General features: G+C 64.1%; 54 protein-coding genes and 1 tRNA gene (1 of these 55 only partly in view). 19 read left to right on the forward strand and 36 right to left on the reverse strand.

Annotation, left to right across the window (positions count from 1 at the left end):
* Positions 1-955: ATP-binding protein (locus BG22_RS06580; RefSeq protein ID WP_140494269.1), on the forward strand; the 955-nt coding region annotated here is incomplete at its 5' end.
* A gap of 79 nt (positions 956-1,034) precedes the next feature.
* Here BG22_RS06580 and BG22_RS06585 read toward each other — a convergent pair.
* A complete protein-coding gene (locus BG22_RS06585; protein ID WP_140494271.1) occupies positions 1,035-1,487 on the reverse strand; it encodes a VOC family protein in 453 nt (150 codons plus the stop codon).
* A gap of 148 nt (positions 1,488-1,635) precedes the next feature.
* Here BG22_RS06585 and BG22_RS06590 point away from each other — a divergent pair, with 148 nt between their 5' ends.
* Positions 1,636-2,271 (forward strand): GNAT family N-acetyltransferase, encoded by a 636-nt coding sequence (locus BG22_RS06590; protein ID WP_140494273.1) that lies wholly within the window; start codon positions 1,636-1,638, stop codon positions 2,269-2,271.
* A 155-nt stretch (positions 2,272-2,426) separates the two neighbouring features.
* A complete protein-coding gene (locus BG22_RS06595; protein WP_223847870.1) occupies positions 2,427-2,678 on the forward strand; it encodes a helix-turn-helix domain-containing protein in 252 nt (83 codons plus the stop codon).
* Between the two features lie 115 nt (positions 2,679-2,793).
* Here BG22_RS06595 and BG22_RS06600 read toward each other — a convergent pair whose 3' ends face one another.
* Positions 2,794-3,639, reverse strand: a complete 846-nt coding sequence (locus BG22_RS06600; protein WP_258186248.1) for an SOS response-associated peptidase — start codon at positions 3,637-3,639, stop codon at positions 2,794-2,796.
* A gap of 139 nt (positions 3,640-3,778) precedes the next feature.
* Positions 3,779-4,078 (reverse strand): DUF2316 family protein, encoded by a 300-nt coding sequence (locus BG22_RS06605; protein WP_094668442.1) that lies wholly within the window; start codon positions 4,076-4,078, stop codon positions 3,779-3,781.
* Positions 4,079-4,355: 277 nt separating this feature from the next.
* Between BG22_RS06605 and BG22_RS06610 the strand changes: the two genes are divergently transcribed.
* Complete coding sequence (locus tag BG22_RS06610; protein ID WP_140494277.1) at positions 4,356-5,315, forward strand: aldo/keto reductase; 960 nt, start codon at positions 4,356-4,358, stop codon at positions 5,313-5,315.
* 32 nt (positions 5,316-5,347) lie between these two features.
* Here BG22_RS06610 and BG22_RS06615 read toward each other — a convergent pair whose 3' ends face one another.
* The gene (locus tag BG22_RS06615) at positions 5,348-5,872 is read right to left on the reverse strand and encodes a hypothetical protein (RefSeq protein ID WP_140494279.1); all 525 of its coding nucleotides are present in this window, start codon (positions 5,870-5,872) and stop codon (positions 5,348-5,350) included.
* A 186-nt stretch (positions 5,873-6,058) separates the two neighbouring features.
* Here BG22_RS06615 and BG22_RS06620 point away from each other — a divergent pair, with 186 nt between their 5' ends.
* A complete protein-coding gene (locus BG22_RS06620) occupies positions 6,059-6,424 on the forward strand; it encodes a YccF domain-containing protein (protein WP_140494281.1) in 366 nt (121 codons plus the stop codon).
* 295 nt (positions 6,425-6,719) lie between these two features.
* Here the strand turns inward: BG22_RS06620 and BG22_RS06625 are convergent, their stop codons facing one another.
* From BG22_RS06625 to BG22_RS06640, 3 genes are all read right to left on the reverse strand, one after another.
* Positions 6,720-7,484 carry a TetR/AcrR family transcriptional regulator gene (locus BG22_RS06625; protein WP_140494283.1) on the reverse strand — a complete coding sequence of 255 codons (765 nt, stop codon included), beginning with the start codon at positions 7,482-7,484 and terminating at the stop codon, positions 6,720-6,722.
* A complete protein-coding gene (locus BG22_RS11185; RefSeq protein ID WP_258186249.1) occupies positions 7,484-8,581 on the reverse strand; it encodes a hypothetical protein in 1,098 nt (365 codons plus the stop codon). Before BG22_RS11185 ends, BG22_RS06625 begins: the two co-directional genes overlap by 1 nt.
* 132 nt (positions 8,582-8,713) lie before the next feature.
* Positions 8,714-9,574, reverse strand: coding sequence for a DUF1287 domain-containing protein (locus BG22_RS06640; protein ID WP_258186250.1), 861 nt, complete (start codon positions 9,572-9,574; stop codon positions 8,714-8,716).
* Between the two features lie 400 nt (positions 9,575-9,974).
* On the opposite strand from BG22_RS06640, the gene BG22_RS06645 reads away from it, so the two are divergent.
* Positions 9,975-11,399, forward strand: coding sequence for an amino acid permease (locus BG22_RS06645; protein ID WP_140494287.1), 1,425 nt, complete (start codon positions 9,975-9,977; stop codon positions 11,397-11,399).
* A gap of 300 nt (positions 11,400-11,699) precedes the next feature.
* Here the strand turns inward: BG22_RS06645 and BG22_RS06650 are convergent, their stop codons facing one another.
* On the reverse strand, positions 11,700-12,503 hold the full coding sequence (locus BG22_RS06650; protein WP_181163424.1) for a nucleotidyl transferase AbiEii/AbiGii toxin family protein: 804 nt from the start codon (positions 12,501-12,503) through the stop codon (positions 11,700-11,702).
* A gap of 32 nt (positions 12,504-12,535) precedes the next feature.
* The gene (locus tag BG22_RS06655) at positions 12,536-13,138 is read right to left on the reverse strand and encodes a type IV toxin-antitoxin system AbiEi family antitoxin domain-containing protein (RefSeq protein ID WP_140494291.1); all 603 of its coding nucleotides are present in this window, start codon (positions 13,136-13,138) and stop codon (positions 12,536-12,538) included.
* Between the two features lie 112 nt (positions 13,139-13,250).
* Here BG22_RS06655 and BG22_RS06660 point away from each other — a divergent pair, with 112 nt between their 5' ends.
* Positions 13,251-13,556 (forward strand): hypothetical protein, encoded by a 306-nt coding sequence (locus BG22_RS06660; RefSeq protein ID WP_140494293.1) that lies wholly within the window; start codon positions 13,251-13,253, stop codon positions 13,554-13,556.
* Positions 13,557-14,114: 558 nt separating this feature from the next.
* Here the strand turns inward: BG22_RS06660 and BG22_RS06665 are convergent.
* From BG22_RS06665 to hisF, 3 genes are all read right to left on the reverse strand, one after another.
* Positions 14,115-15,671, reverse strand: a complete 1,557-nt coding sequence (locus BG22_RS06665) for an anthranilate synthase component I (RefSeq protein ID WP_140494295.1) — start codon at positions 15,669-15,671, stop codon at positions 14,115-14,117.
* 131 nt (positions 15,672-15,802) lie between these two features.
* Complete coding sequence (hisI, locus tag BG22_RS06670; protein ID WP_140494297.1) at positions 15,803-16,198, reverse strand: phosphoribosyl-AMP cyclohydrolase; 396 nt, start codon at positions 16,196-16,198, stop codon at positions 15,803-15,805.
* A 58-nt stretch (positions 16,199-16,256) separates the two neighbouring features.
* Complete coding sequence (gene hisF / locus BG22_RS06675) at positions 16,257-17,027, reverse strand: imidazole glycerol phosphate synthase subunit HisF (RefSeq protein WP_140494299.1); 771 nt, start codon at positions 17,025-17,027, stop codon at positions 16,257-16,259.
* 436 nt (positions 17,028-17,463) lie between these two features.
* Between hisF and BG22_RS06680 the strand changes: the two genes are divergently transcribed.
* Positions 17,464-18,012, forward strand: a complete 549-nt coding sequence (locus BG22_RS06680; RefSeq protein WP_140494301.1) for a type 1 glutamine amidotransferase domain-containing protein — start codon at positions 17,464-17,466, stop codon at positions 18,010-18,012.
* 390 nt (positions 18,013-18,402) lie between these two features.
* Here the strand turns inward: BG22_RS06680 and rlmN are convergent, their stop codons facing one another.
* The 9 genes from rlmN to BG22_RS06725 all read right to left on the reverse strand — a co-directional run bounded on the left by rlmN (position 18,403) and on the right by BG22_RS06725 (position 28,240).
* Entirely contained in the window at positions 18,403-19,572 is a 1,170-nt protein-coding gene (gene rlmN, locus BG22_RS06685; protein WP_140494303.1) for a 23S rRNA (adenine(2503)-C(2))-methyltransferase RlmN, read from the reverse strand.
* Positions 19,573-19,730: 158 nt separating this feature from the next.
* Positions 19,731-20,717 carry a phosphatidate cytidylyltransferase gene (locus BG22_RS06690; RefSeq protein ID WP_140494305.1) on the reverse strand — a complete coding sequence of 329 codons (987 nt, stop codon included), beginning with the start codon at positions 20,715-20,717 and terminating at the stop codon, positions 19,731-19,733.
* A gap of 34 nt (positions 20,718-20,751) precedes the next feature.
* Entirely contained in the window at positions 20,752-21,303 is a 552-nt protein-coding gene (gene frr / locus BG22_RS06695) for a ribosome recycling factor (protein WP_094668392.1), read from the reverse strand.
* A gap of 105 nt (positions 21,304-21,408) precedes the next feature.
* Positions 21,409-22,149, reverse strand: a complete 741-nt coding sequence (gene pyrH / locus BG22_RS06700) for a UMP kinase (RefSeq protein ID WP_140494307.1) — start codon at positions 22,147-22,149, stop codon at positions 21,409-21,411.
* Between the two features lie 229 nt (positions 22,150-22,378).
* Entirely contained in the window at positions 22,379-23,233 is an 855-nt protein-coding gene (tsf, locus tag BG22_RS06705; protein WP_140494309.1) for a translation elongation factor Ts, read from the reverse strand.
* A 78-nt stretch (positions 23,234-23,311) separates the two neighbouring features.
* The gene (rpsB, locus tag BG22_RS06710) at positions 23,312-24,151 is read right to left on the reverse strand and encodes a 30S ribosomal protein S2 (RefSeq protein WP_140494311.1); all 840 of its coding nucleotides are present in this window, start codon (positions 24,149-24,151) and stop codon (positions 23,312-23,314) included.
* Positions 24,152-24,468: 317 nt separating this feature from the next.
* A complete protein-coding gene (gene def, locus BG22_RS06715) occupies positions 24,469-24,954 on the reverse strand; it encodes a peptide deformylase (RefSeq protein WP_094668388.1) in 486 nt (161 codons plus the stop codon).
* Between the two features lie 5 nt (positions 24,955-24,959).
* A complete protein-coding gene (locus tag BG22_RS06720; RefSeq protein WP_140494314.1) occupies positions 24,960-27,086 on the reverse strand; it encodes a long-chain fatty acid--CoA ligase in 2,127 nt (708 codons plus the stop codon).
* A gap of 26 nt (positions 27,087-27,112) precedes the next feature.
* A complete protein-coding gene (locus BG22_RS06725) occupies positions 27,113-28,240 on the reverse strand; it encodes a GuaB3 family IMP dehydrogenase-related protein (protein ID WP_094668386.1) in 1,128 nt (375 codons plus the stop codon).
* A gap of 126 nt (positions 28,241-28,366) precedes the next feature.
* Between BG22_RS06725 and BG22_RS06730 the strand changes: the two genes are divergently transcribed.
* Both BG22_RS06730 and BG22_RS06735 read left to right on the forward strand, forming a co-directional pair.
* Entirely contained in the window at positions 28,367-29,587 is a 1,221-nt protein-coding gene (locus BG22_RS06730) for an NADP-dependent isocitrate dehydrogenase (RefSeq protein ID WP_094668385.1), read from the forward strand.
* A 202-nt stretch (positions 29,588-29,789) separates the two neighbouring features.
* Complete coding sequence (locus BG22_RS06735; RefSeq protein WP_140494316.1) at positions 29,790-31,583, forward strand: hypothetical protein; 1,794 nt, start codon at positions 29,790-29,792, stop codon at positions 31,581-31,583.
* Positions 31,584-31,624: 41 nt separating this feature from the next.
* Here the strand turns inward: BG22_RS06735 and BG22_RS06740 are convergent, their stop codons facing one another.
* Positions 31,625-32,479, reverse strand: a complete 855-nt coding sequence (locus tag BG22_RS06740) for a M23 family metallopeptidase (RefSeq protein ID WP_258186251.1) — start codon at positions 32,477-32,479, stop codon at positions 31,625-31,627.
* Between the two features lie 161 nt (positions 32,480-32,640).
* Positions 32,641-33,492 (reverse strand): SDR family NAD(P)-dependent oxidoreductase, encoded by an 852-nt coding sequence (locus BG22_RS06745; protein WP_140494319.1) that lies wholly within the window; start codon positions 33,490-33,492, stop codon positions 32,641-32,643.
* Between the two features lie 304 nt (positions 33,493-33,796).
* On the opposite strand from BG22_RS06745, the gene BG22_RS06750 reads away from it, so the two are divergent.
* From BG22_RS06750 to BG22_RS06760, 3 genes are all read left to right on the forward strand, one after another.
* Positions 33,797-33,869 (forward strand) — tRNA-Asn (locus BG22_RS06750).
* 107 nt (positions 33,870-33,976) lie between these two features.
* On the forward strand, positions 33,977-34,210 hold the full coding sequence (locus tag BG22_RS06755) for a hypothetical protein (RefSeq protein ID WP_140494321.1): 234 nt from the start codon (positions 33,977-33,979) through the stop codon (positions 34,208-34,210).
* A complete protein-coding gene (locus BG22_RS06760) occupies positions 34,203-34,475 on the forward strand; it encodes a DUF4160 domain-containing protein (RefSeq protein WP_181163425.1) in 273 nt (90 codons plus the stop codon). The genes BG22_RS06755 and BG22_RS06760 overlap by 8 nt, the downstream gene beginning before the upstream one ends.
* Positions 34,476-34,565: 90 nt before the next feature.
* On the opposite strand, the gene tsaD is transcribed toward BG22_RS06760, so the two are convergent.
* From tsaD to BG22_RS06825, 13 genes are all read right to left on the reverse strand, one after another.
* Positions 34,566-35,609: a tRNA (adenosine(37)-N6)-threonylcarbamoyltransferase complex transferase subunit TsaD gene (tsaD, locus tag BG22_RS06765; protein ID WP_094668381.1), complete on the reverse strand. Its 1,044-nt coding sequence runs from the start codon at positions 35,607-35,609 to the stop codon at positions 34,566-34,568.
* On the reverse strand, positions 35,606-36,253 hold the full coding sequence (locus BG22_RS06770; protein WP_140494325.1) for a GNAT family N-acetyltransferase: 648 nt from the start codon (positions 36,251-36,253) through the stop codon (positions 35,606-35,608). The genes tsaD and BG22_RS06770 overlap by 4 nt, the downstream gene beginning before the upstream one ends.
* Complete coding sequence (gene tsaB, locus BG22_RS06775; protein WP_140494327.1) at positions 36,253-37,137, reverse strand: tRNA (adenosine(37)-N6)-threonylcarbamoyltransferase complex dimerization subunit type 1 TsaB; 885 nt, start codon at positions 37,135-37,137, stop codon at positions 36,253-36,255. Before tsaB ends, BG22_RS06770 begins: the two co-directional genes overlap by 1 nt.
* A gap of 201 nt (positions 37,138-37,338) precedes the next feature.
* Positions 37,339-37,899, reverse strand: coding sequence for a tRNA (adenosine(37)-N6)-threonylcarbamoyltransferase complex ATPase subunit type 1 TsaE (gene tsaE / locus BG22_RS06780; RefSeq protein ID WP_140494329.1), 561 nt, complete (start codon positions 37,897-37,899; stop codon positions 37,339-37,341).
* A gap of 209 nt (positions 37,900-38,108) precedes the next feature.
* Complete coding sequence (holA, locus tag BG22_RS06785; RefSeq protein WP_140494331.1) at positions 38,109-39,080, reverse strand: DNA polymerase III subunit delta; 972 nt, start codon at positions 39,078-39,080, stop codon at positions 38,109-38,111.
* Between the two features lie 38 nt (positions 39,081-39,118).
* Positions 39,119-42,724: an ATP-binding protein gene (locus BG22_RS06790; protein ID WP_140494333.1), complete on the reverse strand. Its 3,606-nt coding sequence runs from the start codon at positions 42,722-42,724 to the stop codon at positions 39,119-39,121.
* Between the two features lies 1 nt (position 42,725).
* Positions 42,726-43,730 (reverse strand): DUF4194 domain-containing protein, encoded by a 1,005-nt coding sequence (locus BG22_RS06795; protein WP_258186252.1) that lies wholly within the window; start codon positions 43,728-43,730, stop codon positions 42,726-42,728.
* A 23-nt stretch (positions 43,731-43,753) separates the two neighbouring features.
* A complete protein-coding gene (locus BG22_RS06800) occupies positions 43,754-45,316 on the reverse strand; it encodes a DUF3375 family protein (protein ID WP_140494335.1) in 1,563 nt (520 codons plus the stop codon).
* A 107-nt stretch (positions 45,317-45,423) separates the two neighbouring features.
* Positions 45,424-46,692, reverse strand: coding sequence for an ABC transporter permease (locus BG22_RS06805; protein WP_140494337.1), 1,269 nt, complete (start codon positions 46,690-46,692; stop codon positions 45,424-45,426).
* Positions 46,689-47,357 (reverse strand): ABC transporter ATP-binding protein, encoded by a 669-nt coding sequence (locus tag BG22_RS06810; protein ID WP_258186253.1) that lies wholly within the window; start codon positions 47,355-47,357, stop codon positions 46,689-46,691. Before BG22_RS06810 ends, BG22_RS06805 begins: the two co-directional genes overlap by 4 nt.
* 68 nt (positions 47,358-47,425) lie before the next feature.
* A complete protein-coding gene (locus tag BG22_RS06815; RefSeq protein WP_140494339.1) occupies positions 47,426-48,622 on the reverse strand; it encodes a peptidoglycan-binding domain-containing protein in 1,197 nt (398 codons plus the stop codon).
* Positions 48,623-48,766: 144 nt separating this feature from the next.
* Positions 48,767-49,693, reverse strand: coding sequence for a hypothetical protein (locus BG22_RS06820; RefSeq protein ID WP_140494341.1), 927 nt, complete (start codon positions 49,691-49,693; stop codon positions 48,767-48,769).
* A gap of 261 nt (positions 49,694-49,954) precedes the next feature.
* Positions 49,955-50,896, reverse strand: a complete 942-nt coding sequence (locus tag BG22_RS06825; RefSeq protein ID WP_140494343.1) for a hypothetical protein — start codon at positions 50,894-50,896, stop codon at positions 49,955-49,957.
* 242 nt (positions 50,897-51,138) lie between these two features.
* Between BG22_RS06825 and BG22_RS06830 the strand changes: the two genes are divergently transcribed.
* From BG22_RS06830 to BG22_RS06855, 6 genes are all read left to right on the forward strand, one after another.
* Entirely contained in the window at positions 51,139-51,810 is a 672-nt protein-coding gene (locus tag BG22_RS06830) for a response regulator transcription factor (protein WP_094668371.1), read from the forward strand.
* Complete coding sequence (locus BG22_RS06835) at positions 51,807-53,411, forward strand: HAMP domain-containing sensor histidine kinase (RefSeq protein ID WP_140494347.1); 1,605 nt, start codon at positions 51,807-51,809, stop codon at positions 53,409-53,411. Before BG22_RS06830 ends, BG22_RS06835 begins: the two co-directional genes overlap by 4 nt.
* A 309-nt stretch (positions 53,412-53,720) precedes the next feature.
* Complete coding sequence (locus BG22_RS06840) at positions 53,721-54,383, forward strand: MptD family putative ECF transporter S component (RefSeq protein WP_140494349.1); 663 nt, start codon at positions 53,721-53,723, stop codon at positions 54,381-54,383.
* Between the two features lie 113 nt (positions 54,384-54,496).
* Entirely contained in the window at positions 54,497-55,201 is a 705-nt protein-coding gene (locus BG22_RS06845) for an energy-coupling factor transporter transmembrane component T (RefSeq protein WP_140494364.1), read from the forward strand.
* 104 nt (positions 55,202-55,305) lie between these two features.
* Positions 55,306-56,757, forward strand: a complete 1,452-nt coding sequence (locus BG22_RS06850; protein WP_258186255.1) for an ABC transporter ATP-binding protein — start codon at positions 55,306-55,308, stop codon at positions 56,755-56,757.
* Positions 56,754-57,390 carry the 5' portion of a hypothetical protein gene (locus BG22_RS06855; protein ID WP_258186256.1) on the forward strand. 269 nt of this gene lie beyond the right edge of the window, so the window shows 637 of its 906 coding nt (coding positions 1-637); it begins with the start codon at positions 56,754-56,756; its stop codon lies beyond the right edge, outside the window. Before BG22_RS06850 ends, BG22_RS06855 begins: the two co-directional genes overlap by 4 nt.

A 57,390-nucleotide genomic window follows, 5' to 3' on the forward strand; every position in this document is an offset into this window, starting at 1 on the left:
TTTGTTTTTCGATGAGATTCAAGAGATCGACCACTGGGAGAAAGCCATACGTTCCTTCATGGTCGATTACGATGCGGATATCTATTTGACCGGGTCGAACGCGCGCATGCTGTCCAGCGACCTTGCCACCTACATCACCGGTCGATACGTTACCATCAATGTCTACCCGTTCTCATTCGCGGAATTCCTCGACGCATACCGGCAATCAGTGGGTCCGATTGACGAGCGCACGGCTTTCCGCCGATATGTCGCCCAAGGCGGTTTTCCGTTCCAGACAGACTTGGCCTTCGATGAGATCGCATCCCTGCAGTACCTCAACGATTTGTTCTCGACCATACTGTTCAAAGACGTCGTCCGCCATGCGGGCATACGCGACACGGACGCTCTCGAACGTGTCATCCGTTACGTCATCAGCGAGGAGGGCCACCTGCTCACGGCAGCCAACATCGCCGCATATATGAAAAGCGAACATCGCAAGGTATCGGCGGAAACGATTGCGAACTATCTTAACGTCGCCAGCAAGGCATTTCTTATTTACCGTGTGCCCCGTGAGGATGCCATAGGCAAGCGTGCGTTGAAAATCAACGAAAAATACTATGTGGTCGATCAGGGACTGCGCAGCGCCATCGGGATCAGCAACACGAATACGATTGATCAGGTTCTGGAGGGCATCGTCTACATGGAGCTTCGGCGAAGAGGATACGAGGTTCGGGTGGGCAAGATCAATGATAAGGAAATAGATTTCATCGCACGGCGGGGGGATGAGATTTCCTACTATCAGGTCGCTTATCTTGTCGGTTCGCATCAGACGGCGGACCGGGAGTTCGGCGCGTTTGACGGCATCCGCGACAATTGGCCCAAATATGTCCTGAGCATGGATGAGTTTCCTCAGATGCAAGATGGCATCCGTGGCATGAACATCATCGACTGGCTGCTCTCCGATAACGACGACTGATCCGACATCACCTCAGGAAAGCGATGGGCTATTGTCGTATCGGGAGAACGGGATACCGGTGGAAACAGTCGGAATACGTTCAAAAGCATGACTGTGGCGTTGGACGATGGGGACCGTCGTCGAACCATCCGGACCAGTCGACGACCGCTTCGATGTTGTTGCCGTCCGGGTCCAGTACGAACGCCGAGTAATAGCCGGGATGATAGGGTCGCGGCCCTGGAGCGCCATTGTCCCGGCCTCCGGCGGCGAGCGCAGCGACGTGGAATGCGCGGACGGCATCGATGCTTGGGGCGAGGAAGGCGAGGTGGGTGACGGGTGAGGCCGTTTCGGCTCCGTCGTGGCGGGGGCTGGTCGCGTCGGTGTCCGTCGGCGAGAGATAGAAGTCGGAGTGGAGGGTGCCGTCGTCCACGCCGAATCCGAGCGTCGGCTCGTGATGCGCCTTGACGATGTAGCCGAGTGGGGCGAGCGCCCGTGTGTAGAAGTCGACGCTGCGTTCGATGTCCGTCACATGTAGGGTGATGTGGTCCAACATGTGCGCAACGGTACGCGTTTCGGCTGTCGTCCGCATGCTTCCGGTCGCGCCGTGGACATGTGCCGGCGTTTGCGCATCGGCCGTATATACGTATATATATACACACACACAAATGCCGGGTCAATTCACTCTGCAGAAAGGCATTGCAATGAAGAGCATCCAGACCGAACGACTGCTGCTGCGCCCTTGGAAGGCGGATGACGCGGCCGAGGCGGCCTCGCTGTTCCGGTACGCCTCAGACCCCGAGATCGGTCTCAACTGCGGATGGCCGCCGCACACCAGCGTCGAGGGCAGCATGAACGACATCCGTAGCATCCTCGCCGTGGAGAACAACTGGGCCATCACGATCAAGGGCGGCGACGCGTCCGGACCCGCCGCGGATAACGAGCCGGTGGGCAGCATCGCGCTCAAACCCGTCAGTCATTACACCATCGACGCGGTGACCGCCGGTCCGGAGCTCGGCGGGAGCTACTACGACACGTATCTCGGCGGCAATGCGCTGGAACTCGGCTATTGGATCGGCCGTCCGTTCTGGGGCAAGGGATATATGCCCGAGGCGTTGCGTGCCGTGCTCGGATACGCGTTCGACGACCTGCACGCGGAGGCGGTATGGGGCGGCCACTACCGCGAAAACACGCAATCCGGCCGTGTGATGGCCAAGTGCGGACTGACCGTCGTGACCGAATCGCAGCACGACTACTATCCGCTCATCGACCGTTACCACGACGACGTGTTCCGCATCATCACCGCCGACGAGTGGCGCAACGGCGCACCCGAACAATAAACGATGCCACTGATATCATCGGGATTCCCTGTTCTCTGGTTGCGAAGAATAACATGCAGTATACTATTGCTTATCCTCGTTTACATAGAAAATACTAGTCGTAAAGAGACCGCATGAAATATGTGCCCACAGCAGTGAGACGTGATTTGCGAATCATGGGGGAACGACTGTCTCAGCAGCGTCGTCTACTGTCGCTGACTGTCGCCGACGTGGCGCAACGCGCAGGAGTGAGCCCTACCACGGTGTCGAATCTCGAACAGGGAAAGCCGGTTCGCACCGACTCCTTGCTGAGCATTGCCCGCGTGCTTCAAATGGCGGATGCACTGGTATCGTCGTGTGACCCGTATTCGACCGACCTCGGCAGATTACGGGCCGGAGAGCAACTTCCCCAGCGGGTGAGGAGATAGATCATGTCGGCGCTGGCCGCATTGGAATCGTCGGATGGGGTTGGTGGGGATTGGCTTGATTTGGCGGAATTCACCCGACGTTACTGCCGATGGGTGGCGCAATGTGGCCGACATGTCAGAACAGGGTCGGGGCCTCGGCTTGGGCCAGCGGCCGTATGATGCGGCGGCCGTCATCCATTGGGGCGAACGGGGCGACCTCGTGGAAGGCGAGCCGGCGCGAGAGCTCGGTCCCGTTCGACGTGAGGTCCGCGAGCAACGACGAGCCGTCGATCGAGCGGTCGAGCCATGCGCCGGTCATGTCTGAGGGCACGAGCACCGGCATGCGGTCGTGGACCGTCGCAGGCCCGTCCACCGCCGGGCAGGTGAGTATCGTCGCGGTCAGCATCCACGGAGACGCTTTTCTCGGCGGATTCATCGGATTCGGCGAACTTGACGAATCCGCCGCCGATACCGGCGACGTCGCCGAAGACGAACTCGCCCTCCACCAGGAGAACAGGCCGGCCATCGCCAGTGGCCTGTCGTCCGGCGCGTGGAAGTAGAACGGGCGGCGGCCACGGAACTCGTAGTATCCGGAAGCGGGGATGACAGCCCGCATCGATTTGGTCGACTCGGCGAATGTCGGCTTCACCGCGGCCGATTCGATGCGCGCATTGTATGTCGGATACGTCAGGGCCGGGCCGGCGCTCCACGACGGCACCAGAGACCAGCGCGCACCGGTCAGATGGCGTCGGCCGTCCCTGCCCTGCGCCACGACCGCGATGGTTTGCCCGGGCCTGACGTTGTATGACGGCCGAGGCAGAGAAGCGGCATCCACGCCATCGTCGCTACCGTTCACATTCTCATCCGACTCCACATCCTCCACGCCGAATTGCGCCGCAATGGCGTTCCAATCCAGATCAACGGCAAAGCATCGGCACATGAGCATCCAGCCTAGCAGCGATGCATCGACGTCCGTCCGCATCGCCTGATGCTATTCGGCTTGGCAATCCAGGGTCGCAGGGTGACTCGTCTGCGCCGGATGCTGGGCGGCGCGTCTCAATATGGGATGGCTATGGATAATGGGATGGATATGGGATGTGCACCGTCCTCCGGATGCCGCCTCAGCTCAGTCGGTTCGCGTCGATGACCCGGTCGTCGAGAAACCAGTAGTCGTGCGGGTCGCCGCGCAGGGCGGTGAACGGCACCAACGTCACGCCGGCTGCGGCGGCCTTGTCCAGCAGATATCCGCGCACGATCCACGGGTACTCCAGCACTCCGGTGCGCAGGTCGATGATGCGTTCGATGGTCTGGCCGCTGACGCCGAAGTCCGCGCCGATCTGTTCGGCGGTCAGGCCCAGCAGCCGCATGTTCTCGCGGAATTCGCGGATGGTGTTCGCGCGCTGTTCACTGGTCAATGACATGATTCCACTCCCCTCGCAACTGTCCTCGTAACGATGACGCCTTCCACGATAGTCACATCCGAAAACGTTCAAAGACGCCCCGAGCGTGCTTCGGCTGACGGCGAATGCCCGACGCATGGCGGCGACACGTCATACCTGTCCGCCAAGAGCGGAACTGCTCGCAATCACATTCCCGCATGCCGTGTCGCGCGCGACAATAATCGAAGCCGCACCCTGAACCGTTGCTCCGGTCGAGGCGCGGCGACGATTCACTCAAGGACGACGAAAGGATGTCAACATGACCGATCAGCGAGTGAAGGTGGGCGACAGCGACCTGGAGGTGTTCCCGCTGGTGCTGGGCGGCAACACGTTCGGCTGGACCAGCGACGAGGCGACCAGCCGCAAGGTGCTGGACGAGTACGTCGAGGCGGGTGGCAACTTCATCGATACCGCCGACGTGTATTCGGCGTGGGCGCCGGGCAACGCGGGCGGCGAGTCCGAGATCATCCTCGGCCGCTGGCTGGCCGTGCGCGGCAACCGCGATGACGTGGTCATCGCCACCAAGGTGAGCGAGCACCCGCAGTACAAGGGCCTGTCGCACGACAACGTGATCGCCGCCGCGAACGAGTCGCTGCTGCGTCTCGGCGTGGACGCCATCGACCTGTACTACGCCCACTTCGACGACAAGAACACCCCGCTCGAGGAGACCGCCGCCGCATTCGACGAACTGGTCAAGGCCGGCAAGATCCGCGCGATCGGTCTGTCGAACTACACGGCCGACCGCATCGAGGAGTGGTTCTCCATCGCCCGCGAGCACGGCTACGCGCTGCCGGTCGCACTGGAACCGCACTACAACCTTGTGACCCGCGGCAACTACGAGCGCACGCTCGCCCCCGTGGCCGCACGCGAGAACCTCGCGGTGTTCTCCTACTTCTCGCTGGCCGCCGGCTTCCTGACCGGCAAGTACCGTTCCGCAGCCGACGCCGAAGGCAAGGCCCGCCAGGGCATGGTCGCCGACTACCTCAACGCCGACGGGTTCGCGCTCGTCGACGCGCTTGACGCGGTGGCCAAGGCGCACGACGCGCAGATCGCCACGGTGGCGCTGGCCTGGCTGCGCCACCGTCCTCAGGTCGCCGGCCCGATCGCCTCCGCCCGTACGCCCGAACAGCTGCCCGCTCTGCTGGCTTCGGTCGCCCTTGACCTGACCGACGACGAGGTGGCCGCGCTCGACAAGGCGTCCGAACCGTTCGCCAAGTAATTGCCAGCGTTCGGATATAACGTGGACCGAAGTCACCCATTGCCGTGATCGACTTCGGTCCACGTCCGGCCGTCGTCGTTGAGCCGCAGGTACCAGGTCATCGATTGCGGACCGTCGGGCAGTGACGGGTCGCTGCCGTCGCAGTCGAAATCGACGGTCGCCATGAATATGCGGTCCCGCCCATATTGTTGGTATGCGTCATAAACGGACGACCAGTAGTCCGGCGATTCGCTCTTGGTTTTATCCTCCCAATCCAGCATCTCATCGGTTTTCGCCTCGTCGTAGGAGACCTTGTGCAGCGTGCAACCGGTGAGCGTGGAGAACGATTGCGTGATGGTCCTGCCGGCGGCGTCGAGCTGCGCCTTGGAGAACCGGGTGGAGGCCGAATAGGAGTACTGAACGTGCGACGTGTCGGCGGGACGATGCATCCACCATCGCGCGAATACGCATATCGCGACCACCAGTATCACCGTGACGATCGCGATGATGATTCCGTATCGATAACCCTGCCTGTCCTCGGACACCATTGTCGGATTCCCCTTCCGAGCGTCAGCCATACATGTGCTTATATGCCAATCATAGATTTGGCCATACCGAGACGTTCTGCCGCCTGACGGCAACAGCGCCTACCGGATTTCGGGGTCGGCTCAGGGAAGCCCCCGATGATCCGGGACGCGGTCGTTTGCGATACTGTGATGATGTCTGCAAACAGGTTGTCTGCAAACAATGGAAAGGGGAATGGCATGCGACTCATCGGCAATATTCTGTGGATCATTCTGGGCGGCATCGAAATCGCCATCGGCTGGGCCATCGTGGGCCTTGTCCTGTGCGTCACGATTATCGGCATCCCGCTGGGCATTCAGGCATTCAAGATGGCCGGACTTACGTTAGTGCCGTTCGGCAAGACGGTGCGGTACAGCGGCGGGGTCGGTTCCACGCTCGCCAATATCGTATGGGTCGTGCTGGTAGGCGTATGGATGGCGATCGGCTATGTGCTCGCCGGCGTGATCAACTGCGTGACCATCATCGGCATCCCATTCGGCATCCAGTCGTTCAAGATGGCCAAGCTTGCGCTCTGGCCGTTCGGCGCGCAGATCGACAATCTGTGACGGCTGTTGCGCGAATTTCCATATGAATATCACTTTCATATGGAATTTTTTTGCACTCATTTTCGTATGATAGTGACACACATATGAAAATACTCAAGGGTTGACGACCTTACACGCATGCCGTCGGCGCGGAGGGTGTTGGATGGCCCCCGCGAAAGCAATCTTTTTCAAATGTGAGTGACTTTCATATTGAAATCACCTATGCCGGCTCCATTAAACCGCGCCTTTCAGATGCCGGCTCATGAGTGGATCTATCTGCCTTTCACAGCGTGGAAGTATTCGATTCCGCCCGCGTCTACCGGACCAATGCGTCCACCGATTCGGAAACCACGGCGGTGAGTTCATCGATGTCGGCCGAACCGGTGGCATCGCATCGACGCGACCATTCGAACAGGGTTTCGATGGTGCAGCCGACGATGACGGATATCTCCATGCGTACGCGGAAACTGGAGCCATGATCGTCCGAATCATGTCGGATGGTGGTCTCCATTACGGCGTCGTCTGATCCGGCTCCCATAGCGGCACCGTCGTCCGCATCCGCACCGGTGCCATCGCCCCGTGCGCCATCCCACATCCCGACAATGGCGTCCACCCAACGTGGGATACGCGCGTAGAGTGCGGCGGTTAGCCCGGCATCCGACCGCACGATGCGCAGCCGGGCCACCAGTCCGTCCAGTTGATCCTGTTCGACCACGCCCAGCACACGAGGAATCATGCGTCGTACGACATCGATTGGCGACTCACCGTCACCCCGCTCCCCCACCGCGCGCTGCAGCATGCCCGGCAGTTCCCCATCGGCCGGGAAGCCGATGACGAGATCCTCCTTGGTTGGGAAATACCGGAACAACGTAATCTGTGACATGCCCGCCTCGGCCGCGATGCGCTGCGTGGTGACCGAGGCATAACCCTCGTCGTCGAAAAGCCGCATTGCGGTCTCAAGGATGGTCCTGCGTGTGGCGATCTTCTTGCGCTGCTGCCAACGGGTACGGGCCACGGCCGCTTTGACCGACACGCCACGATGGTCGTCCGGCGACTTCCTACCCGTCTGAGCGTCGCCCATCACTGCAGCGCCTTGATAAGCGCCTGCATGGCGTCGTTGTTGGGCAGTTCGGATACGTTGGTGACTTGATCGGTCACGCCGTTCACCTCGAACCGTGAGATGGGGTCGCTGCCCAGATAGTCCACCGATCGGAAGCCGTGCCGCCGCCACGCGAGCTGCTGCACGTCCTTCGACTTCAGCAGATCAAGCAGTTTCTCCCCGTTGGCATCCAAGGCCATCAGCGTATGCGTGCTCCAGACGGTCGGCGTCGGGTAGGCGACCACGATGTCGTCCTTCACCTGGGCGAACGCGTCCGGATTGTTGACGGCCAGATCGAGGATCTGCGACTCATAGCCGACGGTCATCGGTTTGGAGCCCACGCCGAGCGTGAGGAACTGGCTGAACGAATCCTCGGAGCTGGTCTCCATCCACCCGGACTTGGAGAATAGGCGCTTTACGGTCGCGCCGTCGCGCGCCACGGAATCCACGGTAGCTGGCGTGCCGCCGTTGAGCACGGTGGCGATGAGCGCCGCGTATTCGTTGCCCGAATTCGATTGCACGGGGTCGGTCGAGTCGATGCGGAACTGGCCGTACCCGGCCGCATATCCCACATCGGTCCACGATTTGTCGGCGACCATCGCGTCCACGGCCTTGGCCATGTCCAACCGGTAGACGCCGGATTCGTCCTTGGTCATGAGTCCGCCGGCGACCAGCCCGTCGGCTACGGCGCGATGCGTGTAGACGACGATCGGCGAATTGAACACGATGTCCTGCCTCGTGGCCTTCACGCCCTTGGACTTGCCGTATTCGACGGCCGTGCGCGAAGAGGGGAACAGGTAGTCGAGGCCCTTACGGTCGGCGTCCATCATCGCGAGGCTCCCCGCCTTGCGGTAGTTCACGTCGAGGCCGGCTTTGGTCGCCAATGCCTTGAATTCGTCGTCATCGAACAGACCGATCTTCTCGCCGCCCAGATAGCCGTCCACCTTCACTGCCTGGACCGGCTCCGCAGGCTTGGGCTGAGACGAGCGCCACACCACCACGCCGAGCACAACGGCCACCGCCACGAGCAGTGCGATGAGACCAATCACCTTCGTGGGCCAACGATGCTGGGTTTCCATCGGCTATGGACCTTTCCTCTTGCTGGGTGCCGCGTGGATGCGGTGCCTTGGACGCCGTGACAACGCCCGGACGGCACTGTAGTTCCGCTATCATTGTATGCTCCGGCGCTACGATTTCGCGGTCTCCCGCCGCTAGCGCCAGGCTCTGAGCACGTCGGTGGGCACCTTCGAGGCGTCAAAACGATAGTGGCCGGTGACCGCCATGTGCTTGTGGAAGGCGAAATAGTCGTTTTCGCGCTGGTTTTGGGCCATGTTGTGCAGCACGTACGTCGTACCGGATGCGTCACGTCTGTCCGAAATCACGCCGATGTGCCGGGTGTGCTCGAACACCACGATGTCACCGCCCTGCCATGCGGCCCTGTCCGTGGTATCCGTGGTGAGCGTCTGGCCGTACTTGGCGAAGAACACGTCGAGCACACCGGTGCGCCGGAAGTCGATGTTGGGGTCCGGATTCGGGGAGACCTCGGCGTAGTCGGCCGGATGGGCCGCGATATCAGCGTCCACCATGGCCTTGAGATCATACCCGGCCTCGCGGAACGCCCTCCACACCAGATCCGTGCAGGCGCCGCGGTCGTCCGGCGGGTAGCCGCCCTGATAGTAGCCGTCGTCATAGGTCGGCTTGGCTTCGGCGTCCTTGCGCGCGCCCGCGACGATGTCTGCGTAGTCATCCTTGCCATTACCGTTGAAGTCGGTCGGGCTGGCCGTGCGGGGATACCGGCGGTTCGCCTCGTCGGCAGTCATAACCGATCCGGAATCCGAGTTTCTACCGCCGCTGGTGCCGCCGGAGAGCGCCGCCTGCGCCTCGGCCGCCTTCCCCATCATGACGCCAGCCATATCGCGCCACGGCACCCCCGCCATCCGCAGGACGGCAAGCGCGCCGCCGACGATCATAACCACCACCAGGACAGCGGCGACGGGCGCTCCAAGCCATCGCGTCTTGCGACCGGCCTCCCGTTCTCGCGCCGCATCGGATTCGGTCAGATGCCGTGCCATGCCGCTATGCCTCCAATCAGTGGGACGATTCGTCGCCAACCATCTCTGATAGGCCAACCACTGTGTACTGATTTCGTCAGTGCCGTTCCGCAGCACGACCATACCCGGCGACGCCGATTCCGGAACCGCTCCGGGCAGCCGGTCCGGTTGCGAACCATTCCGACTGTTGCCGCGGATTCGTCCATCCTGCAGGACGCCGCTGTAATGGGCTTCCCACATTCGATTCCGTACGATAGCCGACCGACGCCACGGACCAGGCCATCATACGGTTTTCCTGTACGGTTCCCTTACTCCCACTGCCATGTTCCCGCCGAGTCGCCCGAACCATCCGGCCGACCGGTATCATTGGTTCGGCACAAGAACGGCCAATGGATATAGACAACCAAAAGGAGCCCCGAATATGGCGGATGCCGGAGAAGGCAATACCAGCGGAACGGATGGGCAGCGTGGCCAAAGCGGTCTCGAGCGCAAGATGGAGTCACGCCATCTGACCATGATCTCCCTGGGAGGTGTGATCGGCACCGGATTGTTCGTCAGTTCCGGCTACACCATCCATCAGGCCGGACCGCTCGGCGCGATCCTGGCCTACGCGGTGGGCTCGCTGCTCGTCTACTGCGTGATGGTCTCGCTCGGCGAGCTGTCCGTGGCCATGCCGTACGCCGGCAGCTTCCACATGTACGCCAAGCGGTTCATCGGCCCCGGCACCGCATTCACCATCGCCATCCTGTACTGGCTTAATTGGGCGGTGGCGCTCGCCAGCGAGTTCACGGCGGCCGGATTGCTCATGCAACGATGGTTCCCGGATTCGCCGGCATGGGTGTGGTCGGCCGTGTTCATCGCGGTGGTGTTCGCGCTGAACATCATGTCGGTGCGGCTTTACGGCGAGGCGGAGTTCTGGTTCGCCTCCATCAAGGTGCTGGCGATTGTGGCGTTCATCGTCGTCGGCCTGCTGGCGATCTTCGGCGCGATTCCCATCACCGGATACGACCACGCGCCACTGTTCGGCAACTTCAACGCCGACGGCTGGTTCCCGAACGGCTTCGCGCCGGTGTTCTCCACGCTGCTCACGGTGGTGTTCGCGTTCTCCGGCACCGAGGTGGTCGGCGTGGCCGCCGGTGAGACGAAGGATCCCTCGCGTGCGATCCCGAAGGCCGTGCACACCACGGTGTTCCGTCTGGCCCTGTTCTTCATCGGGTCCATCGCGGTGATGTCCGCACTGATCCCGTGGCATCAGGCTGGCGTGGAGACCAGCCCGTTCGTGCTGGTGTTCCAGTCGATCGGCATGCCGTTCGCCGGCGACATCATGAACTTCGTGGTGCTGACCGCCGTGCTGTCTGCCGCGAACTCCGGCCTGTACGTGTGCTCGCGCATGGTGTGGTCGCTGGCCAAGGAGCGGCTGATTCCTGCCCGGTTCGCCAAGACGAACTTCCACGGCGTGCCCGTGTGGGCGGTGCTGTTCAGCATGGCCGGCTCGCTGCTCGCCCTGCTTTCCTCCGTGATCGCCGCATCCACCGTGTATCTCGTGCTGGTGGCCGTCTCGGGTCTCGCCACGCTGGTGGTGTGGTTCTCCGTATGCGTATGCCATATCCGGTTCCGCCGTGAATGGGTGCGTTCCGGGCACAGTACCGACGAATTGGGGTACCGGGCGCCCGGATATCCGGTGCTGCCCTGGCTCGCCATGGCGATGTGCGTCGGCGCGCTCGTGCTTGTGGTGCTGGATGACACGCAGCGTTCCACGCTCTACTGCATGATTCCGTTCGTCGCCTGCTGCTACGCGGCCTATCATGCCATCGAACGGCAGCGCAAACGCAAAAACAACGCCTAACTCGGTTTCGAGGGGCTGATTCACTGGCTTATCTCATCTTGTAGGCAGATTTGTGATCATGTAGACAGCAATTGCAATGACGATAACTGGAATACCTCCATGCAATGCTCTCACCAAGGCCAGCCACCTACAAGATGCTGAATCTGTCTACAAGATGAATTTGATGTTGAACCATGCCAGCATCACCGCCGATGCCGTGGGCCGCTTTACCGAACAATGCAACCCAACAATCGTCGGATGGCTGAATGACTAAATTCTTCTTTCTTATGATGCACTACTTGCCATATGTTTCGCCGTCGCTTATGCCGCGGCCATCGCTTCGCATAGAGCCGACAACGCCCGTATAGCATCGCTAAAAGCATAGTCACGCGCATAGTCGTACCGCTTTCTATAAGCGTTCCATAGACTATTCATCCGAGAATCAAATTGAATGGTGAGGACTGTTTCTCTCCAACGCTCAAACTTTGCTCGATTCCCTCGTGCCATATTTGTACGTTCGAAAGCCCTCATCAGCAGATTGTAATTAATTTGCTCAGAATCGATTTGAGGAAGCACGATGATGTCGTAAAAGTCGCGCATTCGAGTATTCGCAATCCCTCTAGATAAAATGGTCTCAATCTTTTCCGCCAAGACTGTTTCGGTGTTATACGCATGTATCGGTATGCTCCGATTCCCGAACAATAAAGGAAAATCATAGAGAACCGCGCTCGGGGTCATTACCTCCCCTGTGGAGAAATCAATTTTAAAAGGGATTCGCAGATTAGAAAACGAAGCCAGCATGGCTGCGCGTAATCCTGGATACTCAGCCTCATCTCGGATTGGTACAAGGTGCTTTACCTCGAATGACATGCCATCGTCTAAGGGAATCGCAATGACCTCATTGAGAAATCCCTTGATGCTTTGCTCATCGAGTGTCATGTGACAAATAGTCGAATCAATGTCCAAAGTCGCGCGAGAATCTACACCAACTTTGGATTGCACCAAAACTCCTCCCTTAACTACAAAACGGTCGGCTTTATCACTCCGCGAGACTCGTTCCAGGAAACGCTCCATTGCGAACAGACAGTACAGTGCTTGCGCTTTGCTCGCATCCCTGCCTGCCATACGCCTTATCGTGTTTCTGATTTCATTCTCATTCATGCCGGCATCACCGCTTCGAGGTAAGGGCGCATCACGTTCACAAGCCGGAATTCGCGAGCGTAATTCATGAGTTTGGCCAAGTCAGTATGCGCGGATCTCATGTAATTCTGGAAGGCGGATTGCAGATCTTGCGGATCCACCGTGCTACGGGAGCGGAACAAATCGCAAATAGTTCGTTCCAGATCATAGACGCGAACTGTATGCCCGAACATGGTAATGGCCGACGACAGGCCAATTAAAAAGCGATTGTCGGACACCTTTCTAACTGTCACGTCTTCATTCTTAAGACGAGCGGTACCCGCTGATTGCGGTAAGGTAATCGTTGGCGTCAAGGGGATTCGCTCTCCCTCTCCAAGCAGGAACAACGCAGTTTCATGCGAAAAAATGGCTTTCGGATATCGATACTGCAATTCGAACAGCGGATCGGACTCCGCATTCGGCGAAACATATAAGCCTTTTGCCGCTTTCTCAAGTTTGGCTTCATGAACGAATCGTGAAATCGCCGTGCGGGAAACTCCTCGACGCTCCATTTCCGAGACCAGAAGATATCCCATATGCTCCTCCAATACGCTTTCGGCTTCTGTCAATCTAGTGGACATGGGCACTCCTTCAAATGTTGCGTTGGTGCCTTAATTATAATTAATTAAGGCACCAACGCAACATCATTGGAGTTTTGCGGGATTTGGAAAGTGACTTACAGGGAATTGGCGGTTGAGCGGCAGCTCCAATCTTGCGTCACAGTGGTTTGCCAAATTCTTCGCCGTTGAAGTAGCCGGCGATGGTGTTGTGCTCGATAATGAGTTGTGGATCGACGGCAAGCGTGTGATGTGGCAAAGATATGGGCCCGGAGCTCGAAATGATCAACTACTTCGGCGGCGCATTGCAGTGAACGGGCCGACCGCGTACACACGTCCGGCACTTGTCGAACAAACATTGAAGCAAAACAACCTTGCGCTCCACACTGTATTGCATGATTCCGTTCGTCGCCTGCTGCTATGGCGGATACTACCTGCTTGAACGTCGCCGCAAGCGCAGGGAACGAGACTGACCAGGCGCAACAAGGGTCTGCCGGCCTGATTTCCCTCTACGGAAATCCGTATCTGCTTTGCAAGGGGTACATTGGCACTGTTTCGGAAAGGTATCTGCTTTGCAAGGGGTACCTCAACTGCGAAACGGCGAATATACTCCTTGCAATATCAAGGGCGAAAGTCTGAATACAACGGCTAAGGTACCCCTTACAGAGCAGATACCTTTCCGCAATGCCCGGAATGCACCCCTTACAACCGAGATACCCTTCTTCGGGCACATCAGATGTGCCGTTACCGACCTTGTGGACCGTCCTGATTGCTGCAATACTTCAGCGCGTGTCATTCCGAACTCGTTGGAAAATCTTTGCGCCGCCAGCACCGATGAAGAACGGTACATCTGCATACTTAACTGCGCATGTGCGGTCACCAAATGCCATAGCCGGAATATCCGTGAATAACGGCCACTCTCGAACGGCAATGAATGAGCCTTCCTGCGCAATTCGCATCGCGGCAGGAAGGCTCATCTTCTCAGTAGGTGATGTACCGTTTACAGTTCGCGCAGCTGGGCGGCGATCTGGACGGCTTCGACGCTGGCCTCGGCCTTGTTGCGGGTCTCCTGCCACTCGTTGGCCGGTACGGAGTCAAGCACGATGCCAGCACCGGCCTGCACGCTCGCCTCATGGTCGCGCAGGAACGCGGTACGGATGGCGATGGCCATATCCATGTTGCCGGAGAAGTCGAAGTAGCCGACGGTACCGCCGTAGATGCCGCGATCAGCCGGTTCCAACTCGTCGATGATCTCCACCGCGCGCGGCTTGGGTGCGCCGGAGAGCGTACCGGCGGGGAACGCGGACTTGAACACGTCGAAGGCGGTCAGCGAGGGGTCGACCTGGCCGGTGACGGTCGAACAGATGTGCATGATGTGGCTGAAACGCTTGATGTCCATGAGCTGTACGACCTCCACGGACTGCGGCACGCACACCTTGCTCAAGTCGTTGCGGGCCAGATCCACGAGCATGATGTGCTCGCTGCGCTCCTTCGGATCGGCGAGCAGCTCCTTGGCGAGCTTCGCGTCCTCCTCGGGCGTGGCGCCGCGCGGGCGGGAGCCGGCGATCGGGAAGGTCATCGCATGGCCGTTATCCACTTTGATGAGCGTCTCCGGGCTGGAGCCGATGACGTTGAAGTCACGGCCCTGCGCGTCGGTGAGCGCCATGAAGTACATGTACGGGCTCGGGTTCAATGTGCGCAGCACACGATAGACGTCGAACGGGTCGGCCGGCGAATCGATGTCGAGACGCTGGGAGATGACCACCTGGAACACGTCTCCGTCCACGATGTGACGCTTGGCTTCCTCCACGGCGTGCTCGTAGTGGCTTTTCTCGGTGCGGAAGCGCAGTTCGGGCTGCTTGACCGATTCGTCGAGCACGTTGACGCGCGCCTCGCCCTCGGTGGGGGTGGCGGCGTCGCGCTGCATGCGATCCAGTCGGGCCACGGCCTCGTCATAGGCGCCGTCCGCGCGGGTGGGTTTGTCGTCCACGTTCACGGCGTTGGCGATGAGCCACACGGACCCGGAGACGTGATCCACCACGGCGATATCGGTGGCGAGGGCCAGCACGGTCTCCGGCTGGCCGGTCTCATTTGGCGCCTCGGCACGCAACGTGGGTTCCCAATGGCGGATGGCGTCCCAGCCGACTGTGCCGACCAAGCCGGAGGTCAGGTTCGGCAGGCCCTCCACATGCGGGGCCTTAAGCGTCTTCAGTGTGGCGTGCGCGACCTCGATGACGTCGCCCTCGGTGGGCACGCCGGCCGGCACCGTGCCGATCCAGTCGGCCTTGCCGTCATTGGAGCGTAGCTGGGCCATCGCATTGACGCCGATGAAGCTGTATCGGCTCCACGAACCGCCGAATTCCGCCGATTCGAGAATGAACGTGCCGGAGCGTCCGCCTGCAAGCCGCTCGTAGAAGCCGACCGGGGTCAGGGAGTCGGCGAGCAGCCGGCGCACGATGGGGACCACGCGGTATCCCTTGTCGGCGAGCTCATGGAACTGCTCACGACTGGGCCAGGTGGCTCCCCACTTCAGATGCTTGACGCTGCATTCGCTCATTGTTGCTCCTTGACTGATATATCCCGATCCACACATGATTCCTGTAATAAACTACCCCTCAATCACGGTTCACGCGACCACGCCCCCATAACAGTGGAGCTGGAGGAGGCTGTTGCGAGAGGCTGCGGGGTCTACTGCTCGGCCGGCCGATGGCCTTCGACCACGGGCAGTGGACCGCCTTCGAGGAAGCAACTGCGCTTGCCCGTGTGGCAGGCCGCGCCGACCTGATCGACCTCGACCAGCAGCGCATCGCCGTCGCAGTCAAGGGACACGCCCTTGACGTACTGCACATGGCCGGAGGTGTCGCCCTTGCGCCAGTATTCCTGGCGGGAGCGGGACCAGAACGTCACCCGCCCGGTGGTGAGCGTGCGGCGCAACGCCTCGTCGTTCATGTAGCCGACCATCAGCACCTCACGGGTGTCGTATTGCTGGATGACGGCCGCGACCAGCCCTTTGGCGTCGTGCTTCAGACGCGCGGCGATGCGGGGGTCGAGTTCTGTTGAGTTATCGTATACGGTTTCTGCCATTATCCTTATCCGTCTATCTGCTGTTGCATTCAACGTGCTGTTGCCGTGTGACGCGTTCCTAGCGCACGGTATAGCCGTGCTTCTTCAGCTCGGCCTTCACGTCGGCGATGGTCATGATGCCGTAATGGAACACGGAGGCGGCCAATACCGCGTCCGCGCCGGCTTCGATGGCCGGCGGGAAGTCCTCCACCTTGCCGGCGCCACCGGAGGCGATGATCGGAATCCTGACCTCTTTGCGCACCGCGCGGATCATCTCCAGATCGAAACCCTCCTGCGTGCCATCGGCGTCCATGGAGTTGAGCAGGATCTCGCCGGCGCCCAGCTCTTCGGCGCGCTTGACCCACCAGATCGCATCGATGCCGGTGGATTTGCGCCCGCCCATCGTGGTGACCTCGAAGCCGGACTGCGTGTGCTGCTCGCCCTTCTCGCGTCGGGCGTCCACGGAAAGCACCAGCACCTGGTTGCCGAACCGGTCGGCCACCCGGCTGATCAGCGAGGGGTCGTTGATGGCGGCGGTGTTGACGCCCACCTTATCCGCGCCGCAGCGCAGCAGGGAATCCACGTCCTCGGGCGTGCGCACGCCGCCGCCGACGGTCATCGGGATGAACACCTGTTCGGCGGTGCGGGAGACCACGTCGATCATCGTGCCGCGATGGGAGCTGGACGCGGTTACGTCTAGGAAGGTGATCTCATCGGCACCCTGACGGTAGTATTCGGCGGCCAGTTCCACGGGGTCGCCGGCATCCCTCAGATTCTCGAAATGGACGCCCTTCACCACACGACCTGCGTCAACGTCCAGGCACGGGATGACTCGTACCGCCAACGACATGCTTCACTCCCCTGTTCGGCTTTGCATTACAGCCTTCAGAGTACCTACCGCCCGTTACATGACCGAGACATGGTTCTGGAATATGAGAATCCATGGTCCGGCTCACCGATTGATTGAGGATTTTGGCTTCTGTCTCTCCCCAGTCAGCTTCGCTGCCAGCCCGTTCTGCAATTAAGGACGCACTGCGTGCGAGGCATACTGGCTCGCCTGTCGGCTCGCACGTTGCCTGCAATAGCTCCTTCACGGCAACGTTACGTCAGAGGGGGCCGATGCCACTCAGACAATTACGAGACAGACCACTAGAGGGGACCAATACCACTCAGGGAATCGCAAGACGGAACACTAGCCGTTGCAATCCACGCGGAGCGGCCGCGGATATGGGAGAATGTGCCGTGGAATACACCATTCCCAATCACGTCCTATCAAGGAGGATGCCATGGCTGTGGAGAACAGTAAGGTACTGATCATCGTCAACAATTGGGGCATCGAGGAGACCGAGCTCACCCGTCCGCTGCGTGACCTGAAAGCAGCAGGTGCCGAGGTGACGCTGGCCGCCACCACGCTCGACCCGTGCGAGACCGTGCAGCACGACCGCTACGAGGGCGAGACTCTCACCCCGGATTCCCTGCTTTCGGATGTGCAGGCGGCCGACTACGACCTGCTGGTCGTGCCCGGCGGCACCTGCAACGTGGACCGTATCCGCGTGAACGAGGATGCGATTGCGCTGGCGCAGGAGTTCGCGCACGAGGGCAAGCCGATCGCCGCGATCTGCCATGGCGCGTGGCTGCTGGTGAATGCCGAACTCATCGCCGGCAAGACCGCCGCCCCCTGTCGCTACATCGCCGCCGACATCGAGAACGCCGGTGGACACTACGTGGACGAGCAGGTCCATGTAGACGATGCGAACGGCTTCACGCTCATCACCTCGCGCAAGCCCGACGACCTCGACTACTTCGTCGGGGCCATCAAGGATGCGCTGAAGTAACAAATACTCTGCGTCAGGAATTCGTTGACGAATTCACTGCCCTCAGACCCGTTTCGCGAGCCAGCTCGTCCTGCCACTGCGGACGCACTCCGCGCGCAGTCAGCTGGCTCGCCTGTCGGCTCGCACGTTGCCTACAAACAGCTCCGCTGTTTGCTTCACGGCAACGGCCCCGCAATTTCGGACGCGCTCCGCGCGTGTTCCGCTGGCTCGCCTGCCGGCTCGCACGTTGCCTACAAACAGCTCCGCTGTTTGCTTCACGGCAACGTCCGTCAGAGGGACCGATGCCACTTAGATAATTACGAGACGGACCACTGGCGTAAGACGCAAAAGCCCCTCTTTGGAGGGGCTGAATAATGTTCGGAGCAACCGCGCCGAGCTTATCGCTCGTGCCTATCGCTCCTTGGCGGCAAGCTGTCCGCAGGCGCCGTCGATGTCCTGACCGCGGGTGTCACGCAATGTGGCGGTGATGCCCGCGGCATGCAGAATCTCTAGGAACCGCGCCTCGTCTTCGGGCTTGGATGCGGTCCACTTCGATCCCTCGATCGGATTGAGCGGAATCGGGTTCACATGCGCCCAGTCGTCGCCATAGTGGTTGAGCCGCTTGGCGAGCAGCTTGGCATGCTCGGCCTGATCGTTGATGCCGCGCATCAGGGCGTATTCGATGCTGACACGGCGCTTGGAGGCCAGCCAGTAGTCGTGCGCCGCGTCCAGCACCTGTGTGGTGTTGAAACGACGGTTCATCGGCACGAGCTCGTCGCGCAGCTCATCACTCGGCGCGTGCAGCGAGACGGCCAGACGCACCGGGATGCCCTCCTCGGTGAGCTTCCTGATGCCAGGCACCACGCCCACGGTGGACACGGTGATGTTGCGCGCCGAGATGCCGAAGCCCTCGGGCGGCATCGCGGAAATCTGTCGCACGGCGGAGAGCACCGACTTGTAGTTGCCCATCGGCTCGCCCATGCCCATGAACACGATGTTGCTCAAGCGGCCCGGGCCGCCGGCCACCACGCCGTCGCGCATCATCTTGGCCGCCACGCGCACCTGCTCAACGATCTCGCCGGCGGACATGTTGCGGGTCAGGCCCATCTTGCCGGTGGCACAGAACGGGCATCCCATGCCGCAGCCGACCTGCGAGGAGATGCACAGCGTGGTGCGCGTCGGATAGCGCATGAGCACGGATTCGATGAGCGAGCCATCGAACAGCCTCCACAGCGTCTTGATGGTGGTGCCTTCGTCGGCCACCTGCCGGGTGACCTCGGTGATGAGGTTCGGGAAAAACGCAGTGGCCGCCTCGTCGCGCTTGGCGGCAGGGAAATCGGTGAATTCGGCGGCGTTCACGTCGAAATGCCCATAATAGTGGTTGGCAAGCTGCTTGACGCGGAACTTCGGCAGTCCCAACTCGCCGGCCTTCTCGATGCGCTGTTCGGGCGTCATATCGACGAAATGCAGCGGGGGCTTGCCTCGACGGGCGTGGTCTTTGGACAGCACGTCACGGAAGGCGCCTTGGGTGCCGCCGGGCGTGATGCCGGTTTCCGGGGTTTCGTTGTCCTGGATGGTCATGGCTGTTCGCTTCGCTTCCGATGATCCGATAATGCGATAATCCGATGATGCATAAGATGCGGCAATCACGGCAGGTGCCCGAGGTGATTGCCGATGTAAAACCGATGTGATGACGGTTGATGAACGAGATAAGGGCGCGGGAATGGCGTCGTCCGGCGTCACAGCCCGGTGACCCACAGCAGCGCGCAGGTGAACGGCGCGCTCATGAGGATGGAATCCACGCGGTCCATCACGCCGCCGTGCCCTTTGAGCAGGTGGCCCATGTCCTTGATACCGATGTCGCGCTTGAGCATGGAGGCGCACAGATCGCCGAATGTGCCCACGGCGCCGATGAGGATGCCGGCCACGATGGGCACCCACCAGCGGGAGGCCCAGGTCGCACCATCATAGGTGAAGGCGAACACCGCGAAGGCGCCCACCATCGCGAACAGCATGGAGCCGATAAGCCCTTCGACGGATTTCTTCGGCGAGATGCGTGGGGACAGCTTGTGCTTGCCGAGCCATGCGCCGGCGAACAGGCCGCCCGTGTCGGACAGCGCGGGCAGGAACACCAGCATGATGGCGTGTGCCACAGGATGGCCGTTGAAGGTCAGCGGGATGATGATGCAGCTGGCAAGAAGCGGGATATAGAGCACAGTGAGCACGGAGACGGCCACATGGCTCAGCCGAGAGTGATGCAGCTCCCCTCCCTCATGGTTGAAGGAGGATTCCAATCGGGCGCTGGCATCGGTGCTGGAGAGCTTGCCGGCAACCGCCAGAGACAGGCGGTTGCCGAAACTCAGTTTGGCGCTGGCGGAAATCGCCACCAGGATGATGGAGACGATGATGCTCAGCGACATGGTGATGAGATGGTACGGCGAATAGTAGGTGGCGATAAGGGTGAAGGCCGAGCACACCCAGAGCATGAGCACCGGGATGTGAAGCCCGACGGTGGCGAAATCCACGCGCAGCTCCCACAGGGCCAGAATCATGAACACGACGACCAGCAGCACGAACAGGTCGATGCTGAACAGCAGGGCGCCCACGATTATCGCGATCAACACCACGGCCGTGCCGATTGCCTGTGGCATGTTGCGGCCGGTCCTCTTGTTGATCTGGTCGAGCGTCTCTTCGGCCTCGGCATGTAGTTGTTCGTTGCGTTCCATAATCCTCCGTACCCGGTCTCTCGGCGGTGCCGAATCAGACCTCCATGATCTCCTTCTGCTTGGTCTCGAGCAGGGCGTCGATCTCGTCGGTGACGTTCTTGGTCGCCTTGTCGAGGTCCTTGAGCAGACGATCGCCCTCGTCCTCGCCCATGTCGCCGTCCTTGACGGCCTTGTCGATGGACTCCTTGGCCTTGCGGCGGATGTTGCGCACGGCCACCTTGCCGTCCTCGGCCTTGCCCTTGGCGAGCTTGACGTACTCCTTGCGGCGGTCCTCGGTGAGCTCCGGCATGGTCAGGCGGATGACGTTGCCGTCGCGGTTCGGGTTGATGCCGAGGTCGGAGTTGCGCAGGGCCTTCTCGACGGCCGCGGCCTGGGAGGCGTCGAACGGGGTGACGGACAGCGTACGCGGCTCCGGCACGCCGATGGAGGCGACGGCCTTAATCGGCGTCGGCGCGCCGTAGTAGTCGACCATGATGCCGTTGAGCAGCGCCGGGTTGGCACGGCCGGTGCGGATGCCAGCGAAGTTCTCCTTGGTGTTCTCGATGGTCTTGGCCATCTGTTCCTTGGCCTGATCGATAAGGGACATATTCAACTCCTTGTGATGTGTGTTCGTCCGGTGTTCGTCGGTGAACGCTTGATATCTGATTGTAGGATCGCAGTCAATGGCGACGTGCGGTCGTGACGGTCGGCGTCAGTCGGCCACACGCGATTCGGCGGAGGAGACCAGCGTGCCGATCTCATCGCCCAGCAGGGCGCGGGTGACGTTGCCGGTGCCCTCGAGACCGAAGACACGGATGAGCTTCCTGTTGTCGCGGGCCATGGACAGCGCTGAGGCGTCCATGACGGCGAGGTTATCCACCAGCGCACGCTTGTAGCTCAGGGTCACGAAACGCTTGGCATTCGGGTCCTTGCGCGGATCGGCGGTGTACACGCCGTCCACGCCGTTCTTGCCCATGAGCACCTCCTCGCAGTGGATCTCGAGGGAGCGCTGGATGGAGACCGTGTCCGTGGAGAAGTACGGCATGCCGGCACCGGCGCCGAAGATGACCACACGGCCCTTTTCGAGGTGGCGGATGGCCTTGAGCGGGATGTACGGCTCGGCGACCTGGCCCATGGTGATGGCGGTCTGCACGCGGGTGGCCTGGCCTTCCTGCTCGAGGAAGTCCTGCAGGGCCAGGCAGTTCATCACGGTGCCGAGCATGCCCATGTAATCGCCGCGGGAGCGGTCGATGCCGGCCTGCTGGAGTTCGGCGCCGCGGAAGAAGTTGCCGCCGCCGACCACGATGGCCACCTGCACGCCCTGCTTGACGGCCGGGACGATCTCCTCGGCGATGCGGCGGACCACCTGGGTGTCGATGCCGACCTTGCCGCCGCCGAATGCTTCGCCGGAAAGCTTGAGCAGCACCCTGCGCGGCTTGTCCTGTTCAGTCATATTGTGCCTTTCCCTCAAAAAACCGGAAGTGCCTGAAAATATCCAGTAGATAAGCGTATCGGCTCACGACGACACCCCGCGCATCGACACCCGCTCGCACCGACGGAAATACGCGGGAAAGGCTTGGAGATTCCTGCGGATACGGGAAAGCGCCATCCAACCTCGATACCGGGTTGGATGGCGCTTTCCGGCAATCACGCTAGGGGCGTAAGGCGGACCTTAGATAAGGTCACTCCTCCTCGGCGCCCTTGCCGACCTCGATGCGCACGAAGGCGGTGGCGGTGCCTCCGACCTCCTTGAACAGCTCGCCGACGGTCTTGGACGGGTCCTTGACGAACGGCTGCTCGAGCAGGACGACCTCCTTGAAGAAGGCGTTGAGACGACCCTCGACGATCTTCGGGACGATCTTCTCCGGCTTGCCCTCGGCCAGGGACTTCTCGGTGGCCACGCGACGCTCGGACTCGACCACGTCGGCCGGGACGTCCTCGCGGGTCAGCCACTGGGCGCCCATGGCGGAGATCTGCAGGGCGGCCTCGTGGGCCACGGCGGCGCCGGCCTTGTCGGTGGCGATCATGGCCACGATGCTCGGCGGCATCTCGGCGGACTTCTTGTGCGCGTAGATCTCGACGTGCTCGCCGGAGACCTTGGCGTACTGGCCGACCTTGACGTGCTCGCCGAACAGGGCTGCGGCCTCTTCGACAGCGACCTTGACGGTGGAGTCGCCGGCCTTGGCCTCCTCCAGCTCCTGGGCGGTGCTGGCGTCGGCGGCCACGGCGTAGCCGAGGACCTCATCGGCGAACTCGACGAACTTCGGGGTCTTGGCCACGAAGTCGGTCTCGGAGTTCAGCTCGACGGCGTAGCCGGTCTCACCGTTCGCGGTCTCGACGACCTTGGAGGCGATGGTGCCTTCCTGGGCCTTGCGGCCTTCGCGCTTGCCGGCCGCGGCGATGCCCTTGGCGCGGATGATTTCCTTGGCGCGAGCGACGTCGCCCTCGGCTTCGGTGAGGGCCTTCTTGACGTCGAGCATGCCGGCGCCGGTGTCTTCACGAACCTGCTTGATCAGTGCGGCGGTAATTGCTGCCATTGATTTTCTCCTTGAGAGTATTGCTTACCCATACATACGATGGGAAGCGCTTATTCAGGCACTTCCCATCGTAGAGCATCACTCGGCCTGCGGGGCCGGGGTCTCGGCGGTTTCGCCCTCGGCGGCAGCCGGAGCGGCGGTCTCGGCCGGAGCCTCGTTGGTCAGGAGTTCCTTTTCCCAAGCGGCCATCGGCTGATCGGAGGCCTCGCCGGCCTCCTTGTTGGCGCCGGAACGCTCGAGCAGACCCTCGGCGACGGCGTCGGCCATCAGGCTGGTGAGCAGCTCGATGCCGCGGATGGCGTCGTCGTTGGCCGGAATCGGGTATTCAACGGTGTCCGGATCGGCATTGGTGTCGACCAGGGCGACGACCGGGATGCCCAGCTTGTGGGCTTCCTCGACGGCCAGGGACTCCTTGGTGATGTCGACCACGAACATGGCGGACGGGGTGCGGCCCATGTTGCGGATACCGCCCAGCTGCTTCTCCAGCTTGTCCTTCTCGCGCTCGAGGAGCAGAAGCTCCTTCTTGGTCAGGCCGGAGCCGTGCACGTCGGAGAAGTCCATCTCCTCAAGTTCCTTGAGGCGGTTGACGCGCTTGGAGACGGTCTGGAAGTTGGTCAGCATGCCGCCGAGCCAACGCTCGGAGACGTAGGGCATGTTCACGCGGGTGGCCTGGGTGGAGACGGCCTCCTGAGCCTGCTTCTTGGTGCCGACGAAGAGCACGGTGCCGTTGTGGGCCACGGTGGTCTTGATGAAGTCGTACGCCTTGTCGATCATGTCGAGCGACTTGAACAGGTTGATGATGTGGATGCCGTTGCGCTGGGTGAGGATGAACTGCTTCATCTTCGGGTTCCAACGACGGGTCTGGTGGCCGAAGTGCAGGCCGGCCTTGAGCATGTCGCTCATCGTGATCTGAGCCATGGTATTACTACCTTTCTTGTCGGTTCTTGCCTGGTCATGCGCACCTGCGTGCAGCCTCTCCCCCGCTTGCCGCGGGTTCGTGACCGACCGACACAGGCCGTCGCGAGCATGACGCGAATTTTTGGTATGCCGGTTGACAATATTGGGGTGGCTCCGAACGCCTGCGACTGCGCTCGTTGCCGGGTGGCACACAAATTTCAAGAATATCACGGGATGTGGAAAAGGCTCCCGCGTCGTGAGACACGAGAGCCTGATGGCATGAGGACGTTTGTCCGCCGCCCACCGATTGGAGTAATGGATCGGAGCGACGAGGCCGTTTACTTGCCGCGGTTGCGCATGTACCGCATCGCGGCGCGGCGCTCCTCCTTCTCGAGACGGTCGAGATAGACGTGGCCGTCGAGATGGTCGCACTCATGCTGGAGCATACGTCCCATCAGACCATGACCTTCGAGCACGATCTCCTTGCCGTCCAGATCGATGCCGCGCACGCGGGCGTAGTCGGCGCGACGAGTCTTGTACCACAGGCCGGGCACGGACAGGCAGCCTTCATCGCCGTACTGCTCGCCGGAGGTCTCCTCGATGACCGGGTTCAGGATGTAGCCCACCTTGCCGTCGATGTTGTACGAGAAGGCCCGCAGGCTCACACCGATCTGGTTGGCGGACAGGCCGGCGCGTCCGGGGTCGTTCACGGTTTCGAGCAGGTCGTCGACCAGCCGGCGCACGGCCGGGGTGATCTCCTTGATCTCGTCGCATGGGGTGCGCAGCACCGGATCGGGAACGACCCTGATCTCACGGATTGCCAATTGGTCTACTCCTCGTTCTTCGTGTTCTTCTCGTTGGGATGGGTGGGTTGGGCCGTCTCGTCCGCGGAGCCATCGGAAACGGCAGAATCCGTGGCTTCGGAGGTCTCGGCGTCGTGTTCGCCGTCCTGCTCGATGTCGCCCTTCGCCTTCTTGATCTTCTCGGACACGCTGGCCAGCGAATCCGACACGCTGGTGCGCATCTGCTCGGAGGCCTGCTTCATCTGCTCCGAAGCCTGACGCATCTGTTCGGAGGCCTTCTTGACCGTTTCCTGGGTGCTGTCCAGAATCTTCACGGTGGCCGGCAGCGGCTTGGACGCACCGGCCTTCGGGGCGTACAGCTCATCCTCGATGACCGATTCGTAGCGCTGCAGCACCTTGGCGCGCACGATCTTCAGGCTCGGGGTGAGCGTGCCGTTGGCCTGGCTGAACTCCTCGTCCAGAATCGCGAACTTGCGCACCGATTCGGCGCGGGAGACGTTGGCGTTGGCCTGATCCACGTACTGCTGGATGAAGGCGCGCACCGCGTCGTTGCCACGGGCCTCGTCGAGCGTCATGTCCGCGTCGAGGCCCTGGCCCTCCAGCCAGGAGCGCAGCATGTCGGGCTCAAGCTCGATGAGCGCCGAGACGAACGGCTTGCCGTCGCCCACCACCACGGCATGCGCCACGATCGGGCACCTGTTGATGATGTCCTCCATCGGCGCGGGGCTGATGTTCTTGCCGCCGGCGGTGATGATGATGTCCTTCTTGCGGCCGGTGATGAACGTGAAGCCCTTGTCGTCCAGACGTCCCAGATCGCCGGTCTTGATCCAGCCGTCCGCGGTCATCGTCTGGGCGGTCAGTTCGGGCTGCTTGTAGTAGCCGAGGAAGACGTTCGGGCCGGTCAGCTCGATCTCATCGTCCTCGCCGAGACGCACGCCCATGCCGGGGCCGGGCTTGCCGACAGAACCGACCTCGTTGTCATCCTCCCAGTTGACGAGCATCGGCGCGGCCGTTTCGGTCATGCCATAGCCCTGGATGAAGGTGATGTCGTCCATGCCGTTGAAGAAGTGGGCGAGATCCACGTTGAGCGGCGCGCCGCCGCAGGCGAGCCAACGAAGGTTCGGGCCCAACGCCGATCGGATGGACTTGCCCACCGTGGCCATGAAGAACGAGTGGCGGATGCGCTCGATGATGGAGTGCCCGCGACCGTCCTGCTCGTCCTTGCTCCACTTGACGAAATGCTTGACGGACTGCGCGAAGATGCGCCCCTGGATGCCGGCGCCGGCCTTCTGCGAGGCGGCGTTGTACACCTTCTCGAACACGCGCGGCACGCCCAGCAGATACGTGGGCTTGAAGCTGCGGATATCCGCAAGCAGGTGCTTGGCGTTGGGGATGTACCCCACCACGCCGCAGCCGCCGATGGCCACGTACTGGATGTATCGGGCGAAGCAGTGCGCCAACGGCAGGAACAGCAGCAGACGGTTGTCGTCGTAGAGCATGCCACGCAGGATCTCGTAGCCGTTGAGCACGATGTGCGTGTAGTTGCGGTTGGAGAGCATGGCGCCCTTGGGCTTGCCGGTGGACCCGGAGGTGTACACCACGGTGAGCAGGTCGTCCGCCTTGATACGGGCGATGGCCTGCTCGAGCGTCTCGTCCGAGACGCCTTCGCCGAAGTCTGCCACCGCATCGAGCCCGTCCGCCTGGAAATTGAAGACGTACTTCATGGACGGATGGTCGGCGCGGATCTGCTCGAGCGTCTGGGAGCGTTGGAAATCGCCGGCGAAGGCGATGACGGGATTGACCTCTTCGACGATGCTGGCGGTCTGCTTCGCGGAATCGGTCTCGTAGATGGGCACGACCACCGCGCCGATGGCGGCGCAGGCGAAGTCCGTGATGCCCCACTCGTAGCAGGTCGGCGAATAGATGAGGACCATGGTTCCGGGCTTGATGCCCAGACCCAACAGTCCCTTGGCGACCTCGCGCACGCGGGAGAGCATTTCGGATGCGGTGGCGCTGCGCCACTGGTGGGTCTGCTCGTCCTGCCACTCGGCGATGGTGTCGTCCGGGGTGCGCGCGGCGCGCTTGGCCAGCAGGGAGAAGACCGTATCCTCGTCGGTCGTCACATACCTGGGTGCTTCAACTAGTTCACGCATGTTCACTACTATACGGCGCGGTTCCCTCAGCGGGCGGAATACGGGGTGACCACCATGCCGCAACGCTGGAAGTTCTTCACATCCACGTAGCCGGTGGAGGCCATGGCGCGCTTGAGGGCGCCGATGAAGTTGGTCTTGCCGTCCGCCTGGTGGCTCGGTCCGAACAGGATCTGCTTGAGGGAGCCGACCGTGCCCACCGAGGTGCGGAACCCGCGCGGCAGCGTCTGGTGACGGGCCTCGGCGCCCCAATGCGTGCCCTTGCCGGGCGCCTCGGTGGCGCGGGCCAGAGGTGCGCCGAGCATCACGGCGTCGGCACCGAGCGCCAGCGCCTTGACGAAGCTGCCGGAGTCGCCCAGGCCGCCGTCGGCGATGACCTGCACGTAACGGCCGCCGGATTCGTCCATGTAGTCGCGGCGGGCCTCGGCCACGTCCGCGATGGCGGTGGCCATGGGGGCCTGCACGCCGATGGTCTGGCGGGTGGCGGAGACCGCGCCGCCGCCGAAGCCGACGAGCACGCCCGCGGCGCCGGTGCGCATGAGGTGCAGGGCCGCGGTGTAGTTGGTGACGCCGCCGACGATGACCGGCACGTCGAGGTCGTAGATGAACTTCTTCAGATTGAGCGGGGTGTGATCCGAGGAGACGTGCTCGGCGGAAACCACGGTGCCGCGGATGACGAACAGGTCGACGCCCGCATCGACCACGGTCGAGTAGAACTCCTGCGTGCGCTGCGGGGAGAGGGCGCCGGCCACGGTGACCCCGGCCTCGCGGATCTCGTGCAGACGCTGCGTGATGAGCTCGGGCTTGACCGGCTGCGCGGCGTAGATCTGCTGGATGCGTGCGGTGGCCTGATTGGCGGGCAGGTCGGAGATCTCCTCGAGCAGCGGGGTCGGATCGTCGTAGCGGGTCCACAGACCCTCGAGGTCGAGCACGCCGAGCGCGCCCATCTTGCCCATGTCGATGGCGGTTTCCGGGCTGGTCACCGAATCCATCGGGGCGCTGAGCACCGGAACGTCGAACTCGTAGGCGTCGATCTGCCAGGAGGTGGAGACGTCCTCGGGATCGCGCGTGCGACGGGACGGAACGATGGCGACGTCATCCAGCGCATAGCCGAGACGGCCCTTTTTACCCAAACCGATTTCAATTTCCTGAGACATGGCTTCAAGACTATTGCCGGGGACGGACGCGCGCCCGGCGGTGTCCATATTGTCGTCACGGCACGCCGGCCGTTACAAACTTGCGCTAAGACTTGAAACACTTCACACCATCTACAGGGAGGAAACATGGCCAAAATCAAGGTCGAAGGCACCGTCGTGGAGCTCGACGGCGACGAGATGACCCGCGTGATCTGGAAGGACATCAAGGACCGTCTGATCCTGCCGTATCTCGACGTGAACCTCGACTACTACGATCTGGGCATCCAGCACCGCGACGAGACCGACGACCAGGTGACCATCGACGCCGCGCACGCCATCCAGAAGCACCATGTGGGCGTCAAGTGCGCCACCATCACCCCGGACGAGGCGCGCGTCAAGGAGTTCGGCCTGAAGAAGATGTGGAAGTCCCCCAACGGCACGATCCGCAACATCCTCGGCGGCACCATCTTCCGCGAGCCGATCGTGATGAGCAACGTGCCGCGTCTGGTGCCCGGCTGGACCAAGCCGATCGTGGTGGCCCGCCATGCCTTCGGCGACCAGTACAAGGCCACCGACTTCAAGGTGCCGGGTGCCGGGCGCCTGACCGTGACCTTCACCCCGTCCGACGGGTCCGAGCCCATCCAGCATGTGGTCTACGACTACGGCGAGGACGGCGGCGTGGCCCAGGTGCAGTACAACGTGAACGATTCGATCCGCGGCTTCGCCCGCGCCTGCTTCAACTACGGCCTCAAGCGCCACTACCCGGTGTACCTGTCCACCAAGAACACGATTCTCAAGGCGTACGACGGCCAGTTCAAGGACATCTTCGCGGAAGTGTACGAGACCGAGTACAAGGACCGGTTCGAGGCCGCCGGGCTCACCTACGAGCACCGCCTCATCGACGACATGGTCGCCAGCTCCCTGAAGTGGCACGGCGGCTACATCTGGGCCTGCAAGAACTACGACGGCGACGTGCAGTCCGACTCCGTGGCGCAGGGCTTCGGCTCGCTGGGACTCATGACCTCCGTGCTCATGACCCCGGACGGCCAGACCGTGGAGGCTGAGGCCGCGCACGGCACCGTGACCCGTCACTACCGCCGCTGGCTCAAGGGCGAGAAGACCTCGACCAACCCGATCGCCTCGATTTTCGCGTGGACCGGCGGTCTCAAGCACCGTGCCGATCTGGACAACACCCCTGAGGTGCGACACTTCGCCGAAACGCTGGAGAAGGTCATCGTCGACACCGTCGAGGGCGGCCAGATGACCAAGGATCTGGCCATGCTCATTGGCCCGGACGAGCCGTGGCTCGACACCGAGGGCTTCATGAACGCGCTGGACGAGAACCTGCAGAAGGCCCTGGCCGACTGACGGCGGACCACGGGTCGGCTGACGGCGGAGCTGCCGGTGCCCTCGGCACCGCCGATGGCTGACCCACCAGTCCCCCTACAACCCTGATTTGTCCCGGATACGCGGCGACCGCACCGCGTATCCGGGACTTTTTCATACACCGCCGACTACTATCGGTATTCAGCTTGTTTCCGACGCCCGTTTGAGGAGGTTTCGTACGCCTATGGTGTTCGCACACCGTCCAGCCACCGCATTCACCGCCCTTGCCGCGACCTGCGCGATGGTGCTTTCGTTGGCATCCTGCGCCTCGAACTCCGACACACACACCAACGACGGCCAGACCACGATCACCATGTCCTCGACGGGTGCCGTGGCCCTGTTCACGCCCTCCGACGGCATCACACTGAGCCAGCAGACGCCCTTGAACAAGTGGGCGAAGCTCACGCCGGACCTCACCGCGTCGCTGACTGACGCCGGCTTCAAGAAGGACAACATCACGCACACCACCTCGGACTCGCTCGACAAGCAGAGCCGCGCCATCCAGGACTATGTGGTGAGTCATCTGTCGGACAAGGGCAAAACGAACGACGCGGGCATCGTCATCGAGCCCGAGAACATGACCCTGCTCGTGGCCCCGGTGGTCGAGGCGGATGCCTCCACCCGCCAGTACGGCGATTACGTGAGCCAGGAACTGCGCACCACGCAGGACGAGTCCGGTGACGACGCCGACACGTCCGCAAACGGTTCGTCAAATAGTTCGTCAGCCGATTCGTCGAGCGGTTCGACGTCCGGCTCGTCGGATTCCAAGGATTCCGCTGATGCCAAGGATTCATCCGGTTCGACCGCCCAATCCGATTCCACTGATTCGTCCGCCGCCACCGACAGTGCGGACACCGCGGACGACACGCAGGCTGAGGCGGCCGACCGTCTGGTCTCCTCGCTCAAACTCGCCAAGGAATCCGGCATGCATGTGGTGCTGCTGGGCAACAGCATCGAAGGGTACAAGCCGGACGCGTTCGTGAAGTTCACGGACGCGCAGACCATCGGCAAGCTGCAGGCGGAGAAGATCGTCTCCAAACTCCAGCTCGCCAAGGCCAGCAAGGACAATCCGAAGCGTATTGAGGTGCTGCTGCCCTACACTCCGGTCAAGGACGGCACGTCCGACGACGCGTCCGACAGCGCCTCGGGCGACGCATCCGGCGCCGTAGCGGACACGGACGAATCCGCGTTCGCCCAGGAGGCGTTCCGCGGCATCTGGCAGGTGCTGGGCGCCTACTACGAAAAGGGCGTGGCGGAAAGCCCCTCGGGCACGCTGGATGCCAATACCACCGAGGACGATTGGCGCGCCGTGGCATACGACGCCTCAAAGGAGGGGTCGAGCGCCAAGGTGCTGGCCACGCGGCTGAAGTCGGGCACGGACTCCCCCACCCGCGTGGATGCCGTCATCGCATTGAACGATTATGTGGCCTCCGAAGTGGTCAGCGAGCTCAAGGATCTTGGATATACGGGGTCAGCCGCGGACATCAACCCGCAAATCACGATCTCGGGCATCGTGGGCAACATCGCCGGCAAGAAGGATCTGGCCCGACAGGCCGTGCCCGACCCCATCAAGTCACCGGAGAACGATACCGCCGATCAGGATGCAGCCGATGATGGCGCCTCCAAGGACGAGCACGACGCCTCCTCGGACAAGACCGACAAGGCCCGCGATTCCCAGTGGCCGCTGGTCACCGGATATGGCGCGTACATCTCGAACATTCCCTCCGTCGTCAACGGCAAGCAGTGGATGACCGGCATCGCGAACCGCAAGGCCATCGCCTCCGATATCGCCGATGCCTGCGCGCGGCTCAACACCGGCAAGGCGCTGTCGGGGATGTCCTCGGTGCGCAACGGCGAGGTCGGAGGCGTCGCGAAGGTGCCGATCATCAGCGAACCGCCGCTGGCTGTAAGCGCCAGCAACCTCAAGGCCGCGCTCATCGACCCTGGCTATATCACTCTGGCCGATGCGGGACTGTGACGGGCCGGGTCCGCCCAGTCCCAATCCATCCACGGTCGGAGTCACTCCCCGTCCAGCGGTTTCAACGCGATTTTCCTGTTGCCCGTGTAACGCTGCGGATCAAGGTAGCCCGTGGCGCTTCTTCTCAGTCCCCAGTGAAGGCAATGGTCCTCGCAATGATCGGATTCCCCTTCCACCGTGGCGACAGGCTGGTTCCGAGTGACGCGTGAACCCACGTTGAGCGTGGTGGTCGCCGGCTCGAACGTGGAGGTCACGCCGTTGTCATGCCGTATGCTCACCACATGCTTTCCCGCCACCTTGCCGGCGAAACTCACGGTTCCGGCCTTCGGAGCGACGATTCCGGTACCTTGTTCGGCCATCAGATCCACACCGCGATGCCCCGGAAGCCAAGGGCTTGCGGGGCCATCGAACCGTTGCTCGATGCGGGGCTCCTCGACCGGCCAGCTGTACATCGCCACGCAACGTGACGGGATATCTTCGTCGATTTCGCCGGAACGGTTGTTCTCTCCCGCCATTATTACGGCTTCGGAAACTTCATCGGACAGCCACGCAGATGGCACTATCGACGCCGGCATTGTTGATGCCGGCACTGTCGTCACCATCGGCATCGGGCAGATGCCATTCTGCGCCGCACTGGCAGAAACAAGCTCCGTCGATGCCGATGCATCACCGTCGTACTCCGGGGAGTTGCCCCCGGAAGACAGACGATGCGTCATGATGCCCAATGACATGACCAGCGCGCAACAGCACACTGCCGTCACTGCGAGCATCCCTCCGACGTACCGATGGCGTTCCTCAGTCTGCCGCTGCTTCCACGCATGATGTTTGGCGTGCCGCATGGCCGCCCGCGCGGCCTCATCGCGCCGCCAATCGAACCAATACCCGTTGTATCGCATGTGCCCTCCTTGGTGATGATTACGCATCGGCGTCTTCGCCGTACGACACCACCTTGGAGGGCGTTTGCCCCATCCGTCCAGCCGAACGCGGCCATGTGGTCCCAGCTTGCGGAGTTATCCACATTCGCGTCCGACGAACGTGCTGTGGTCGTTATACGTCGTTAGTACACGGAATAGCCGCCGTCGATCTGCAGGTTGGTGCCGGTGACGTATGAGGAGGCGTCGCTGGCGAGGAACAGCACCGCGGAGGCGATCTCCTCGTTGGTGCCGAACCGGTGCATCGGCACCGGCGCGGTCATCAGGTCGTGCGCCTCGGGCACGATGCGCCCCTCGAAGATGCCGGACCACACGTATCCGGGCGAAATCGCGTTCGAGCGGATGCCATAGGGTGCCAAAGCGGCCGCAAGATAGCGCGCATACTCGTAGATGCCGGCCTTGGACGCGCCGTAGGCGGCCACCGGCGAGGGGCCTCCGGCGATGAAGTTCGCATTATGCGCCGACAGGGACGACGTGAAGACCAGCGAGCCGCCGTGGCCATGGTCGCGCATGATGTGCTGGGCGATCTGGGCCGTCAGATAGGCGCCGGTCAGATTGATGTCGATGGTTTTCTGCCAGACCTCGTACGGCTCGTCCGCATCGTCGCCGGGCACGTTCACACCGGCGTTGATGAACGCGACGTCCACGGTGCCGAGCTCGTCGATCAGTGACGTCTTCAGCGCATCCACCTGTCCCCGGTCGGACACGTCGCAGTAGAGGGGCACGACGTTGGTGCCATAGCGCTCGGACAGTTCCTTCGCCAATGGTTCGAGCACGTCCTTGGTACGCGGCAGATCGACGATGGCCACGTCGGCGCCCGCCTCGGCCCATGCCGCCGCCACGTTGCGGCCGAGACCGCCGGCGCCGCCGGTGACGAATCCTTTCTTGCCCGTTAGGGAGAAACGGTCCATGATGCGGTGGCCCGGTTCCTTCCATTGATCGAGCGGATACTGATCGAAAATCGTGGCGTCCGCCATGATGTTCCTCCGTTGTTCGGTGCTGCGGCATCCGCGCCGCTGCCGTTACGGCGAGCCTAACATAGGGAGGCATCGGTTCGACGCTGCGACGGGCGCTCGGGTCGTGATGGTTGAGGTTGTCGCAGCCGTGGACAGTTGGTGCGGCGCCCGGGAGGAGTTTTCGGAAGACCCCGTTGGTCGCCGTGATGGTCGCGGAGTGCGAATCATTGCGACACGCCGGAGAGTCCCTGCAAGTTGCATTGCCAAGGATTGCGGATAACATATTCATCTTGTGCGCATCGCTTGGCGATGTGTACAGACGCATTCCTGCGTAGCTCAGTTGGCAGAGCATCCGACTGTTAATCGGACGGTCGCTGGTTCAAGCCCAGCCGCAGGAGCTCGATAAAAGGCCTCGGACGAATCCGAGGCCTTTTTGTTTTCCCGACAAACGGACTGTCAGGTCCTATCATGGAAGTGTCTATTCCCTCACTGAAAGGAGACGAAGATGCCTGAGGAGAACGTGTTCATCATCGACGGAATCAAAACCCAGTGGGACGACGACACGATGGTCGTCTCCGAACTGGGCTTTGACCGGACCGCGACATTGGATGACCAGGGCAACATCCTGTCGTCCACATTCGGTAAGGAGGGAGAGTCCTTCCTGCATCATTGGTTCGGCAAGATGAAGCCGATGATTGACGATTTCCGCGCTATCGATAGGGAATATGCCAATGCCTGAGGTGTTCTTCCTCGCCGGATACAGCATCTATTTCAGTACCTTGGATCGCGAGCATGGCGTACATGTACATGTGGCGCGAGGAAGCCAGAGGGATTTGGCCCGATTTGTCTTGCATGAGGACCGGACCGTGACTCTCGCCCATAATCATGGGAAAATCCCTGCCAAGCATATTCGCTTGATTCAAGCAGCGCTCATCAGAGGCTTCGACGAGGTCGTCGATGCATGGACGAGACTATTCGGCGAGGATATCCATTTCGATCGCTGATTGCGGAGGGTCATCCGCTTGGGCTAATGCCCCGAGGCATTGAAAATCGGTTCTTCTCACGTTTTCGCGGCAGAGGATAAGACGTGCAGATCACATACTGACCTTGGTCAGCGGCATGGCGGAATCGATGGCGAAGTCCGGGGCGCTGGGGGCGACTCCGGCCTCGACAAGGTTCACGCCGAGCATGGCGACCATGGCGCCGTTGTCCGTGCACAGCTTGATCTGCGGGATGCGCACCTCGACGCCATGCCGCTCACCGTATTCCAGCAGCTTGGCGCGCAGCTGCGAGTTGGCGGAGAAGCCACCGCCCACGATCAGCGTGTTCGAGCCGTACTGCTCGCAGCCGCGCATGGCCTTGCGGGCGAGTACGGTGGCCACGGAATCGGCCAGCGACGCGCACACATCGTCCACGGGGATCTCATGCCCCTCGGCCTGCTCGCTTTCCACCCAACGGGCCACGGCGGTCTTGACTCCGGAGAAGCTGAAGTCGTACGGATGGGCGGCGCCGGCCTTGCCCTGCGTGAGGCCCTGCGGCACGCGGATGGCGTGCGGGTCGCCGTGCTGGGCGTGACGGTCGATGTGCGGGCCACCGGGGTACGGGAAGCCCAGCAGTCGCGCCACCTTGTCGAAGCATTCGCCCGCCGCATCATCCAGCGTGGTGCCCACCACGCCGATCCTGCGAGGCATGTCCTCCACATGCAACAGCGACGTGTGGCCGCCCGAGACGATCAACGCGAGCGTGTCCGGCGGGAACGCGCCGAACTGCAGCTGCGTGACCGCGATATGCCCGATCACATGGTTGATGCCGTACAGCGGCTTGCCGGAGGCCCACGCCAGCGCTTTGGCGCCGGAGACCCCCACGGCCAGGCAACCGGCGAGGCCGGGGCCCGCGGAGACGGCGATGGCGTCCACGTCGGCGAGCGTCATGTTCGCGTCAGCCAACGCTTTGGAAACGCATGGCACGAATGCCTCGGCATGGGCGCGCGAGGCGATTTCGGGGATCACGCCGCCGTATCGCGCGTGCTCCTCCATCGAGGAGGCCACCACGTTGGAGAGCAGCTCGCGGCCGCGCACAATGGCCGCCGCGGTCTCATCGCAGGTGGATTCGATGCCCAGTACGATCGGTTCGCTCATGATTGCCGCTCCTGTTCCTTGTCGTCGCCGTGTTCGCCGTCGTGATTGCTGCCGCGATTGACGTTGCCGCCATCGATGACGTCGGCATCCGCCGCCGTGCCGACGGCGCTCTGGAAGCCGACCACGCGCGGCTCCAGATCCAACGCCATCACGTATGCGTCGATGCCTTCCGGCTGGTAGTACCGTTTGCGCAGGCCGATGCGCTCGAAGCCGAAGCCCCGGTAGAGGGCAATGGCCGGCTCGTTGACCACGCTGACCTCGAGCAGCATGCGTCGCGCGCCCTGGGCTTTGGCCCGTGCGATGAGCTCCCCCATCAACGCCTTCGCGATGCCCCGACGCTGGTAGGCACGGCCGACGCCCACGTCCATGATCTCCGCGTCCTCGCCGTCGTACCAGTATCCGGCGAATCCGCGGACGATGGGAGCCGGCGAGACTTCAGCCGAAGACTCGGCCGGGGATTGCGCTACGCCCACCGCGTCCGGCGACCCGCCCGCCACGTCGAATACGTAAACGCGCCCCGGTGCGGTCAGTTCCTGCCTTACCGATGTCTCGCTCCACGCGTGGTTGCCGAACAGCTCGACCTCCAGCGCCCGCATGGCGGCGATGGCACGCTCACGGCCAAGTTCATCCAATCCCCTGATCATCAGGCCGTCCGCTCCGCGCCTTCATGGCCCAGCACATGCTTGAGCGGCGCCGGCACCTCGGCGTCCGGACGCCGCAGATACAGCGGTTCGACCGGGGCGCCCGGATTGCGGGCGGCTGCGACGACCGCATCCGCAGCGAAGATGTCGAGTCCCTGCGCGCCTTGATCGAGCACGGACTCGTCGACGATGTCGCCGACCGATGCGATGCCCGACAGCACGTCGGCGTACTTTGCTGCGCCGTGGCCGATGACGTCCACCACCACGTCGCCTTCGACGGCCTGACGGTATGCATGCACCGCATGGTTCACGCGCTCCACGATCGACGCCGGGTAATCGATGTCCATGGCGATGAGCGGGGCGGACGGAGCATCGGCGGGCAAGACTCTTCCGGTTGAGGACGTATCGGCCGCGTTCGCAACGGTTGCGGCGGTTTCGATTCCTTCGACGCCTCCCCTATCCAACGGGCTCGGGCACAGTTCGAAATACAGCTGCTTGCGGCGGGCGTCGTTCACGGCGAGCGTGAGCACATGCAACGTCCTGGGATCGCCGAGCGTGCCGGCCTTGGCCCGGCGGATGAGATTCCACTGCGCCTGCGGTTCGAGCACGTTGCGTCCGACGAGCCGGGCGCCCGTGGCGAAGGCCAGCGCCTTGGCCGCCACGATGCCGGCGCGCAGGCCGGTGAACGGCGCGGGCCCCACGCCCACGATGATTTCATCGAGGTCGGCGGACTTCAGTCCCGCCTCCGAGACCGCACGGGCGATGTTGCCCTGCAGCCTCTCCACATGGGTGCGCGAATCGGTCTCGACGATGGGTTCGTGCCCTCCCGTGACGCCGACCGTGGAACCGAACGAGGTGTCGATCACCAGCGTATGGTGCGTGCCCAATGCAATCCTCCTCACAACATCGGCCGGGATATCCGGCCGGAAAAAGCCCTTACGAGTGTACTACCAGGGCAGCCTCGGAGCGGCTCCGGCATGCGCTCCGATTCGTGTCCTGATTCCCTATGCAACGGGAAACGAGGAGATGTGCATCTCGCCGCCCCTTCCCGGTCCCTTGTGGCAAGGGCCGAGACCGGCGAATGCCGGCTACAGCGCGAACGACGCCCAGCGCGCGCCGACCGGGACGAACCGCACGATGCGGTCGCCGTCGCCGGTCAGTTCGCCGTCCTCGTCGACCGCGCGGGCCGCCTCCAGCGGGCGCTCGATATGAATCTCGAGACGTTCGGGGGCCAGGGCCGTGGCCATCTGCTCACCCCACTCCATGAGCACCACCGTGTGCTCGCCGGGGTCCTCCAGCTCCTCGTCCAATCCCAGCGATTCAAGCTCGTCCAGCAGGCGGCCGACCGCGTCCTGACCGGGCGCGTAGGATGCGCCGCCGAGCCGGTAGGCGTCCACATGCACCAGATGCGCGGGCGTGCCGTCCGGGAACCTGCCATCCAACTCACGGGCGATGGTGAAGGTCGGCGAGACGATGGGCTCCCCGATGCCGAGACCCACGCCAAAGCCCTGCGCGAACGTGGTCTTGCCGGCGCCCAGCGGACCGGACAGCAGCAGCACGTCGCCGCCACGCACCAGACCCGCCACGCGGCGCCCCAACGCCTGCATGTCCTCGCCGGTCGGCACCGTCACCGTGGTTGTTTCGCTCATATTCCATACTCCTTTCCGACCGTTGCGTCATGTGCTCCGATGTATCCCGGCATGCCATATGCATGTCCTATGCCGCCGCGTCGCCGGTGTGAAACCACCGCGGCACGTCATCGTTTCGAACAGATGTTCCATTCGGTTCGATTCCCGCCGGCACATCCGTTTCGGGGCGTCCCGGACAGCCACGGGAGCGACCGTCCGCCCGCCGGCCATCATCGCCCCTTGCGGCTGATGTCCTCGATGCAGCGTTCCAGCGCGTACAGCGGATCGCCGCCGTTCGACTTGCTCTGCTCATCCGCCCAGGCGAGCATGCGGATGCAGTGGGACAATCCCGGCGAAGTCCATCCGCCGAGCTGTCTCATCGCGTTGCGCAGCACCCAGGGATTCGTCTTCGCCTCGGCCTGCGAGATCGTGCCGGACTTCACCGCGGACGCCTTGGCGAGGGTGCGCAGCTTCATCGCAAGCGCGCCGATGAGCGCGATCGGGTCCGTGCCCTGCTCGACGGCTGAGCGCATCATCACGATGGCTTCGGCGGTACGCCCCTCCACGGCCTTGTCGGCCACGGCGAAGCCGGTGACCTGCGGGTTGGCCGTCAGATACTGGTTCACACGGTCCAGACCGATGGGATCGTCGTCGAAGTCGAAGCACAGTTGCTCGCACATGGCGGCCAGTTCGCCGGTTCTGCCGCCCAGCACGGAGACGAGCTGTTGGGCGGCCAACGGCTCCACGCGCCGGCCGCGCCTTTCGAACTGGGCGATGACGAAGTTGAGCTGGGCATCCGGCTTCTTGAGGTCGGGCACCTCCTCCTTGCGGGCGCCCGCCTTGACGAGCTGGTCGAGGACGCGCTTGCCCTTCACGCCGCCCTCATGCTGGCAGACCACCACGCTGGAGCCAGCGGGATCCTTCAGCGCCTCCTTGGTGTAGTCCACCAGCGCCTCGGCGAGCCGGTCGTCCGCGTTCTGCAGGTTCGTGAGCTTGACCACGGCCACGTCCGCGAGCAGCGAGGGGCTGACCGCTTCGTCGAAGGCGTACCGGTCCGCCGTGGTGGCGTCCAGTTCGATGAGTTCCGCGTCGGGCCGGGCCTTGAGCGCCGCGGCGCACAGTTCCTTAACGCGTTCCCCGTTGAGATAGGCGTCCCCGCCCGGCACCACCGTCACCGGTGCGTTCGTTGCTGCTCTGGCCATGGTCTCCATCACCCCACATCCGTTGGACAATCAACCGATCAGTCGTCGACGCGCTCCTCCAAGGCGTCGGCGTAGTCGCCCCATGTGGCTTCGGCGAGCGAGGTCAGCCCGGTGTCGGGGTCCTTGCGGGTCACGTAGGCCTTGGTGGAGACCTCGAGGATCTCGCCGGTCTTGCTTTCGGGGGCGGAGACGATCACCTGGAAGCCGAGTCGCGGCAGCACGCTCAACGCGCGTTGCGTGTAGCGGCCGTCGGCCTTGATGAGCGCCTCGTCGAGGAACAGCGTGGTGTAGCTGGGCTTGAGACGGTTCTCCATGCCGCCGCCGAGCAGGTAGATGAGCGCCGCGCCGTAGACGAACGAGGTGAGCTCCTGCAGGGCGCCGCCCGAACGCCCGCCGGTGGAGGTGATGCGTTCGTCCGGCCCGTCCTCGTGATGTACGACGGCGTAGAACGAGGAGCGGCAGCGCGGATCGAGGTTGCGCGCGCCGTAGCTGCGGATGCCGTTGACGTCCTTGACCTGGGCGAGTTCGCGGCGCAGCAGTTCGATGATCGGGGCGCACGCGGCGAACGTCCGGCGGGATTCCCCGATATCGCCCTGCCGGCCGTCGCCTCCGCCCTTCCAGTCGTTGAGCAGGCGGATGGCGCGCTGCAACCCGGCCGCGAAGGCACGGTCCGGACGGCGCACGTCCGCATGCAGCGACAGACTGCCGTGCCGCGGGCCGAAGGTCTGCCCGTCCAGCATCGCGTTGATGCGGTCGAGCTGGTCGAGGATGTCGCCGGCGTCCGTGTCGATGGCGCGTTTGATGGTCAGCAGGCTCATCAGCAGCTGGTCGAGGCACCGCCGGTATTCGGCGTCCGTGGCCGCGACGGCGGACAGCCGCGTCAGGCTGTCGAGCTCGTCGAGATAGTACCGGTAGTCCGCCACGCTGGCGGTCAGCGCGTCGTCATCGGCCGCATACAGGCCGACGTAGGTGCCCATGCGCGATTCGACGGCGGCGCGCTTGGCGTCGGCCTGGCTCTCCAGCAGGGCGACGTGCGCCGCCACGTCCTTGCCGATTCCCGTGATGACCCGGTCCGTGAAACTCGTCTGCGGCGTTATGGAACCTGGCGCGCTCTCGCCCGCGCCCATGTTCGCACCCGTGCTCGTCGCCGCACCCGCGCCGATGATCATATGGGCACGAATCGCCGCATCCGTCATGCCGGAGAACTTGTTCTCGTACGATTCCGCGAGCGCGGTGAGGACGTCCTCGGGCAGGGCGTCGGCGCGCTCGGCCTTGCCCACGCCTGTGCCTGACCCTGCGGCTGTGTCTGCGTTCGCGCCCGTATGGTCGCGCAGCCACAGCACGGCCGCGTCCACGGCCTGTCCGGCGAAGGCGGCGTCACGTTCCGCCTCGATGCGGCGGCGTTCGATTCGGTCGAGCTCGTCGTTCAGCTCGTCACGTTGCCGGGTGAGTTCGGCGAGCTTGGGGTCCTTGACGATGGCGTCGATGGCGTTCTGCGTGTCCTCGATGGCCTTGCGTGCGCCGACCACGTCGATGCGTTCCCATGAGGTGTAGGCGAGCTGGTTGGCCAGTTCGAGTCCGCGATGCAGGTTGTCGGACTGCGTCTTGGCGGCCGTGTAGTCGCGTTCCGCCTCCTGAAGGGCCGCCTGCGCGTCCTTGATGCGTCGGTTGAGCGCGTCGAGGTAGGACTCGTTGGCGAATCCGATGACCTGCGCGCGGTCCTTGATGCCGTGCTGTCCGCGCGAGCCGGATTTGATCTGTCCGTCCGCCTGCACCTGACGGGTGTCGCGGTCCGTGTCGTCGATGGCGTCGACGCACCGGGCGTCGAGCCGTTCGGAGCGGGTCTGCGTGCGCAGCCATCCGATGAACGGCGAGTCCTCGCGGTAACGCAGTTTGCCGGACAGCCAATCCTCATCATCGGATGCGGCATGCCCGTTTCCGTTGTCCCCCGCACCGTCGGCTCCGGTGCGCGCGCGGCCGTCCGCCTCGTAGTCATGCGCGGTGTCGATGAACTGCCAGGTGCGGCGGGTCATCGCATGCGGGTCGATGGTGCTGACCTTGGCGGCGAAGCCCCGCTCGTGGCGCTTGTCCACCAGAATGGTCTGGGCGATGGGCGCGTAGGCCACGTTCATGGCCAGACGCCAGCGTTCCTGATCCTCGCGCACATCCATGAGTTCGGCGACGTAGGGCAGTTCGGCTGCGGTCAGTCCGGTGGCGCGGCAGAGCATGGCCCGGGTCTCGTCCATCTGCTGGGAGATGCGGGTGCGCTGGGATTGTTGCCGGTCGAAGTCGCGCCGGGCCCGTTCGATCGCCGTACGGGCGTCGGCGCGGGCGTTGATGGCCGCGGTGAGGGATTCCTCGCATGCCTCGGCGTGCTCGTCGTATCCGCGTTTGAAGTTCACGGCGTCCAGGCGTCGTTCGTTCCACGCCTCTTCGGTGTCGGGCAGCTGCTCCCCGATGGATGCGAACGTCTGTTCGATGCGCGTGCGGGTGGCTTCGACGTCGTCCAGGGTCCTGCGGGCCTGCTCGAGTTCCATGTCGAGGCGGGTCAGGTTCCCGCCATCCAATCCCTGCATCTGGGCACGGATCAGGTCGAGGCGGGACCGCAGACTTTCGGCGCGGCGGCGGGCGGACTTGGCCTCGCCATCCCGGTCCCCCTGTTCGGCGCGGTCAATCGGCAGCTGCTTGGCCACCTCCTCGGCCATACGGGCCGTCGCCCAGTCGCGCAAGGTCTGAGGCACCGCGCCGTCGGCCGGTCTGACCGGGTCGAAGGCGAGCGCCTTGCCACGCGCCTCGGCCCATGCGTCATAAGCCTCGCGGATGCCGCGCAGGGCGTTCATCCGGCGGGTCTTCTCCTCCATGGCGTGGAAGTTCTGGTCGTAGCGTTCGTAGTCCTCGATGGTGGTGCGGGCCAGTTCGAGGGCCTCCGGCACGCCGAGCACGCCCTGCTTGAAGATGTCGTCGAGCCGGGAGGGCGCGTCCGCGGACTGGATTTTGGCGAGCAGACGGCATGCTTCGGCGCTCAGGCCCATGACGGCCCAGATGTGCTCGTGGAACGCCTCGGCGCTGGGGAACGTGAGGCATTGCGGGTATGCGGCCTTGAGCTGCGTCGGCGTGAACGGCGCGTCGCGGTAGCGGTCCATGACGCGCGGGTCGATCCGCTGGTCCCAGACCGCGTACTGGCGGCGTACGGCGTTCTTCTCGTCGCCGGGCATGAGGTACAGGAACTTGCCGCACGACAGGGTCGCGCCATCGGTCGCGTTGCGGTAGGTGTCCACGATCGCGCCCCAGACGGCCTGCGGCGCGCCGGTTGCGCGGTCGCGGCCGCGCAGGTAGATCGGCCGGTCGCCGTCGCCGGTGTTGCCCACGCCGACCATGCCGAGCAGGTACGTGTAGTCGCTGCGCTCCGAACGGCCCGAGTTCGACGCCTTGTTGAACGGGGTGCCGGTCGGGTACAGCAGCGAAATCTGCGCGTCCACCAGCGTGGATTTGCCGGATTCGCTGGCGCCGGCGAGCAGCGTCACCGGCAAGTCGCGGTCCATGGACGGGCGGAACTCGTGGTAGCCCTCGTACGATCCCCAGTTGACCAGCTGGCGGCTTTCCATCATCCACCGGTCGGCGATCATCTGCAGGTCCTTGGCCATGTCACTCCCCTTCCGTTTCGCCCGCCGCGTCGCCGGCGTCGGCGGCGTTCCCGTCGTCGGACTCGTCCGTTACGTCGCCGAAGAGCGGCTCGGCGTATCGGCGTTCGTCGATCGCATCGCCGTCGTTGGTATCCGTGCCATTCGTCGCCGCATCGGCCGCGGACCGGCCCGCGGCCGCTCCGCCGGCATCATGTCCGTCGGGACCATCACCGATGCCATCCCGTCCATCCTCGTCCCGCACCGCGGCGTCGGCCGCGTCCAGCCACACGTCGGCCAGCTCGCGGTCGAGCACCACCGGCACGAGCGGCGTGATGCGGTACATCGTCTCGTCCTCGGCCAGATGGTCGAGATACCCGTAGGTGCACATCGCGGAGACCACGGCACCCACCTGTTTGAGCACGCCCTCCTCGTCGTTGCGGGAGGCGAGGTAGCCGGTGCCGGTGGCGAGCGCCGCCCTGATCTCCTCGAAGCTGACCAGCCAGTCGTCCTGCCCCTCGTGCGCGTTCTCGTATTCGAGCACGCGGATGCGCAGGAAGGCGAGCAGCGCCGCCTCCTCGCGTTTGAGACTCGTGCGGGTCTTCAACGCGCGCAGCGTGACGTCGGAGTCGGCCACGGGCATGGCGATCATGATGCGGTAGCGTTCGTTGACCACGAGTTCGAGCAGGTCGTTGTTGAGCGAACGGACCACGGCGGCCCGGTTGTCGAGCACGGTGTCGTAGAGGTCGCCGGAGATGTAGCGCTCGCGTTTGAGCGCGATTGCGGCCCGGCGTGCGTCGGCGGTCATGTCGCCGCTGTCGCCCTCGAACAGGGCGTATGGGTTGACCGCGCCTTCGGCGTCGCCGGTGTCCGCATCGTGTGGCTCGTCCGTCGCGTATGACGCGTATGAGGCGTCCGTATCATGCGGTTCGTTCGACCCGTATGCCCCGGAGGCCTTGAGCCGCTCGCCGTTCTCGCCGGGATGCTGGGCCATGTCGTTCGTATCGTCCATATCTTCCCTGTTGTTCATCGTTCCCGTTTCCACGCTCATCCTTACCTCGCCATCGCATCCAGTTCGTCGCGGTCGACGGCCACCGGGCGCGTGACCCAGTCCCTGGGGCTGCCGTCGAGCGAGATGCAGTGCCAAATCACGCCGTTGACGTCATCGCCCCGGTTGCCACGCATGCCGCCATCCGCTCCGTCGAGCAGTCCGCCGGCGCCTTGGATGGCGCCGAGCAGGCCGACGATCTCGCTTTCACGGCGTTCGCGCTCGGGCAGACGGTTGAAGCTGGAGACCACGTCGATACGCCCGTCCTCGAACATCACCGGATTGCGTCGGATGAGTCCAGCCATGCGCCTGACGCGGGGGCCACCGCCGCTGATCAGGGCCTTGAGATCGATGGGCGCGACGTCCGGGGCGTCGAGGGAAGTCTCATCGGCGAGCCCCGGAGTGGCGGCCCGAGCCATCGTGCGCGCCGGACGGGTGGGCAGGGCGGCGAACTGCGCGCCCGCGCTGCCGGTCGGGTACGGGCGGGCGGCGTCCGACGGGTGCTCCCGCGCGTCGGCGTTGAGTCGTACGAACAGCCGGTTGAGGGTGCCGAGCATCGTGCGGTAGCGTGTGTCGGTCTGCTGGCGCACGAGTCGGCTGACGGCCTCGTCGGAGACGCGCATCTGGCTGCGCACCGATTCGAGGCCTACGTAGATGCGGGCGAGTTCGTCACGGATCTGGTCAAGCAGCGCGCTCGACTCGCCGGCCAGATACGGGGTGCGTGCGATGTCGCGCAGCGCGTCGTCGATCTGCTTCCGGCCCTCGTCGGTGATGATCACCTGGAAGGCGTCCTCGAAGCGTCGGCCGGAATCCGATTCGTGGAACAGACGCCGGTATTCGTCGTGGTAGGCGGTAAGGATCTCGTCCACGCTCATGTCGCTGGCCTGCATGCGACGGCGCAGCGCATCGCCGTTGTCCCGTTCGGTGAGCACGAGTTCGCGCAGATCGATGGGTACGCCGCGCAACGTGTTGTGGATCACGGCGATGACGTCGTGGACCTGCGCCTCGCTCAGCGCGGCGTGCTGTTGGCCCTGTTGGATGCGTTTGATCTCGTGGCGGCGTTCCTTGATCTCCTCGTTGAGGAGCTTGACCCGCTCGCCCGGGTCGGCGGTCAGCTGCATGCGCGCATGCTCGATCTCCATGATGATCGAATTGGCCTGCGCGCCCGACAGCGTGCGGGATTCGTCCTCCAGACGTCCCAGCGCCTCGATGGCGCGATGGGCGCGGGCGGTGAGCCGGTAGAGGAACCGGTGGGATGCGGCGTCATGCGAGTTGGCGAGCCATGCGTAGTCGCCTTCGCCCTCCCGGCTCAGGTCCACGAGGATGCGGTGGGCGGCCTCGCCGTACGAGTCGTCGCGCAGCACGTAGTCGCCGTTCCGTTCCAGCAGTTCGAGGCTGTGCGCGAAACGCTCCTCCACGGTCTCACGCGGCAGTTCGCCGGTCAGCGGGTCGAAGGCGGCGCGCAGCAGCGCCACGTAGAGCATCGCGTTCTGACGTAGCAGCAACCGGAGCACTCCGGTCTCGTAGACCGGCCGCAGACGTTCCATCTCACGCCTGATGTCGCCCATGCATCTCCTTATCGTCCCGCCGATCGCAACGTATCGACGCTAGCACATGCACGGGAGGGAGTGTCTCCTAGCGAACGTCGATCTCCCCACAGCCGCCCCGTCCGCGCCTATTCCCCGCGCAGGGCTTCGGTGGGGGTGAGCCGTGCGGCGCGGGAGGCCGGGTAGAGGCCGGCAAGGATGCCGACCAGGACGGCGGCGGCCCATGCGAGCGGCAGGCCGGTCCAGTCGAGGGCGGGCGGCTGGCCGGTGCCGGAGGCCACGCCTATGGCCGTGCCCGCGCCGACCGCCACACCGACCAGCCCGCCGATGGCCGACAGCATCGCCGCCTCGGTGACGAACTGCATGCGGATCGACCCGCGTGTGGCGCCCAGCGCGCGTCTCAGGCCGATTTCGCCGCGTCGCTCCATCACGGTGACGATCATCATGTTGGCGATGCTCATGCCGCCCACCGCCAGAGCGATCGCGCCGATCATGAGGCCGAGCGCGGTCAGCGAGTCGTTGGTGGTGTTGCGCGCTTCGGACAGGTTGGCCGACGCGGTCACGGACACGTTGCCGCCGGAGAGGTTGGCCGCGTGGGCGATCATGCGCCGCAACGCCTCCGCGTCGCCGGGGCGGGTGCGCACGTAGATCCGGCTGATTCGGCCGATGACGTCGGCTTGGTCCGCATAGTGCGCGAGCGCGTAGTCGGCGCCGATGAGGACCGACGAGTCGATGTCCTGCGCCTGCGGCGCGGCCTCGAGGATGCCGATGACCCCGTACCAGTTGTTGTCGATGAGCACGCGGTCGCCCGGCTCGTTGACGCCGAGCCGGTAGGCTGCCTCGGAACCGAGCACCGCGACCGGCAGCTGCTCGTTGTTCCGGTCGATGCCACGGCCCTGGGCGATGCCGACACCGACCGCATCGAGCGCGCCTGGGCGCATGACCGCCACGGCGATGGCGTTGCCGTTGGTGGAGGGCACGAGCTCGTTTTTGAACACCTGCGCCCCATCCGGCGCGGTGAGGAACACGCCCACCCGTTCGACGGCGCGCTGCCGGGCGATGGTTTCGGGCGCGTATTCGGGCAGCGGCACGGGCTGTCCGCTGGAATCCTGACCGGGGGTGACGACCTGCAGGTTCGCGCCGAGCGCGTCGAGCCGGGCGAGCAAGGCCGCCTGATTGGAGGCGGCGATGCCGGAGAGCGCCACATAGGCGGCGACTCCCAGCGCGATGCCCAAGGATGCCAAGATCGTGCGTGAGACGCGGCCCGTCGCCCCGATCCACGCCGTGCGCAGCAGGTCGAGGACGCGCGCGCCGAGCGGCTTGCGCGCTGCCGTCGCCCTGCGCGCATCGGCCGGCATGCCCGCAGACTGTTCCATGCGATGGTCCGGCCCGCTCATGTGACCACCTCCGTGACCGTTTCCGTGACCACGCCGTCCTGGATGTGGAGCCGTCGGGGGAATCGCGCGGCCACGTTCGGGTCGTGCGTGACGACCACCAGAGACGCCCCCGAGGCGGCTGCGTCGAGCAGCAGGGCGACGATCGCGTGCCCGGTGGCGGTGTCGAGCGCGCCGGTCGGCTCGTCGGCGAAGATGATGTCCGGCCGTTTGGCCAGTGCGCGGGCAATAGCCACGCGCTGCTGCTCGCCGCCGGACAGTTGCGAGGGCCTGTGGTGCATGCGCTCGCCGAGTCCCACGCGCTCCAGCGCCTCGACGGCCTGACGGCGCCGCTCCCTGCGCGGCAATGCGGTGTACTGCAGGCCGGTCATCACGTTCTCCAAGGCGGAGACGGTGGCGATGAGATGGAACTGCTGGAACACGAAGCCGATGCGTTCGGCGCGCAACGCGCTGCGACGCCGCTCCCCCATGGAGGCCACGTCCACACCGTCGTAGGCGACCGTGCCGGAGGTGGGCATGTCGAGCGTGCCGAGCAGTGACAGCAGCGTCGATTTGCCCGAGCCGGACGGGCCCACGATGGCGATCCGTTCGTCGCGGCCGATCGCCAGCGACGTGTCGTGCAGGATTTCCAGCGGCGAGCCGTCCTTGCCGACGAACGCCTTGGTCACATGCCGCAACGTCAGCAACGGAGGACACCCCGCGTCCCCGCTCCGGTCGGAATCGGGATCGGCGTACATCACGAGATCACCACCCTGTCTCCGACCTTCAGGCCATCGGCCTTGAGGATCTGCACCTGCGCGTTGGCCACCAGCCCGATCTCGACCGTCACCCGTTCGAGCGCGTTGCCCCGGATTACCTCGACCGCGTACGTGTCGCCGGCGGAGGCGATGAGCGCGGTGACCGGTACGATGAGCGTCTCCTCATTCGAGGCGTCGGCATTCGGCACGATGATCTGGACGGCCGTGGGCCCGAATTTCGCCACCTGCGTCTGGTCGGGGAAGTCGATGCGCACCGAAGGCTGGGTGGCCTGCCCGTCCTTGCCGGTGGACTGGCCGGAGGATGGTCCGGTGGACGCGCCGGAGGACTGGCCGCCCTGGTCAACCGTGGTGAGCGTGGTGTCGAGGGTGGTGTTGTCCGGCAGGACGACCTTCGCCTTGTCGCCGGCCTTGAACGTGGCGGCTTGTCCGGTGGTGATCGTGGCCTGCGCGTGCAGGGTGACGCCCGTATAGGTGGCCGGACTCACATTGGTCTGCCCCAGTTTGGCGGCCACGGTCTTGATGCGGATGGGTGCCGCAGGGGCCACGGCCACGCTGGACGGCTGGAAGACGCCGCTGGCGACGTCCCCGTCGAGGCCGAGCGACCACCGCTGCCATTGGCGGACCGCCTCCTTGGTGTATCCGTCGAAATGATTGTCCGGCGCGCCCCAGAAGTAGCCGAGTTCGGCGAGGTTCTGCTCCAATTGGGCCACGTCCGGCCCGTCCGTGGCGCCGGTGTCGAGCGTGCGCCAGAACGGGCGCTCGCCGTGGAAGAGCACCACGGGCACGCCGTCCATCTCGTACACCTGTTCGCCGGTGCCGATCTGCTTGCCGGCCACCGGCAGCTGGGTGATGACGCCGGTCGCCTCGGCGAAGTCGGATGCCGTGTCGTATGTCAGGGTGGCGCCGAGCCGGGTCTCGGCGTTGAGGACGCCCGAGGTGACCGGCTGGGCGCGCAGCGTGGTCACATCGACCTTCCGCGCGGACGACCGGGTGGATGCCTGCGCGGCCCCGGCCGATTGCCCAGCCAACTGCCCGCTCGCCGTCATCCGGCCGATGAGCGTCCACGGTCTCATGGTCGCGGCCGTCACGGCCAGTGCGACCACCGCGACCAGCACGATGACGATCGCGATCGTCCGGCGCCGTTTGAAGAACCGCCGTGCTTCCGTCCGTGTCATGGTCGTGGCTCCTTCACTGTCATTGCGCTGATATCGAATTCATACGGGATTCGTATGGGTATGGGGTTGCATGGGTAGGGGTCGTATGCATCGGACGCGTATCGCATCGGCATCGCGCTTCCCATGACGGCACAGCGCGCGCCGTCACGAGACCGCGCCGGTTGCCTCGTCCAGCACCTTCATGTAGTCGTAGCCGAATTCCTCGGTCGTGCCGTCGAAGCCGAAGGCGATGTGTGCGTCGCCGACGGGGCATTCCTTGAGGAAGCGGCGCAGTTCCTCCTCGCCAACCGTCTTGGGGATGAGTATCGTCGTCGGCTCGTCGCCGGTCGGGTCGGCGACCCAGCCGAAGCCTTTGGCGCGTGCCTTCCGGGCGTAGTCGAGCGCCGCCTGCCTCTCCTCCTCGGAGTAGGTGGGCGTGCCTGCGGCGAGATCCTGAGCCGGCTGCGTGAAGTCCGGGTTCTTCGCCTCGCAATCAGCGTACTCCTGCTGCTTCGACTCGTAGGGCGAGCCGGCGAGCGCCGTGGCGTCCTTGAACGCCACCCATACGGTGCCATAGTCGATGGAGGTGAGCATGGCGTTCGCGTACAACGACTGGGTGTCGGCGCCGGCGCTCACGCTCGTGCCGCCGTCACCGGACGCGACCGGCTGCCCGCTTGCGTCGATCATGCGCAGCATGACCATGTTCTTGGAGGTCGCCGCCTTCGCCTTGCCTTCCGCATCCGGTATGCCGGGGGCCGCGGTCGCCTGCGCCTCGAAGCCTTTGCCGGTCAGGCAGGAGAGGAATCGTTTGGCGGTCGCATCGGTGGGGAGGGCATCGGCCGCATCGCCGCCGCCGTTCGCGGACGCATCGATACCGGTGACGCCCGTATCGTCGCCGCCGTTTGCGGCGAATGGCGAGGAGCAGCCGGCGAGCGCGGCCATGCACAGGCCGGACGCGAGGGTCAGGGCCAGCGTACGGCGGATTGCGTGGGCGCTTGGGCGGCCGGCGGACTGGGGCGGGCGGCCGCTTGGTGATGGGTTGTTCGTACGGTTGTCGTCCAGGCTGGTCGGCACAACGATTGCAGTGCGCATGGTGGGTTCCTTCTCGGGCTGTAGGTACGTGTAGGTACGGGTTGCGGGTGCGGGCTGTTGTCCGGCCCGTTGCCGTCGTTGTCCATCCAACCGTCCGACCGGTGGCGTGTCGGTGGGCGATTGCCTTACCTTCGGCTTACGTCGATCCGACGTTGGCGCGCCGTCGGCCTGTCATCGATTCGCCGTGGGCCCGCCGCATGCGGCAGGCGCCGGGAAGCCCTGCGGAGGAGCCCGGCCCGTCACGCCCCGCAAAGCCATCGGTCACGATGATCGTTCGTCGCTGATGCGTTGGTAGGCCTCGCATTCGCCGGTGCAGCCGACGCCGAATGGGATGCCGTCATGGGTGGGCCACTTGTCGCCCGAATAGGTGTCGAAGAAGCGTCGCAGCTCCTGATAGGAGACGTCCGAGGGGATCTCCACGATCTTGTCCTCGCCCGGCGAGGGGTCGGCCATCCAGCTGAATCCGTCCGCGCGGGCCTGGCGGGCGAAATCGATCAGAATCTGCTGCGCGTCGGAGTCCGTCGTGCCACCGGGTGATCCGCCGGCCGTGCTGCCGGACTTCGCATAGTTCGGCTGCGCGAAGTCCGGGTTCGCCTGTTCGCAGGCGGCATAGTCGGCCTGCTTGTCCGCGTAGATCGAGCCGGCGAGCGCCTGGGAATTCCGGAACCCCACCCAGGCTCCCTCCTGCTGGGAGACGATGGTGTATATCACGTCCGGGTAGAGCGGGTCGGAGTCGCCGCTGATCTGCATGCCGGGCCCGGGGATGATGGGGGTGCCGTCCGCGCCGAGCCGTCGCACCACCACGGTGGTTTTGGGGGCCGGATCCGAAGAGCCGCTGGGTGCCAGCGCACTGCTTTCGACCACCTTCGCGTCGAAGCCCTTCTCCACCAGGCAGGCCGTGAATCGTTTGGCGATCGTCTCCAGTTCGGCCGTGGTGAGGTTCGCGGCAGGGTCGGCGTCCGTGCCGTCCGATGACGTGCCCGCTTGGGCCGATACGTCGGTCCCGGGCGTCGGGCCGCCGGTTCCGCCGTCTCCGGCGCTGGTGGCCGAGCAGCCGGCAAGCCCGATCAGGCAGGTCACGGCTGCGGCGGTCGTCAGCAGTGTCCTGAAAGGCCGGGCGCCCCGGCAGTAGCGGCCGGCTGCCGAAACCTGTGACTCGTCGGCCGTCGCGTTATTGCTCGCGAACCTGTTCCCCGTGTTCATCGGTTGCTCCCTCGCTTCCTGTTCCACGCGCCGGACGCGGATGTCGCATACCTTGCGGCATCCGGCATCATCGCGGCGTCGCTTCCATGACACCTCCGGACCGGTGGCGCGATGGTGGGAAAATCCCTTACTTTCGCCTTACCGTGGTGCCGCAACGATGGATGCATAACGGCGGATGGATAATGGACGTGATTGGTTCCGGCCGGGTTCGCCCGGCGGAACCATGCGGAAAGGGCGGGATCATGAGGATTCTCATCGTCGAGGACGACCGTGAGCTGGCGGCCGCGTTGGATGACGCGCTGCGCTACGAGGGGTACGCGACGAGCATGGCCACGACCGGCACCGAGGCGTTGCAGGCCCTCGCCGAGCAAACCATCGACATCGTGCTCCTGGACCGTGATCTGCCGGTGCTTTCGGGCGACGCGGTGATGGCCACGATCGCCGCGAACCGGCTGCCCGTGGCGGTGATCATGCTCACGGCCGCCGCCGAGGTGAGCGACCGGGTGAGCGGGCTCGACCTCGGCGCGGACGATTATCTGACCAAGCCGTTCGCCTATCCGGAATTGTTGGCCCGCATCCGCGCGTTGCAGCGTCGCGCCGGACGGGCCGACGCCACGGCCGCGGTCATGACGCACGGGGATCTGACGCTCGACACCACGCGCCGGCTGGTCTTCCGCAATCATGGCCGCACGCTCGTCAAACTCACGCCCAAGGAGTACGGCGTGCTGCTCGAACTGATGCGCGCAGACGGCGGGTACGTGAGCGTGCAGGAACTGTACGAGACGGTCTGGGACGATGCGACCGCCGCCGAACCGGCGGATGTGATCAAGACCACCATCTATTCGCTGCGCCGCAAGCTGGGCGACCGCGACGCCATCGAATCCACGCGAGGGGAAGGATACCGGCTGTCATGACACCGTTTTCCCCGACTTCCCCTGCGGACGGCCGTTTGCGGGGGCTGCGCCCCTTGCTCAACCGTCTCGCCGTTCTGGCCCGCCGTCTGCGTCCCTCATCGTTCCGCGCGAAGGTGACCTTGGCCGTCGCGCTGACAATCATCGTAATGATGACGGCGTTGATCGTCGCGCAGAACATCATCGTGACCCGCACCGCCGCAAGACAGAACGAGATGATGTCGCTGTGCATGAACTACGACGGCAGCGTCTCCGTCTCCACGGGCAAGGAGTATTCGGACGCCGCCCCGACGGGCGACATCCCCATGGCCTGCTACTCGGGCACGCGCGGCAACCTTGAGGGGGCGACGCTGTACTCCCCGGCGAACACGCAGGAATGGGACGACGTCGAATCCGGCGCCTCCCAGGACAAGCCGCTCATCCTCGATCGGAGCAACGGCGTGATCATCAGCACGGCGAACGCAGTCACCGACTCCCTGACCGGCATGATGCGCACGGTGTCCATCGTGATGCTCGCCCTGTTCGGCCTGATCGCGGTCGGGGCGGCATGGTTCATCGGCACGGTGCTCTCCCAGCGCGTGACCGCCGTGGACCGTCAGGTGGCCGCACTGCAGCCGGACGACCTGAGCGCGCGGCTCGACGTGAAGCACGGCCATGACGACATCGACCGGCTCGTGGATTCGATCAACGGCATGCTCGACCGCGTACAGGCATCCTCCGAGGCCGAACGACGGTTCGTGTCCAACGCCTCGCATGAACTGCGCACACCGATCGCCGCCGTGGAGACGAATCTCGACGCGCCGCTCGCCCAAGGCCGTTTCCCCAAGGACGTGGAGCCGTCCGTGCGCCGGGCGCTCGCCGCGAACCGACGCGGCGCGGCCTTGGTACAGGCGTTGCTGACGCTGTCGCGCATCCAGAGCGGCGCGTTCGGCGGCACAGGAGATGGTACCGGCGACGGCGGCAATCATGGCAGCAGCCTCAGCCTCATCGGCGACCGCGCCATAACGGACGGCATTGTGACGGACGGCACCATGACAGACCGCACCATAACGGACGGCACCGCCGCCGCGAACCTGAACGATTGCGTGGACGCCGCACTCGAGGATATCGGCGCGGACGTGCGGGAGCACAGCCTCACCGTGCAGGTCGATCGCCCGGACGCATCCGCCGGTCCCATTGCGGTGCCCGTCAATCCGTCGTTGCTGGCGCTAGCGGTGGGCAATCTGATCCGCAACGCCGCGGTGCACAACGTGCAGGACGGCTCGATCGAGATCGCCATCGATGCGGATGCCGGCACGGATGACGACGGGAACGGGAAGGCGACGACCGGCGGCGAGGCAGCGGAGGGCGACACCGTGCCTGCCACGACGGCCCACGGCGGAGCCATCACCCTGACCGTGACGAACACCACCGACGAAACGCTGCCGGACGATCTGGACGACCTCATGCAACCGTTCCATCGCGGCACCAACTCGCGCATCAGCGCCGTGCCCGGCGTGGGGCTGGGCCTGTCCATCGCGGACGCCGCGTGCAAGGCGATGGGCGCCGCACTGGAACTAGGACGAACCGAGGATGGCCGATTCCGCGCCGCGATCCTGTTCTGAAAGCGGCACGACGGGTCTTCCTGCGTGGTCCTACATGGTCCTTACGTAGTCGTGCATGGTCGTGCGCGTGCAGCGTGATACGCCGCAGAAGCCGTGACGCACCGTGCACGACGAGGGACATGCCCCGTCCGATTCACATCGACCTGCGCAAGCCCAGCTCATCCTGACAGCCCTATCCGGCGCGACAGGCCGAAAGCGCCCCGTGGAAAATTGGGTATTGCCTTTCCCCCGAATCACCGATACATTGGCGAGAGGACCATTATCCATTCATACGAACATCCACGCGAACTCATACGAAACGGAACCATCGTGACCTCACCGAATACGCCTGCAGAAACCCCGAACCAGACCGTGCAGTCCACGCCGCAGCCCGCGGCGGAAGCCGGCAAGCTCCAGGTCTCCGACCTCATCACCATCGGCGTGTTCGCGGCGCTGTACTTCGTGATGGTGTGCATCGCCACGCTCGTGAGCACCCTCGTCATGGGCGGATTCGGCTCGATCTTCCTACCGGCCGTGGCCGCGCTGATCTCCGGCTGCGTGTACATGCTGCTCGCGGCCCGTCTCGGCAAGTTCGGCGGCATCACCGTCATGGGACTGGTGGTCGGCCTGTTCCTGTTCGTTTCCGGTCATTTTGTGCTCTCGTTCATCGCCAGCATCGTCTTCCCCGTGGCCGCCGACTTCATCGCGCGCGCCGGCAAGTACAAAAGCAAGGCGCTGCTGCTCGTCAGCTACGTGGTCTTCTCCTACGGCCTGACCGGCCCGATCCTGCCGCTGTGGTTCATGAAGGACGCCTACGTGGCGAGCCTTCAGGCGCGCGGCAAGGACGCGGCATACATCGATGGCGTCTTCGCCAACATCAACACCGGCTCGTTCTTCCTGGCGATGGGCGCGATCCTGGTCTGCGCGGCCCTCGGCGGCTGGTTCGGACAGAAGATGCTCAGGAAGCACTTCGTCAAGGCCGGCATCGTCTGATGCGGCCCGACCCTAGCAATGCCTCAGCGAACGCCTCACGGCCGTCGGGAACACCGGCGACGGGGGCGTTCGCATATGCCGTCCGGACCGGACGAAACGACCGCGGCAATCACATCCGCGCCGGCCGGCCCACGCTCGACCCGCGCACGAAGCTGTTCCTGCTGCTCGCGGCCAATCTCATGCTGTTCTTCCATGTGGCGCTGACCACGCAGATCGTCATGGTCGTCCTGTTCCTCATCCCGCTGGCGGCGGCCGGACGATGGAAGACGACGCTCAATTTCGCCATCACCTATGCCGTGTTCACGGCGCTGGGCCTACTCGACCCGGACGCGCTCGGCCTGCCATGGCTGCATGTGGTTTCGGCGCTGGCCGTGGGTCTGGCGATGATGCTGCCCTGCTTCATCACCGGCGCCTACGCGTTCACCACCACGTCGGCCAGCGAGTTCATCTGCTCGATGCGGCGCATGCATGCGCCCGAGACCGTGGTAATCCCCTGTGTGGTGGTGATCCGGTTCTTCCCCACCATCGCAGAGGACTACCGTCAGATCCGCAATGCGATGGCCCTGCGCGGCATCGCGGCGGGCGGCTGGGGGCTGTTGAGGCATCCGGCGCAGTCGTTGGAATACATTCTCATCCCGCTGCTCATGAACGCCACGACCGTGGCTCAGGACCTGTCCGTGGCCGCCCTGACCAAGGGGTTGGGACGTGAGGGGGCGCATACCTCGCGCACACGGATTCACATGGGTGCCTTCGACTGGCTGGCGATGGCTGCGGTGAGCGCGCCGATCATCCTTGATATGGCTGGGGTACTGCGATGAGCGTGCGGCACTTGGAATCCAATAATCACACTGTTAATCGGACAACATGTCGATTGAATGGCGATGGGGATGCACAGGACATCCGTATGTGGGAGCCATCCGACATGGAATGCAAAACAGACAACGTGTCGTTCAGATACGAGCATGCACAGGAATCGGCCTTGCACAACGTCTCCTTGGGCGTCCATCAGGGCCAGTGCATCGTATTGTGCGGCGCCAGCGGCTGCGGCAAAACCACTTACTCCCGCATAGTCAACGGCCTTGTTCCGCAGTTCTTCCATGGCGAGTTCACCGGCCGACAGATCACCTGCGGCCTCGACGCGGCGACCGTGCCGATCGACCGGCTCACGCCGTTGGTCGGCAGCGTGTTCCAGAATCCGAAGACCCAGTACTTCAACGCGAACGTCACCGACGAGCTGGCGTTCGCCGCCGAGAACATGGGATTGCCGGCGGACGACATCAACCGGCGCATCGCGTCAGCGGCCGACCGGTTCGGCATCGAACAGCTGCTCGGGCGCAGCATCTTCCACCTGTCCGGCGGGCAGAAGCAGCGCATCGCCATGGCGGCGGCGAGCGTGCTGGACCCGAGGCTGATGGTGCTGGATGAGCCGACAAGCAATCTCGACGCGCACGCCATCGTGGATATGCGCGTCCTGATCGAGCGGATGAAGGCCGACGGGCTCACCATCGTCATCGCCGAGCATCGGCTCGCATGGCTCAACGGTGTGGCCGACCGGTACGTGGTCTTCGACGGCGGCCGCATCGTCAGGGAGTACGAGGCCGACGAGTTTCTGGCGCTCTCCCCCGGCTGCATCGCCGCGATGGGTCTGCGCGCGCTCGACCTCGAGCCGTATCGCAGGCGGATCGCGCAGTTGGAGAAGAATCCGGCGTCGGCCTCCACCGCCTCCGCCGTCTCCGATACAGCGCCGCTGCTCGCCACGCGCGACCTCTCCATCGGCTATCGCGGCCGTGACGGGTTCACCCGACGCGTACCGGATATGTGCTTCCACGCCGGTGAGATCACCGGGCTGATGGGCCACAACGGTTGCGGCAAGACCACGTTGGTGAAGACGCTGACCGGGCTCGTCAAGCCGGCCGGCGGCACCATCATGCTCAACGGTCGGAAGGCCAGGCCGCGCGACCTCACGCGCTCCGGATTCATGGTGATGCAGGACGTCAACTATCAGCTGTTCTCCGACAGCGTGCGCGAGGAGCTCATGATCGGGCTGGACGAGACCGACCCGGCCGTGGTCGCGCAGGCCGACCAGGTGCTCGCCGACCTCGACCTCACCGCGTTCGCCGACCGGCATCCGATGAGCCTGTCGGGCGGGCAGAAGCAACGCGTGGCCATCGGCTCGGCGCTGATGTGCGGCAAGGACCTCATCATCCTCGACGAGCCGACCAGCGGCCTCGACCGTTACCATATGGAGCAGGTGGGCGAACTGCTGCGCCGATTGGCCGCCCGCGGCAAGGCGATTCTCGTGGTCACGCACGATGAGGAGCTGGCCGCCGGCTGGTGCGATCGCATCATCAATCTGGAAAGGAACCAATCATGAACACAGCGAACAACACGTCAGGCGCTCCGGACGCACCGGCATTCGACATCGCCGACTGGCTTGGGAACTGGGAAAGCTTCGAGCACTATATCGACTCGGACGACCCTGCCATCCAGCAGACCTGGGAGGCCGCCGAGCGGGCGGTGCTCGCCAATCCCCGGATGGCGCCGATGGCCGCCCACGGCATCCGCACGTTCTGGTCGATGGCCTGCACCACCACGAGTCCGGAGAACATCATCCACATCGGTTGGTGGCGGGTGAGCGAACCGGATGGAGCCGATGGCGGCGTGAATGGCACCGCAGACGGCGATACGACCAACACCGCAAGTGGTGATACGAACGACGACGACACCGCGACCGCCGCCGGCGTCACGACCGGCGCGGTGATCCGCATCGAATGGTTCGCCGAGGACAACACGAGCCTCGACGTCTACGACTACCGGCTCGACCATGTGATCGCGCACGGTCTGGAAGGCTCCCCGACGTTCGTGTTCACAACCGACGACCCCAATGCCGAGGACAGCCCGTTCCGCTGGCTGCTGGCCATCGCGCCCCTGCCCTCACGCAAGGCGTTCACCGAAAGCGGACTGCTGAGCCATCTGCACTTCCAGTACGCCAATGACCTGCACACCT

The organism is Bifidobacterium sp. UTBIF-78, from assembly GCF_006408945.1.
GTDB classification, from domain to species: Bacteria; Actinomycetota; Actinomycetes; order Actinomycetales; family Bifidobacteriaceae; genus Bifidobacterium; species Bifidobacterium myosotis.

Bases quoted from the DNA above. Each gene is read 5' to 3' on its own strand.
- BG22_RS06680 (WP_140494301.1), top strand. From the start codon at position 17,464: ATGGCTGTGGAGAACAGTAAGGTACTGATCATCGTCAACAATTGGGGC.
- BG22_RS06820 (WP_140494341.1), bottom strand. From the start codon at position 49,693: ATGCGCACTGCAATCGTTGTGCCGACCAGCCTGGACGACAACCGTACG.
- BG22_RS06600 (WP_258186248.1), bottom strand. From the start codon at position 3,639: ATGCGGACGGACGTCGATGCATCGCTGCTAGGCTGGATGCTCATGTGC.
- BG22_RS06745 (WP_140494319.1), bottom strand. From the start codon at position 33,492: ATGGCGGACGCCACGATTTTCGATCAGTATCCGCTCGATCAATGGAAG.
- BG22_RS06585 (WP_140494271.1), bottom strand. From the start codon at position 1,487: ATGTTGGACCACATCACCCTACATGTGACGGACATCGAACGCAGCGTC.
- pyrH (WP_140494307.1), bottom strand. From the start codon at position 22,149: ATGACTGAACAGGACAAGCCGCGCAGGGTGCTGCTCAAGCTTTCCGGC.
- BG22_RS06720 (WP_140494314.1), bottom strand. From the start codon at position 27,086: ATGCGTGAACTAGTTGAAGCACCCAGGTATGTGACGACCGACGAGGAT.
- BG22_RS06655 (WP_140494291.1), bottom strand. From the start codon at position 13,138: ATGTCCACTAGATTGACAGAAGCCGAAAGCGTATTGGAGGAGCATATG.
- BG22_RS06800 (WP_140494335.1), bottom strand. From the start codon at position 45,316: ATGGGCGACATCAGGCGTGAGATGGAACGTCTGCGGCCGGTCTACGAG.
- tsaE (WP_140494329.1), bottom strand. From the start codon at position 37,899: ATGAGCGAAACAACCACGGTGACGGTGCCGACCGGCGAGGACATGCAG.
- BG22_RS06830 (WP_094668371.1), top strand. From the start codon at position 51,139: ATGAGGATTCTCATCGTCGAGGACGACCGTGAGCTGGCGGCCGCGTTG.
- BG22_RS06790 (WP_140494333.1), bottom strand. From the start codon at position 42,724: ATGGCCAAGGACCTGCAGATGATCGCCGACCGGTGGATGATGGAAAGC.
- BG22_RS06740 (WP_258186251.1), bottom strand. From the start codon at position 32,479: ATGCGATACAACGGGTATTGGTTCGATTGGCGGCGCGATGAGGCCGCG.
- hisI (WP_140494297.1), bottom strand. From the start codon at position 16,198: ATGGCAGAAACCGTATACGATAACTCAACAGAACTCGACCCCCGCATC.
- BG22_RS06735 (WP_140494316.1), top strand. From the start codon at position 29,790: ATGGTGTTCGCACACCGTCCAGCCACCGCATTCACCGCCCTTGCCGCG.
- BG22_RS06730 (WP_094668385.1), top strand. From the start codon at position 28,367: ATGGCCAAAATCAAGGTCGAAGGCACCGTCGTGGAGCTCGACGGCGAC.
- BG22_RS06595 (WP_223847870.1), top strand. From the start codon at position 2,427: ATGGGGGAACGACTGTCTCAGCAGCGTCGTCTACTGTCGCTGACTGTC.
- BG22_RS06605 (WP_094668442.1), bottom strand. From the start codon at position 4,078: ATGTCATTGACCAGTGAACAGCGCGCGAACACCATCCGCGAATTCCGC.
- BG22_RS06835 (WP_140494347.1), top strand. From the start codon at position 51,807: ATGACACCGTTTTCCCCGACTTCCCCTGCGGACGGCCGTTTGCGGGGG.
- frr (WP_094668392.1), bottom strand. From the start codon at position 21,303: ATGTCCCTTATCGATCAGGCCAAGGAACAGATGGCCAAGACCATCGAG.
- tsaD (WP_094668381.1), bottom strand. From the start codon at position 35,609: ATGAGCGAACCGATCGTACTGGGCATCGAATCCACCTGCGATGAGACC.
- BG22_RS06805 (WP_140494337.1), bottom strand. From the start codon at position 46,692: ATGAGCGGGCCGGACCATCGCATGGAACAGTCTGCGGGCATGCCGGCC.
- BG22_RS06725 (WP_094668386.1), bottom strand. From the start codon at position 28,240: ATGTCTCAGGAAATTGAAATCGGTTTGGGTAAAAAGGGCCGTCTCGGC.
- rlmN (WP_140494303.1), bottom strand. From the start codon at position 19,572: ATGACCATCCAGGACAACGAAACCCCGGAAACCGGCATCACGCCCGGC.
- rpsB (WP_140494311.1), bottom strand. From the start codon at position 24,151: ATGGCTCAGATCACGATGAGCGACATGCTCAAGGCCGGCCTGCACTTC.
- BG22_RS06850 (WP_258186255.1), top strand. From the start codon at position 55,306: ATGGAATGCAAAACAGACAACGTGTCGTTCAGATACGAGCATGCACAG.
- BG22_RS06590 (WP_140494273.1), top strand. From the start codon at position 1,636: ATGAAGAGCATCCAGACCGAACGACTGCTGCTGCGCCCTTGGAAGGCG.
- BG22_RS06755 (WP_140494321.1), top strand. From the start codon at position 33,977: ATGCCTGAGGAGAACGTGTTCATCATCGACGGAATCAAAACCCAGTGG.
- holA (WP_140494331.1), bottom strand. From the start codon at position 39,080: ATGGCCAGAGCAGCAACGAACGCACCGGTGACGGTGGTGCCGGGCGGG.
- BG22_RS06795 (WP_258186252.1), bottom strand. From the start codon at position 43,730: ATGAACAACAGGGAAGATATGGACGATACGAACGACATGGCCCAGCAT.
- BG22_RS06825 (WP_140494343.1), bottom strand. From the start codon at position 50,896: ATGAACACGGGGAACAGGTTCGCGAGCAATAACGCGACGGCCGACGAG.
- tsf (WP_140494309.1), bottom strand. From the start codon at position 23,233: ATGGCAGCAATTACCGCCGCACTGATCAAGCAGGTTCGTGAAGACACC.
- BG22_RS06610 (WP_140494277.1), top strand. From the start codon at position 4,356: ATGACCGATCAGCGAGTGAAGGTGGGCGACAGCGACCTGGAGGTGTTC.
- BG22_RS06615 (WP_140494279.1), bottom strand. From the start codon at position 5,872: ATGGCTGACGCTCGGAAGGGGAATCCGACAATGGTGTCCGAGGACAGG.
- BG22_RS06620 (WP_140494281.1), top strand. From the start codon at position 6,059: ATGCGACTCATCGGCAATATTCTGTGGATCATTCTGGGCGGCATCGAA.
- hisF (WP_140494299.1), bottom strand. From the start codon at position 17,027: ATGTCGTTGGCGGTACGAGTCATCCCGTGCCTGGACGTTGACGCAGGT.
- BG22_RS06665 (WP_140494295.1), bottom strand. From the start codon at position 15,671: ATGAGCGAATGCAGCGTCAAGCATCTGAAGTGGGGAGCCACCTGGCCC.
- BG22_RS06650 (WP_181163424.1), bottom strand. From the start codon at position 12,503: ATGGCAGGCAGGGATGCGAGCAAAGCGCAAGCACTGTACTGTCTGTTC.
- BG22_RS06770 (WP_140494325.1), bottom strand. From the start codon at position 36,253: ATGATCAGGGGATTGGATGAACTTGGCCGTGAGCGTGCCATCGCCGCC.
- BG22_RS06815 (WP_140494339.1), bottom strand. From the start codon at position 48,622: ATGACACGGACGGAAGCACGGCGGTTCTTCAAACGGCGCCGGACGATC.
- BG22_RS06645 (WP_140494287.1), top strand. From the start codon at position 9,975: ATGGCGGATGCCGGAGAAGGCAATACCAGCGGAACGGATGGGCAGCGT.
- BG22_RS06760 (WP_181163425.1), top strand. From the start codon at position 34,203: ATGCCTGAGGTGTTCTTCCTCGCCGGATACAGCATCTATTTCAGTACC.
- BG22_RS06625 (WP_140494283.1), bottom strand. From the start codon at position 7,484: ATGGGCGACGCTCAGACGGGTAGGAAGTCGCCGGACGACCATCGTGGC.
- BG22_RS11185 (WP_258186249.1), bottom strand. From the start codon at position 8,581: ATGGAAACCCAGCATCGTTGGCCCACGAAGGTGATTGGTCTCATCGCA.
- BG22_RS06690 (WP_140494305.1), bottom strand. From the start codon at position 20,717: ATGGAACGCAACGAACAACTACATGCCGAGGCCGAAGAGACGCTCGAC.
- BG22_RS06640 (WP_258186250.1), bottom strand. From the start codon at position 9,574: ATGGCACGGCATCTGACCGAATCCGATGCGGCGCGAGAACGGGAGGCC.